Genomic DNA, 56,101 nt, shown 5'->3' with positions numbered 1-56,101 from the left:
CGATTAATGTTATAGGATAACGCCAATTTTCCGCCCTGCCCTGTGATCCCGCCCATGACCGATGCCGTTCCCCTGCGCCAACGCCTGCTCTCCATCGACGCCCTGCGCGGCCTGGTGATCCTGTTCATGCTGCTCGACCACGTACGCGAGACCTTCCTGCTGCATCGCCAGGTCAGCGACCCGATGAGCATCGACAGCACCGAGCCCGCGTTGTTTATCAGCCGCACCCTCGCCCACCTGTGCGCGCCGGTGTTTGTGTTGCTCACGGGCTTATCCGCGTTTTTATACGGCCAGAAATACCAGGGCCGCCGCGATGTGTCGGCGTTCCTGTTCAAGCGCGGGTTGTTCCTGGTGGTGCTGGAGTTCACCCTGGTCAACTTCGCCTGGACCTTCCAGTTGCCGCCCAGCGTGATCTATCTGCAGGTGATCTGGGCGATTGGCATCAGCATGCTCGCCCTCGCCGCGCTGGTGTGGTTGCCGCGCCCGCTGTTGATCGTGCTGGCGCTGGTGATCATCGGCGGGCACAACCTGCTGGATGGCCTGCACTTCGACCCAGGCTCGGCGCTGCATATTCCGTGGACGATCCTGCATGAACGCAGTTGGATTGACGTGTCCGACACCCTGCGCCTGCGCACGACCTACCCGGTACTGCCGTGGATCGGCGTGATTGCCCTGGGTTACGGCCTGGGACCGTGGTTTGCCAATGCCACGCGGCCTGCCGTGCGCCAGCGGTATTTGCTGCTCGGCGGCTTGGGTGCGTTGCTGGGGTTTGTGCTGTTGCGTGGGCTCAATGGCTACGGCGAGAAACCCTGGCAGGCGTATGACAACGGCGTGCAGACGCTGATGAGCTTTTTCAACGTCACCAAGTACCCGCCTTCGCTGCTGTTCCTGGCGTTGACCCTGGGCATTGGACTGTTACTGTTGCTGGCGTTTGAACGCGCGGGGCATCGACGCTGGATCGGCGTGTTGGCGGTGTTTGGATCCGTGCCGATGTTCTTTTACCTGTTGCACCTTTATGTGCTGAAAGTGCTGTATGTCGCCTGTGTCGCGCTGCTTGGCCTGAACCAGGGCAACTACTTTGGCTTCGACAGCATGGGCGCGGTGTGGCTGATGGCGCTAGTATTACCCTTGGCGCTCTACCCGCCGGTGCGCTGGTTCGCCGGGCTCAAGGCGCGGCGGCGCGACCTGGCCTGGCTCAAATACCTCTAATCTGACACAGATCCAAATGTGGGAGCTCGCCCATACTCATCGTGGCATAGGTATCTACACAACTTTCAGAGACTGGCGAGTTCCCCCTGTGGCGAGCGGGCTTGTCCCGCGTTGGGCCGCGTAGCGGCCCCAAAACAGCCGCTATGGAGTTTCTGATATACCGCATTCTGCTTTACTGGGGCTGCTGCGCGGCCCAGCGCGGGGCAAGCCCGCTCACCACAGCAAGCCCCCTCCCACATTTTTTACGATATCAAGCCAACTCAGCGCGTAGCTGGCGAGCTGCAGTGACCATATGAATCAACGCCGCCTCCGTCTCCGGCCACCCCCGCGTCTTCAACCCGCAATCCGGGTTCACCCACAGGCGCTCGGCAGGAATCCGTTTCGCCGCCTTGCGCAACAGGTTGGCCATTTCCGAGGCATCCGGCACCCGTGGCGAGTGGATGTCGTAGACGCCTGGGCCAATGTCATTGGGGTACGCGAAAGCTTCGAACGCATCCAGCAGCTCCATGTCCGAGCGTGACGTCTCGATGGTGATCACGTCGGCATCCATGGCCGCGATGGACTCGATCACATCGTTGAACTCGCTGTAGCACATGTGCGTGTGGATCTGGGTTTCATCGCGCACGCCCGAGGCGCACAGGCGGAACACTTCGGTGGCCCAGTCCAGGTAGCCTTGCCACTGCGCCTGGCGCAACGGCAGGCCTTCGCGGAACGCGGCTTCGTCAATCTGTACGATCTTGATGCCGGCGGCCTCCAGGTCGACCACTTCGTCGCGAATCGCCAGGGCCAATTGGCGCGCCTGCACTTCGCGGCTCACGTCTTCGCGGGGGAACGACCACATCAGCATGGTCACAGGTCCCGTCAGCATGCCCTTCATCACCTTGCGGGTGAGGCCTTGGGCGTAGCGGATCCACTCCACCGTCATCGCCTTCGGGCGGCTCAGGTCGCCGAAGATCACTGCCGGCTTCACGCAACGCGAACCGTAGCTCTGCACCCAGCCGAAGCGGGTGAACACATAGCCGTCCAACTGCTCGGCGAAGTACTCGACCATGTCGTTGCGCTCGGCTTCCCCGTGCACCAGCACATCCAGACCGAGGTTTTCCTGCACCTCGACGGCGTGACGAATCTCGCTGTGCATGGCTTCGACGTATTCGGCCTGGCTCAACTTGCCCTGTTTGCAGGACTGCCGCGCCAGGCGGATCGACGCGGTCTGCGGGAACGAACCGATGGTGGTGGTCGGGAACAGCGGCAGGTTCAGGCCCGCACGTTGTTTCTCGATACGCTGGGTAAACGGCGACTGGCGCTGGCTGTCCTGGCGGGTAATCGCCGCCACCCGCGCCTGTACCGCAGGCTTGTGGATACGCGGCGAGGCCGCGCGGGCCGCCTGCACCGCGCGGCTTTCGGCCAGGGCAGCAAGGACGTTGGGCGCTTCAGGCTGGTTAACCGCTTGCGCCAGCACCGCCACTTCAGCGCATTTTTGCACGGCGAATGCCAGCCAGCTTTTCAGCTCGGCATCCAACTGGTCTTCACGGCCCAGGTCCACCGGGCTGTGCAGCAGCGAGCAGGATGGCGCCACCCACAGGCGATCACCGAGTTTTTCATGGGCGTGCTGCAAGATGGCCAGGGCGTTTTCCAGGTCGCAACGCCAGACGTTACGGCCGTTGACCACGCCCAGGGACAGCACTTTATAAGCCGGCAGGCGGTCGAGGATGGTCGGATACTGCTCCGGCGCACGCACCAGGTCGATGTGCAGGCCATCCACCGGCAGGTTCGCGGCCAGGCCGAGGTTCTCTTCCAGGCCACCGAAGTAGGTCGCCACCAGCTTTTTCAGCGGGTCGCGCTGGATCAGGTTGTAGGCACGCTCGAACGCGTTCTTCCATTCCTGCGGCAGGTCGAGGACCAGGATCGGCTCGTCGATCTGCACCCATTCCACGCCGAGGTCGGCCAGGCGCTGGAAGATCTGGCCGTACAACGGCAGCAGGCGCTCAAGCAGGTCGAGCTTGTCGAAATCCCCCCCCTTGGCCTTGCCCAGCCACAGGTAGGTCAGCGGGCCGATCACCACCGGCTTGACGGTGTGGCCCAGGTCGAGGGCTTCCTGCACCTCTTCGAACAACTGCTCCCAACCCAGGTGAAATTGCTGGTCGACGCTGAATTCAGGCACCAGGTAGTGGTAGTTGGTATCGAACCACTTGGTCATTTCCTGGGCGTGGGCACCGCCGCAGCAGCTGTCGCTGACACCCCGGGCCATGCCGAACAACGTGTGCAGGGTGGCGTTGCCGTCGGCGGGACGGAAACGCTCGGGGATCACACCGAACATCAGCGAGTGGGTCAGCACCTGGTCGTACCAGGCGAAATCACCGGCGGGCAGCAACTCGATACCGGCCTGTTTCTGCAGATCCCAGTGGGCCTTGCGCAGTTCACGGCCGACGGCCCGCAGGCCGGCTTCGTCGAGTTCGCCCTTCCAGAACGCTTCCTGCGCTTTTTTCAGTTCACGATCGCGTCCAATGCGCGGAAATCCGAGGGAATGAGCGACTGCCATGACAAAAAACTCCAAGCGGTTGGGATGGGAGCTATTGTCGACAGCACAGCATAATGAGACAAACTCATTTTACTACTGATGAGCAAGAGTTTTATTCATATTCACCAGCAGCACCTCAACAGCCACCGCCCTGTGCCGCTGGAGCATCTCAAGAACGCTTGTAAAGGCCACGGTAGTCCCACCATGGGGAGGAGACGGGCTTTCTTATCTTGGGAGGATAGAGTGAACGTATAAAACTGATATCACCCTTTGAGAGTTCGCTATTTCCCTCGATGGCTTTGCCGTCGTTGAGCCAATTGGCAGCAAAACCGTAATGCATAATGGATTTTTGATCGTAGGGGGCACTGACGACACCTTCAGTTATTTTTTTCATATTGTAGTCAACCCCTTCTCGATCAGCTTGGCTGGCCAGCGCTGGGTAAATCTGCGAAATGTTCAAATCCAAGGTGTTTTCCGGATGTTGGTGTTCATGATGCAGCCCTAGGGCATGGCCAAACTCATGCAATATCGTGGCTGCACTCCCTGAATTCATCCCGTTCTTGAAGTTGATGAGCATGGTTGGTTTATCGGCGTCTTGACGTTTCGATTCAGTGCCCAACCCTGACCAATTGCCGTCCCCCCCTTCAATTCTGATATCCCCACCGGGCTTGTCAGTGAAGTCGAACTTCAAGTTAACGTGAGGCGCCCACTTATTGATGTTGTCTCTTGTGAATTTCTTTTGCTCATCGGTCATGCCCGCCATGGAAATTTTTAGAGTTGAATGTTGCGGCCACAGTCCATCTTGAGTAGCGACCCCTCGCTTTCCTCTGGAAAGTACAGATGCAGCTTTACTGTTGGCTTGGTCGACGCTGTCGCTGGGCTGATGGGGTGGTATAAAAGCACTTGAGTAGGCATTCGGATTAACGTTCAACGTAGTGTCCTCGGCTGTGACGTATTCCCGGTACGTCGTACTTCAGCGTTATTCGTTCCTCAGACTCTATGACGAAAGTTTACGAGCAACGGCACACATGCCGGCTTCGCCGAGTTCGCCCTTCCAGAGCACTTCCCGCGTCTGCTTCAGTTTCACTGATTGCGTCCAATGCGCGCAAATTCCAGGGAATGAGCGGCTGCAATGAATAGCACTCCACTGCAGATCACCCACCGCTGGTCGCGACCTATCTATTAGGCCTACCATGGCCCCAAACAAACATTCAAATGAGCACTCATGATCAAAGCCAGCCTGCGTAGTCACCTCACCCTATGGTTTGCCGGGTTGTCGCTGCTCATCTTGTTGAGTGTGGGTTTCTACGTGGGGCACATCGCCACCGAGCAGATGAAACAGGCCAGCGCCAATACGCTGTTGAGCACTGCGCGCTCGACGGCGGCGCTGCTGGCCGTGCAACTGCGCGAACGGCAGCTGGAAGTGGCGTTGCTCAGCAAGGCCCCGCTGTTTCGCCGTGGCGACCTGGATGCGCCGGACATCCTGGCCTTGATGGAACTGCGCACCCAATCGCGCGCCGAGTACGCGTGGATGGGGGTTGCCGACGCCGACGGGCGTGTGCGCCAGGCCGTCAACGGGCTGCTGGTCAATCAATCGGTGCAGCAGCGCCCCTGGTTCCAGGCCGGCCTGCGCGGTGAGTACACCGGCGATCCCCACGAGGCAGTGCTGCTGGCCAAACTGCTGCCGGGCGCGGCGAATGGCGAGCCGCTGCGCTTTATCGACTTTGCCGCGCCGATTCGCAATGCCCGTGGCGAGACGATTGGCGTACTGGGCGCCCATGCCCACTGGCGCTGGGTGACGCAGATCGTCGATTCCGCCGTAACGCAAAAAGACGCCCTCCCCGATATCGAGGCCTTGATTGTCGACTTCGATGGCAAGGTGCTTTACCCCGAAGCCCTCGCGGGTGAACAGATACCCTCAGACAAGCTGCTCACGTCGGCCGGCTGGTTCTCCGGCAACGGCTACGTCACGGCCTCCGTCGCCGTGCCAAGCCCGTCCAACGCCAGGATGAACTGGTACATCATGGTGCGCCAGCCGTTGGACGTAGCCCTGCAACCGGCGCGCAGCCTGCTGTACAAATTGCTCGTGCTCGGCCTGCTCGCGGCGATCACTTTTGTAGTGGCCGCGTATTACCTCGCCTCCTCCCTCAGCCGTCCCATCGAGCGCCTGGCAAAGTCCGCCAAACAGGTGCAGGACCATCAGCCCGGCGCGGTCTTCCCCCAGGAACACCCGGTGCTGGAGATTGCCCAACTGGGACAATCGCTCACCGGCATGACGCAATCGCTGCTCGCCAAGGAACGTGAACTGCAAGACGCCAACGCCTCCCTGGAAGCCACCGTGGCGCAACGCACCGCCGACCTCACCCAGGCCAACGCCGACCTGCTCAAGCTGGCCACCCACGACGCCCTCACCGGCGTGTTCAACCGGCGCCGCTTCGACGAAAAACTCGCCGAGAACAGCCTGCTGTTCCAACGTACCGGCCGCACCTTCGCCCTGCTGCTGATCGACGCCGACTATTTCAAGCGCGTCAACGATACCTACGGCCATGCCATCGGTGACGATGTGCTGTGCCAACTGGCAGCCCTGATAGAAAACACCACGCGCGCCACCGACTTCGTTGCCCGTTATGGCGGAGAAGAATTCGCCGTGCTGCTGCCGGAAGTCGAAGCGCCGGACAGCCCTGACGTGGTCGCCGAAAAGATCCGTGTGGCTGTCGAAGCGGCAGTGTTCCCAAGCGTGGGTCGCCTGACCGTGAGTATCGGCGTGGGCGTGGCCGAGCCTTCTGACCGCGACTCCCTGGCATTGCTCAAGCGCGCGGACATGCGCTTGTATGAGGCCAAGGGCGCGGGCAGGAATCGGGTGGCGTGAGCAAGCCCCCCTGTAGGAGCGAGCTTGCTCGCGAAGAACCCAAGGACACCGCTGGCATTCTGAACAGGCGCGTTATCGTTGACGTTTTTCGCGAGCAAGCTCGCTCCTACAAAGATGAGGGGCTCAGCGGTACTACATCAACGGAATCGAATAACTCACAAACACCCGATTCTGGTCCTGGTCCCGCGCCACTTCACTGCGTGACACGCCGTTACGCCAGCCGAAGCCGACGTTCTTGAACGTGCCGCTCTGCACCACGTAATCCAACGAGATGTCCCGCTCCCACTCGCTGGCGTCGTTGCCGCTGGTGGTGAGGATGTGCTCGCCCTTGAGGTACATCACCGAGGCCTTCAGGCCGGGTACACCCAGCGACGCGAAGTCGTAGGCGTACTGGGCAAAGCCGGTGCGTTCGCCGGCCTGGATGAAGGTCTGCACGGTACGGTCGGTGTAGAGGTACAGGCTGGCACCGCCCTCGCCTTTGTTCACCAGGCCGCCCTGGTTGAGTTGGGCGAAGTTGCTGTCGTCCGAGACTTGCTGGTAGCCGGCGGTGATCGCGTGCGGGCCGAGGGAGTAGATGAACGCGGCGCTCCAGGTGTTGTTGTCGATTTCACCGTTGCCGTTCTTGGTGAAGCCGCCCAATTTGTAGCCTTCGGCACGTCCGGCGGCGCTGCTGTTTTTGCCGTCGGAACTGGTCTTGAAGTAGCGCAGGTCGGTTTTCAATGAGCCGTATTCGCCCAGCGGCAATACGTGGATCAACCCGGCGAAATGTTGTTGGTAATAGTCTTCGAGGTTGGCGTAGTAGTACTGGACCATCAGGTCCTTGGTCAGTTGATAGTCCGCACCGGCGTAGGTGAATTTATTGCTTTCCCGGGTACCGCCCGCCGCTGCCAGGCCGCTGCGGTCGCTGGAGCCGCGACCGGTGGTGTGCTCAAGCTGGCCGCCGACCAGGGTCAGGTTGTCGATGTCCTTGCTGGTGACCTGCCCGCCTTCGAACGACTGCGGCAACAGGCGGCCGTCGTTGCTCACCAGGATCGGCAGGTTCGGGCGCAGGTAGCCGTAGCGCGCTTCGGTCTTGGCAAAGCGCGCCTTGGCCGTCGCGCCACCACGGGCCCAGTTATCCGTGGCCTTGCCGTCTTCGGTGGGGATCATCGAGCTGCCGACATGGCGCGCGGCGCTGCTGTCGAGGGTCACGCCGAGCATGCCGATGGCGTCCAGGCCAAAACCGACGGTGCCGTCGGTGAAGCCCGACTGGTAGTTGAGGATAAAGGCCTGGCCCCACTCTTCGGTCTTCGACGGTGCCGCCGTGCCGTCGCGGTTGTCGTTATTGAAGTAGAAGTTACGCATGCTCAAGTTGGCTTTGCTGTCGCTCAAAAAGTCAGCAGACGCCAAGGGGCTCAGGGCAATGCCCAGGCCGCCGGTCAATACACTTAATACATTCAACGTGGCTTTCATCAGGACGAACTCCGGCGCGGAACCCAGGTTCCGGGCGCAAAAAATGGGCAGCAGGATGCCGTCGGCCAAATGTGAAGTTGGCCGCGGCGTTAACGGTTATTCAGTTGCTTAGTTGTTAGCGAGTTGAGTGAAGTGAAACCTCCGTAAGCCTCAGTCAATCAATCCATGAGCGTCATAAAACGGGTACGGCCCCGGGTAATCCCCGAACACGCCGTTGTGGCTGATCAGGCCCTGTTGCGCATCCCAGCGATGCAACAGATACCCCGCCGGCTCCAGATTGAAATGCGCGGGCGCGGCGTCCTGCAGGTCCAGCACAATCTGATGGGAAGTACCGGGGCACACACAACTCAAGCTGCCGCCAAAGCGTCGTTGCATCGGTCGGTGCAGGTGCCCGCACAGCAGGCGTTCCACTTGCGGGTGGCGAGACACAACTGCTTCCAGCGCCGCAGCGTTGATAAAGGGTTCGCGGTCCATATGGCCGATGCCGCTGATAAACGGTGGATGGTGCAGGATCAGCAACGTCGGCACGTCCGGGCGGCGTGCCAGTTGCGCGTCCAACCAGTGCAATTGGCTGTCCAGTAGCTGGCCGCCGTGCCCACCCGGGATAGTCGAGTCCAGGCCGATCAAACGCAGCGGATGCTCGTCCACCACCCAGTCCAACGGGCCCTCTGCCGACAACGGCAAATAGGCGTGATCACGGAATGCCTCGAGCAACGGACCGCGTGTGTCGTGGTTGCCGGGCACCAGATAGCACGGCATGTGCAGGCGCGCGAGTTCGGGGTGCAGCACGGCGTATTCATCGGCGCGGCCGAAGTCCACCAGGTCACCGCTGACCACCACGATATCGGGCCGTGGGTGGCTGGCGTTCAAATGGTCGACGGCACGGCGCAGCGCGCCCAGGGTATCGACCACCCCATACGTCAGGCGCTGGCCGGCTTTAAGGTGCAGGTCGCTGATTTGCGCAACAAGAAACGGACGATTCACAAGCAAACTCTCACGCATTCAGGGTGAACAACATGTGCGGCGCAATCGCCAGGGCAATCGGCGCGCCGACGGCGTACAGGTGGTTATCGCTGCAGTCCACCAGCAGCGGTTGCGGGCCGCCCACGTCCACCAACAGGCGGCTTTGCGCGCCCTGGAAAAACTGCGCCAATAGATGGCCGTGCAAGTGCCCTTCGCTCTCCATCACCCGCAAGTGTTCGGGGCGGCAGTACACCGTGTTGGGCACGTCGACGGCCTGCCACGGCAACTCGCCGCCGCAGACTTTCAGGCCATGGGCTGTTCGCGAGGTGACGGCAAAGGCATTGAGGTTGCCGACAAAACCGGCGACGAAGGCATTCGCCGGCTTTTGGTAGATCTCCCGTGGGCTGGCCAGTTGCGCGACGCGGCCGTGCTCCATCACCAGGATACGATCGCCCAGGGCCATGGCTTCGCCCTGGTCGTGGGTGACAAATACCGAGGTGATACCGAGGCCGCGCAGCAGTTCATTCAGCTCGCTGCGCAGGCGCTCACGCAATTGCGCATCCAGGGCGGCCAGCGGTTCATCCAGCAACAGCACTTTAGGGCGCGGCGCCAGGGCACGGGCCAGGGCCACCCGTTGACGTTGGCCACCGGACAATTCGTGGATGCTGCGCTTGCCATGCTGTTGCAGGCCGACCAACTCCAGCAGTTCCTCACAGCGCTTGTTCCGCGCAAGCGGCGCCATGCCGCGAATCTTCAAGCCGTAGATGATATTGCCGGCCACATCGAGGTTGGGAAACAGCGCGTAGTTCTGGAACACCATGCCCACGTCGCGGCGCTCGATGGGCAGGCGGGTGACGTCGTCGGTGCCGAAAAAAACCTGGCCCACATCCGGGCGTTCCAGGCCGGCAATCAGGCGCAAGGTGGTGGTCTTGCCGCAGCCGGACGGGCCGAGGATCGCCAGGGTCTCACCGCCTTCGACGGTCAGGTTCAGGTCATGCACAGCCACGGTGCCGTCGGCGAATGCCTTGCGACAGCCTTGCAGGCGGATAGTGATAGCGGTCATCGACGCTCTCCACGGGACAAACGAGCGCTGATGGCCTGCAACGCAATCAGCAGCGGCACGATCATCAGCAAAAAGATAAGGGTATAGGCGCTGGCGATTTCCAGGCGCGCCGAGGCGTAGCTGTCGGCCAGGCCCACGGGCAATGTCTTGGTCATCGGCGTGTGGAGCATCCAGGTCAGGTTGAATTCCCCCAACGACAAGGTCACCACCATCAGCACGCCCGCCAGAATCCCCGCCCGGCAGTTGGGCACCACCACGCTGAAAAAGCGCTTGATCGGCCCGGCGCCCAGACTGGCCGCCGCCTCTTCCAGCACCGGCAGTTGCTGGCGTTGCATCACCGCCATCACCGGACGTACCAGGAACGGCAAGGTGAACAACACATGGCCCACCAGGATGAACAACCAGCTGCTGCGAAAAGTGCCGAACTGGCCATAGGTGAGCAGCAACGCCAGCGCACTGGCCAGCCCCGGCATCGCCACGGGCAGCACCATCAGCTCTTCGAAGGCACGGCTGAAGCGGTTGTTCATGCGCACCAGCGCATAGGCCGCCGGCACGCCGATCACGCAGACACACACCGCGCACGCCAGGGCCAATTGCAACGACAGCCATACGGTGGGCGAATAGGCCTGCCATACCTGGATCAGCCAGTCGAACGTCAGGCCGCTGGACAGGCCGACGAAGAAATTGCGCGTCAACCCGGCCAGCAACGACATCAGCACCGGCACCAGCATGAACGCGCACACCAGCAGGGTGAACAGCAGTTGCATCACAAACAGCGATGAGCGTTTCACAAGACCGTCCCCGCATTTTTCACCAGGCGTCGCGTGAGCAACAGCACCGCCCAGGTCACCGCGCCGAGCACCACCGACAACGCGGCGGCGACGGCAAAATTGGCGTAGTTGGTGAATACATTGTAGATCGCCACCGGGGTTACATTCAGGCGCGTGCCCAAGGTGAACGCGGTGCCGAACGCGCCCATGGACGTGGCGAAGCAGATCGCACCGCAGGACGCCAACGCCGGCGCCAGGCCCGGCACGATCACGTCGCAGACCACCCGCCAGTGCCCTGCTCCCAGCGAATGCGCGGCTTCTTCCAGGCTGCGGTCGAGGCTTTCGCACGCGGCCATCACCGTGAGGATCACCCGCGGAATCGAGAAGTACAGGTAGCCGACAAACAGCCCGGCCAGCGAGTAGGCAAAGATCCAGCGCTCACCGGCCAATTGCAGGCCCAGGGACGCCAGCAACCCCTGGCGCCCGGCCAGCAGGATCACCAGGAAGCCCACCACCACCCCCGGAAACGCCAGGGGAAACGTGAGCAACGCCACCAACGCCGAGCGCCCGAAAAACTGCTGGCGCGCGAGGAACACGCCGCTGATGCCACCGATCAACAACGCGGTGAACGTCACCACGATGGCCAGCACGCAGGTCTGCGCCAGGCTGCCCAGGTACTGCGCGCTGCTGAGCACCTGCCAATAGCCGCTGCCGTGGCTGTCGCGGCTATCGGCGCCGAGCACCATCAAGTGTGCCAGCGGCAGCAGCCAGAACGCGAACAGCACTGCAAAGGCCGGGGCCAGCGCCCAGGCTGCCTGTTTTGCCGATGCAGCCACTTACTTGACCTCGTTCAGGTAACGGGCGGCGAAGGCTTCCTGCACAGCGGCCATTTTCTGATAGTCCACCACACCGGCGCGGGCGTAATCGCTGTCGGGCAGGAACTGCGCGGCGACATCGGCCGGCATGTTCACTGGGCGTACCGGGCGCAAGTACGCCTTGGCCCAGAGGGCCTGGCCTTGGTCCGACAATACGAAGTCCAGCACCTTCTCGCCATTGGCGCGGTGCGGTGCGTTGGCCACCAGGCTCATCACATAGGGCACGCTGATGCTGCCTTCCTTGGGGATCACGAAGGCGACGTTGGCGTTGTCCTTGTAGCGGGCGCGGTAGGCGTTGAAGTCGTAGTCCACCAGGATCGGCAACTCGCCGGACAGTACCCGCGCATAGGCGGTCTGCTTGGGCACGATGGGGGCGTTTTTCGCCAGTTTCTGGAAGTAGTCGATGGCCGGGGCGAAGTTGTCCAGGTCGCCGCCCATTGCGCGGTTGATCGCCACGGCAGAGACGTAACCGACGAAAGCGCTGGACGGGTCCAGGTAGCCGACCATGCCTTTATATTCAGGCTTGAGCAGGTCGGCCCAGCTTTGCGGCACCGGCAGGCCACCCAATGCCTCGACGTTGACCATGATGCCCAGGGTGCCGGAGTGGATCGCAAACCACTGGCCGGCGGGGTCTTTCAACCCGGCGGGGATCTGTTCCCAGCCCTTGGGCTTATAACCCTCGACCACGCCGGCCTTTTGCGCCTGCAAGCCGAAGGTCACGCCGTAGTAGACCACGTCGGCGACGGGCGCGGCCTTTTCGGCCACCAGTTGCGCCAGGGACTGGCCGGAGTTCTTGTTGTCCAGCGGCACCTGCACACCGGTGCTGGCGGCGATGGCCTTGAGCTGGGTGCCCCAGTCGGCCCAGTCCGGCGGGCAGTTGTAGCAAATCGCGGTGTCGGCGGCCTGGGCCAGGCTGGCCACACCGCAGAGCAGCACGGTGGCCAGGGTTTTACTGAATGCGCGCATCAAGGGACTCCTCAAAGGGTTGGGTACTTTCGCCCGGCCGGATATGGCAAGGCAGGCAATGGGAAATGGGATCGTTGCCGGCGATCTGCGCCAGCAGTTGGTCAATCACCGTACTGGCCAGCAGCGCGATGGGCTGTACCACGCTGCACAGGGTCGGGTGCATCTGGGTGCCGAGGGCGATGCCGTCAAAGCCCATCACCGACAGTTGCCCAGGTACATTCCAGGCGTTGCGGCGCAGCTCGGCGATCAGGCTGATAGCCAGGAAATCGTTGGAACACACCAGCGCGCTGGGGGCGTCGGGGCCGTTGAGGTACGGCTGGATGGCAGCGAATTCAGCCTGGGTATGGGCGGGCATTTCGATCACCGCGCGGCTTTTGAGACCGTATGCCTTCATCGCGTCGCAGTAACCGGCATAGCGCAGGCGTGCGCGGTCGGACTGCAAGGCGGGGCCGGCGACCATGCTGATGCGTCGATGACCGGCCTCCAGCAGGTAACGCGTGGCCAAGGCCATGCCGGCGCGGTTGTCCACCGACACGGCGCTGTAGTTGGGGTTGCTCGGTTGGTGATAGGCCAGCACGAACGGCGTCCGTTCGGTATTCAGGCTGCTGAGCACGCTGTTGCTTTCGGCATCGGTGACCGTCAGCACCAGGCCATCGACGCGCTGGCGCAGCAGTTCTTCCACTACGATGCACTCGCGCTCGCTGCTGTAGTCGGTGGTCGCCAGCACCAGGCTGTAGCCACGCAAACGTGCGGCACGCTCCATGGCCTGGAACTGTTCGGCGAACACCGGGTTGAGCAGGTTGGGCACCACCACGCCGATCAACTGGGTCGTTTGCAGGCGCAGTTGGCGGCCGAGCAGGTTGGGCCGAAACCCCAACTCCCGGGCAGCGGCGAACACCTGCTCACGGGTCGCCGGGCGCACCTGGTCGGGAGAGGCAAAGGTGCGGGCGGCGGTCGCGCGGGATACGCCGGCCAGTCGCGCTACGTCTTTCAGGTCAGTCATGTTTACTCGCTTGAGATCGATCTCATTGGCGAGGACAGTAACGGCGGAATGTGGCAGGAAGGTGGTGGGGAGATGACGGTTTGATGGCAGTGCAACAAAGTCACATAGGCCAAAATGTGGGAGGGGGCTTGAACCCGATAGTGGTGTGTCAGGCACCCTATTGGCGGGCTGGTCCACCGCTATCGGGAGCAAGCCCCCTCCCACACCGGGCCGGTGCATATCCTTAGATAGTCATACTCCGGGGCTATGCTTGAAAAACCGGCGTGCAAAATCCGCCCACTAACCTTTCGATTCGATCCAAGTGCGGGCACAATGCGTGTCCTTTTTTGGCAGGCACCGCCGCAGGCTCTCAAAAATGATCAAAACGCCGTACTACCTCATCGATAAACAGAAGCTTCTGGTCAACATGCAGAAGATTGCTTACGTGCGCGAGCAGTCCGGCGCCAAGGCCCTGCTGGCGCTCAAGTGCTTTGCCACCTGGTCGGTGTTCGACCTGATGCAGGAATACATGGACGGCACTACCTCGTCGTCGCTGTATGAGTTGAAGCTCGGTCGCCAGAAGTTCGAAGGTGAGGCGCACGCCTACAGCGTGGCCTGGGCCGATGATGAAATCGAAGAGATGCTCGATAACTGCGACAAGATCATCTTCAACTCCATCAGCCAGCTGCAGCGCTTTGCCGAACGCAGCGAAGGCAAGACCCGCGGCCTGCGCGTCAACCCGCAGGTGAGCAGCTCCGACTACCTGCTGGCCGACCCGGCGCGTCCGTTCAGCCGCCTGGGCGAATGGGACCCGGTGAAGATCGAAGGCGTAATCGAGCAGATCTCCGGCTTCATGTTCCACAACAACTGCGAGAACGGCGACTTCAACCTGTTTGACCAGATGCTCAACACCATCGAAGAACGCTTCGGCGCGCTGCTGCACAAGGTCAACTGGGTCAGCCTCGGCGGCGGCATCCACTTCACCGGTGAAGGCTATGCCATCGACGCCTTCTGCCAGCGCCTCAAGGCGTTCTCGCAGAAGTACGACGTGCAGGTCTACCTGGAACCCGGCGAAGCGGCGATCACCAACAGCGCCTCCCTGGAAGTCACCGTGCTCGACACCCTCTACAACGGCAAAAACCTCGCCGTCGTGGACAGCTCCATCGAAGCCCACCTGCTGGACCTGTTGATCTATCGCCTCAACGCCAAGCTGGCGCCGAGCGAGGGTGAACACACCTACATGGTGTGCGGCAAATCCTGCCTGGCCGGGGACATCTTCGGCGAGTATCAATTTGATCGTCCGCTGGCCATCGGCGATCGGCTGTCGTTCATCGACACCGCGGGCTACACCATGGTCAAGAAAAATTGGTTCAACGGCCTGAAAATGCCGTCCATCGTAGTGAAACAACTCGACGGTACAGTCGAAGTGGTTCGTGAATTTGGTTACGACGACTACCTGTCCAGCCTTTCGTAAGCTGGCGGATATAGGAGAAATAAAGCAATTGAAAAAGAACGTTCTTATCATTGGTGCAGGAGGTGTCGCCAAGGTGGTGGCCCACAAGTGCGCGCAGCACAACGACGAACTCGGTCGTATTGCTATCGCGTCGCGCAACATCTCCAAATGCCAGGCCATCATCGACAGCGTCAAGGCCAAGGGTAGCCTCAAGGTTCCCGCCGACATCCAGGCCTTCGCGCTGAACGCCCTGGACGTGGAAGCGACCAAGGCCCTGATCCGCGAGACCGAATCGCAGATCGTCATCAACGTGGGTTCCGCGTTCCTCAACATGTCGGTACTGCGTGCCTGCATCGACACGGGCGTTGCGTACCTCGACACCGCCATCCACGAAGAGCCGGGCAAGGTCTGCGAGACCCCGCCGTGGTACGGCAACTACGAATGGAACCACCTGGAAGAGTGCAAACAGAAGAACATCACCGCCATCCTTGGCGTGGGCTTCGACCCGGGTGTCGTCAACGCGTATGCCGCGCTGGCGCAGCAACAGCATTTCGACCGCATTGATTCGATCGACATCCTCGACGTCAATGCCGGCTCCCATGGCAAATACTTCGCCACCAATTTCGATCCGGAAATCAACTTCCGCGAATTCACCGGGCAGGTGTGGAGCTGGCAGAACAGCCAGTGGACCAGCAACACCATGTTCGAAGTCAAACGCACCGACGACCTGCCGGTCGTGGGTTCGCAGAACCTCTACCTCACCGGCCACGATGAAGTGCACTCGCTGTCGAAAAACCTCGACGTGCCCAACGTGCGGTTCTGGATGAGCTTCGGCGAACACTACATCAACGTGTTCACCGTGCTGAAAAACCTCGGCCTGCTCTCCGAGAAGCCGGTCACCACCGCCGAAGGCCTGGAAGTGGTGCCGTTGAAAGTGGTCAAGGCCGTGCTGCCCGACCCGTCTTCGCTCGCCCCGGGCTACACCGGCAAGACCTGCATCGGCGACCTGGTCAAAGGCACCAAGGATGGCCAGCCACGCGAGATGTTCATCTACAACGTGGCGTGCCACGAAGAAGCCTTTGCCGAGACGGACAGCCAGGGCATCTCCTACACCGCAGGCGTTCCACCGGTAGCCGCAGCGCTGCTGGTCGCCCGGGGCGAGTGGGATGTGAAACACATGGCCAACGTCGAGGAACTGCCGGCTGAGCCGTTTCTCAAGGCGCTGGACGTGATGGGCCTGCCGACTCGCATCAAGGACGAGAACGGTGATCGGGCCTGGGATGCGATTGCCTGATAGGCGATAGCTGACCGAACAAAAAAATGCGCCCTCAGGGGCGCATTTTTTGTTTGGGGTAGGTAGCGATTACAAACCAATAAAGATCCAAATGTGGGAGGGGGCTTTTGTGGTGAGCGGGCTTGCCCCGCGCTGGGCTGCGAAGCGGCCCCAAAACCGGCCAATGGGTTATGACTGAAAAAACGCGGTGCCTGGATTGGGGCTGCTTCGCAGCCCAGCGCGGGGCAAGCCCGCTCACCACAGAGTTATGTATAAGCCTTTAAGAGTTGTGTAGATACTCATGCCCGATGAGGCCGTGTCAGTTGATGCATCTTGGCTGACACACTGCTATCAGGGGCAAGCCCCTCCCACAGGGATAGCACTTCGCCCCAGACTCTCAGCGTTTTCCCACGACTGTTTCAGGTTGTCGCTCGGAACGCGGCTGACTAACCTCTGCGCCGTCGCTGCCAATTCAGCGACCGGATTTGACCGTCCGGCCTTGTTAACGAACTGCTACGCCCTGCACCTATCCCAGGCGTTTTTTTTGTGCCTGAGGTATCGTGTCGCGGCAGTTGTGCGCGGGATACTTTCGGGTATGCCGGGTTCGTTGACAACCGGTCGGTCAACCCGCGTACAGCTGCCACCCTCTTCGTTTGACCGCGAACGCTGGCGGCTCCACTTGTCGACGGAGTTCCACCATGATTAAAGACACCCCAAATCCTCCAGATAAACTCTTCACCGTGCGCCCCGACCTGGGCGCGGAAACCCTGCTGGTCAACGCCTCCCAGGATCTATCCTCCATCACCGACATCGCCACTCACCTGGCCTTTGAAATCGACGGTGCGCAACGCAATGTGGCGTTGGGTATCTGCCGAATGCTGGAAGGTGTGCAACTGTTGGTAGACAAAGCATTGGATGAAGCCCATCCAGCGGCATGACACCCAGATCATCGTTCCCACGCGCGTGGGAACGAGCTCAAAACACCGACCACCCAATCCGCTCACTCAACAACTCCAACGCCTTGATACCCGCCAGCGAATTCCCCGCCGCGTTCAACTCAGGCGACCACACGCACACGGTAAATTGCCCCGGCACCACCGCGACAATGCCGCCGCCCACACCGCTCTTGCCCGGCAAGCCCACGCGGTAGGCAAAGTTGCCCGCCTCGTCGTACAGCCCGCTGGTAGCCATGATCGAGTTGACTTGCTTGGTCTGCCGCGCGGTGAGGATCTGTTCGCCGCTGTGGGCACTGGTGCCCTCGTTGGCGAGGAAGCTGAACGCCTTGGCCAGGTCCAGGCAGCTCATCTGCAGGGCGCAGTAGTTGAAGTAGCTGTGCAGCACCGCGTCCACATCGTTGTGGAAGTTGCCGAAGGACTTCATCAGGTAGGCCATGGCGGCGTTGCGTGCGCCGTGCTGGGCTTCGGAGTCGGCGACCACGCTGTTGACCAGGATCTGCGGGTTGCCCGACAGGCGCCGCACGAAGTCGCGCATCGACAGGATCGGCACGGCAAAGCGTGATTGGTTGATGTCGCAAATCACCAGTGCGCCGGCATTGATGAAGGGGTTACGCGGGCGGCCGCGTTCGAATTCCAGTTGCACCAACGAGTTGAACGGTTGCCCCGAAGGCTCGTGGCCCAGGCGTTCCCAGATGGTTTCGCCGCCGTGGTCGATGGCCTGCACCAGGCTGAACACCTTGGAAATGCTCTGCACCGAGAACAGCGTATCGGCGTCACCGGCGCGGTAGGCCGAGCCGTCATTGCCGTATACCGCGATGCCCAGTTGGTTGGCCGGTACATCGGCCAGCGCGGGAATGTAGTCGGCGACTTTGCCGAGGCCGATCAGGGGGCGCACTTCGTCGAGGATCGACTCCAGCAGCGCCTGCATGTCTTGTCCTGTCATCTGTCTTTGAATCAGTGGAAAGCGGGGTGCGGAGGATACCTGAAACACGCAGGCCAGGTGGCGTACTACATAACGTGAAGGCCCTCCTCGTCCCGGCAATACATAAGGGACTCGTACTGAAACGATATCAAGAAACAGGCCTCACACCTCGCAGTCAGTTGCTCAACCAGGTGCCTGACGTCAGCCAATGGATCAGCGTCCTCCGGCGCAGGCCCCTTGATGCGCAGATAACCACGAACGGCCACCGGAAATGCCAGATCGCTCGGGCCTTGCGCCCGAATATCAGGATCATCCACTTCATAGCAGCCGCTCAGAAAAAGACCTGAATGAAAGTGCGCCACCACCGAGTGTTCATTCTGTTCCAGTTCAGCAACGCCCACCGCGTTCACGGCGTCAGCCAGATGGACCAGGGACATTCGCTTATCAGCCTCAAGATGAATATCAAGCCCCATGGAGCGCAGCCTCCAACCGTGTGTACAAGCGTAATCCCTCAGTCTCGTCAGCGTTCGCGTCGAGAAACACCAGGTCCTCGCAAAGCCCCGACGGCAACGAAATACCCACCACAAAATCACGCCCTGTTGCGCCAGCCAGGGCTTTGGCAAACACGACCAATTGGTCAATTTGAGATTGGCTGACGCGAGATAAAGGAAGGTTGAGCCCGATAAACCAGTCATTCAGATCATCAGGCGCCAGGTCGGGTGTACGCTCGTGCTGGTGATTCACAAACACGGCGCAATATTGCGCCCAATCGCTGACCAATGCGCGAAAGGCGTCGGCCAATACCGGTTCGATTGCTTGGTTGTCAGATCCATCGACGTAACAATAAAGCGTGTGCATGGTGCGCATCCTGGTCCGCGGGCGGGCAATTCTAGCGCGAACGTGGTGAACACCTCGATTCAATGCGCCCTGAAGCCCCACACAATCTCTACCACCCGCTCGGCCACCACCAGATAAACCAGGATCAGCAACAGCTGCAATGCCAGGTGATAACGCAGCTTGGCCAGCCGGCGAATGCCATCGCTGACGTTCAACAGCATCAGCACTGTCGACAGAAGGATCAGCCCCCACCCTGCCACGCTGGAAGCAAACACCCCGATAAACAGGTCCTGCTGCCCCACGAGGGTATTGGTGCCCGCCGCAAACAGCAGCGCGCACACCAGCAGGTTTTTGACGTTGTCGAAAATTTGCGTGCTCAGGTCGTTTTCCAGCAGGGCCACATACCGCTTCCATAACGTGCGCATGAGTCATTACCGGGTGGGGATCGCTTGTCAATCAAAGTAGTCCATATGCCCGTACACTGCACCGTTGCGCTTACTCCACGAGGACTTTGCATGAAATTGATGATTGGCCTGGCCGCTGTACTGCTGGTATCGGCCTGTACCACGACCCCACCCGCCCAGGACGCTGCGGCGTCCACCTGCCTGGCAGGCGGCGGTACCATGAAGCAAGTCGGCAAGCTGCAGAGCTGGAAATGCATCACCCCGTACAAGGATGCGGGCAAGGCATGTACCGATTCGAGCCAGTGTGAAGGCGATTGCCAGACCAGCGTCACCACCCAGTCCGGCAACGGTCCGGTGACCGGCGCGTGCCAAGTGGATAACGGCCACTTCGGCTGCTCGGCGACGGTGGAGAAAGGCAAGCTGGGCCGAGCGAACTGCGTGGACTGAGCCATACCACCAACCCATGTGGGAGCGGGCCCGCGGCCAGACCCGCTCGCACATTTTTTGCTCCACTTTACCCTTCAAAAATGCGCCACCTCCGACACCCGCTCATCCAGCACATCCTGCGCCAGTGCCCAGGCCTGGTCCTTGGATTCCACCACCAGCAACGGGTAGCCCCAGGCCTTGCTGAACATCACCGCAAACGGCTTGAGTGCCAGGCGTTTAGCGGCACTGGGCTCAACTTGGATCATGCCTTTGACGAACATGCGCAGCGCCTGTTTGTTTTTCTTCATCCAGATCGACGCCTGCTTACGCTCTTCGTGGGAGTGCTCATGGTTGTTTTCATCCACGGATTTTTCGTGCAGCAACATAAAGGCCTGCTCCCTCGCCAATAGTCCTTCAAAAGCCAGGAAAGCATCCTGCGGCCCACCCTCGCTGGGCGCATCGAAGACGATTTTCACCACAGGGAACGTTGTACTGTCGAATCGCATGGCAAAGCTCCTTAATGAGAGTGGATCTCAATATAAAGCTCGAGCCCCTGGACGGCATTGCACAGAATAGCCAGACTGTTTCGCAATCCGGCCAACTTGCGACCCGCGCCATGAAGCACCACCGTCTTGATCTGCTCGACCCGTTGATGGCCAAGGACGCCGACCTGTTCCCCCGCGCCGTGGTGGCCGTGGGCGCCACCAGCACGTCGGACACCTGGGAACATGCCCAGCACGCCCACCGCAAGGGCCAGTTGATGTACACCCTGCGCGGGGTCATCCACTGTGAAATCGAAGCGGGGATCTGGATCGTGCCGCCCCAGTGCGCATTATGGATTCCCGGCGGTACGCCCCATGCTGCGCGCGGGTCTGGCGAGGCCGAGGTGTATTGCCTGCTGATCGACCCCGACGCCGCCCACGCCCTGCCGCCGCAATGCTGCACCCTGGCCGTGTCCGGGTTGCTGCATGAGCTGATCAGCAAGGCCGTCAGCTTCCCGCAATTCTATGACGAGGCCGGCGCCCAAGGCCGCTTGATCAACACCTTGCTGGATGAACTGGCCGCCGCACCGATCGAAGCCCTGCACCTGCCCATGCCCCAGGACGCCCGCTTGCGCCGCCTGGCCAACAGCCTGCTGGCCGACCCGACCGACAAAGCCACCCTCGGTCAATGGGCCGTGCGCATCGGCATGAGCGAGCGCAGCATGACGCGCCTGTTGCTGGAGGAATTGGGCCTGAGTTTCGGCCGCTGGCGCCGGCAGTTGCATGTAATCCTGTCCCTGCAACGGCTGGCCAAGGGTGAAAGTGTGCAGCGGGTGGCACTGGACCTGGGTTATGAAAACGCCAGCGGTTTCATCACCATGTTCCGCAAGGCGGTGGGCCAGCCGCCGGCGCGTTACCTGGCGGACCGTGCGGGGGTGCTCAGCCCAACCATCCAAACCATTGCGCTGAAAGACGCCCACTGACTACCAGTTTTCGCCCAACCCCAGCAGGCCCATTATCTGCCGCCGCAGGTCCACCAGGTAAGGATCGTCCCGGTGCCGTGGATAGGGCCTATCGACGCTCAACTGTGCCTGGATCTTCGCCGGGCGGTCGCTGAACACAATCACCCGGTTAGCCAGCAGCAAGGCTTCTTCCACATCGTGGGTCACCAGCAACGCCGTGTAGCCCTGGCGCTGCCACAGGTCGATCAGCTCTTTTTGCATGGTGATGCGGGTCAGGGAGTCGAGCTTGCCCAAGGGTTCGTCGAGGATCAGCAACCGCGGCTGATTGACCAGTGCACGGGCCAACGCCACCCGCTGGGCCATGCCGCCGGACAATTGCCGAGGATAGGCGCGGGCGAACTGGCCGAGGCCGACCTTGTCCAGAGCCTCATCGACTTTGGCAGAATGGGTCTTGAGCAGGCCTTGGGCTTCCAGGCCGAGGGCGACGTTGTCCCACACCCGGCGCCATGGGTACAGGGTCGGGTCCTGGAATACCACCACACGGCTCGGGTCCGGCCCGGTGATGGGTTCGCCATCGGCCAACAGTCGTCCGGCGTCCGCCGGTTCCAGCCCCGCCACCAGGCGCAGCAAGGTGGACTTGCCGCACCCCGAAGGCCCGAGTAAAGCCACAAACTCTCCCGGCGCCACGTCCAGGGACACCCGCTCCAACACGGGCAAATGCTGGCCGTCCAGAGCAAAACCATGGCTGAGGTTTTCTATGCGCAGCGCCAATCCTTCCGAAGCCGATACCGCGTGTGCCAGGGCTACCATTTCATCGCGCCTTTCTGCCAGGCCAGCAACCGATCACGCACCAGGAACAACCCGGTGATCAACCCCGAACAGGCCAGCGCCATGATCAGCAGTGCGGCGTACATGTTCGCGTAGGCGGCCCAGCCCTGGGCCCATTGCAGGTACCAGCCGATGCCGGATTTGACCCCCATCATTTCCGCCACCACCAAGGTGGAAAACGACGCGCCCAGGCCCATGAACAGGCCGACGAAGACGTGGGGCAGCGCGGCGGGAATCGCTACTTTGAAAATCAGAAAACCCGGCCGGGCGCCGAGGGTGCGCGCCACGTCGTAATAGGCCTTATCGACGCTGGCCACGCCGGACCAAGTGAGCACCGTGACCGGAAACCAGGTGGCCAGGGCGATCAAAAACACGCTCGCACTCCAACTGCTGGGAAACAGGAAAAAACACAGCGGCAACAACGCCGTCGATGGCACCGGGCCGAGGATGCGCAGCACCGGGTGCAGCCAGTAGCCGATACGCGTGGACCAGCCAATGGCGACGCCGGCGACAAACCCGGTAGCGGCGCCCAGCGCCACCCCTGAGCCCAGCAGCAGTGCCGAATGCAGCAGGCTGTCGGCCAGGCGTGCGTAGTCTTCGATATACACCGCGAGCAAGGCTTGGGGTGGTGCAAAGAACGGCACCGGCAACAGCGCAAGCTTGGCGGTGAGCAATTCCCAGATGCCCAGCAGCACCGGCAAGGCGATCAGCCAGGGTGCGGCCGTGCGCAAGCGCAGCGCGAGTTTCGACAACCTTCGGCCCAGCAGGCTCAGCACAATGAACAACGCTGCCGCGCCAACGCACAGGTTGGCCAAGCCTTGGGTCATCGGCCAATTGCGCACCGCGTTGGGCCAGTAGCTGATCAGCAGCGCAACGGCCACCCAGGCCGCCACCACCGCCGCGCCTTGCCACCCGACCTTGAGTGCCACAGGCGGGTTGAGGACGGTTGCGTCAGTTGAAGACATCGGCGGTGATCTCCTTGGCAAACGCGATCGGGTCGGTGCCTTTGCTGATCACTTCCACGGTTTTCAGGTCGGTGACGTAGGTGGTGATCTCCTGGGTCAGCGCCGCGCCGACCGCGTGGTGGCCGTGGGTGTGGTCGTGGAGGATCGCCTGGACTTCTTCGGTGGAGGTGTTCAGTGCGTAGGCCTGGAAGCCTTTGGCGACTTCCTCCGGGTGCTGCACGGAATAGTCATGGGCTTCGAGGATCGCCTGGGTCAGCGCCGCGACCACGCGCTTGTCTTCGCGGACCAATTTGCCGGTGACGCCGACCACGCAGCAACTGAGATTGGCGTATTCCTCCACCAGGTTGGTGGACAGCTCCCGCGCCACGCCGGACTTGATCAGGCGGTACATGAACGGGTCACTGCCGCTCACTGCCTGCACTTCGCCACGCTCCAGCGCCGTGCCGAGCAGGTCGGCCGGGTACAGGCGCCACTCCACATCGCGCACCGGGTCGACGCCGTGTTTTTTCAGCAGGATCGAAAAGAAATTGCGGTCCGGGCTGGCCATGTCGGTGACGCCTATGGCCTTGCCCTTGAGGTCTTCCAGCTTGCTCACGCCGCCGTTGGCGGCACTGAGCAACCGCAGGCAACCGCCATGGGTGCCGGCGGTGAGCTTCACGTCAAAGCCCTGCTCCAGGGCCTTGAGCCAGCGCAGCGCCATACCCACGCCTGCGTCGGCCTTGCCGGTAGCGATGGCTTCCAGCAAGACCTCGGTGGAGTTGCCGAAGTTGACCAACTCCACGTCCAGGTTGTGCTTGCTGAAGAAGCCTTGCCCATGGGCGATCACCACCGGCGCCAGGCACACCGCGTTGAGGTTGACCGCCAGTTTGAGTTTGCGCGGCGCGTCGAGGCGGATGAAATCGCCCGTGCCGGCGGGCTCCTGGGCGATGTTGTGGCCGGCATGTGCGTCAGCGGCAAAGCCCAGGCGCGGCAGCGACAGGCTGGCCAGGGTCAGGCCGGCCAGGCCCAGGAGGCGGCGACGGGTCAGGTGGTCAAAAGCAGCCATGCGAAGTATCCCTATTGAATGGATCAGCCCGCTTCAGAGAAAGGCCGACAACGTCAAAAATTCAATTTTAATTATATTAACGACTGATTTTTATGAAAGAACCATATAATTCTATGGTTATGCCTGATGGGCAGGAAGCGGATGAAAGCGCCCTAAGCTCAGATCGAAAGAGTATTTATCGAATGGTTTTCAGATCATTAAGCTTGGATCTATTTCGCTGAAGATCGAGCCCACCATGTCCCTTCGTCGTCCCCTCGCCGCTGTATTAGGATTGCTGGCCCTTTCCGTTACCGTCAGTGCGCACGCCCAGGAAACCGTGCGCATCGGTTACCAGAAATCCTCCACGCTGATCACCCTGCTCAAGACCCAGGGCACCCTGGAGAAAGCCCTCAAGGCCGACAACATCGAGGTGAGCTGGCATGAGTTCCCCAGCGGCCTGCCGCTGCTGGAGGCGCTGAACGTCGGCAACGTCGACATCAGCGCCGACGTGGCCGACACCGTGCCGATCTTCGCCCAGGCAGCCCAGGCCAAACTCACCTACTTCGCCCAGGAATCGCCCTCGCCTTCGGCCCAGGCCATCGTGGTACGCAAGGACTCGCCGATCCAACAGTTAGCGGATTTGAAGGGCAAGAAGATCGCGGTGACCAAGGCCGCCGGCACTCACTATCTGTTGATTGCCGCGCTGGCCAAGGCCGGCCTTGCATTCTCGGATATCGAGCCGGCTTACCTGTCGCCGGCCGATGGCCGCGCGGCGTTTGAGAACAACAAGGTGGACGCCTGGGTCACCTGGGAACCCTTCCTCACCAGCGTGCAGCGCCAACTGCCGACACGCACCCTGGCGGACGGTGCCGGGCTGGCCAGTTACAAGCGTTACTACCTGACCGGCACGCCCTACGCCAAGGCGCACCCGGAGGTATTGAAGGTGGTGTATGCGCAGCTGGAAAACGCCGGCCACTGGGTAAAAACCAACCCGCAGGACGCGGCAAAAGTGCTCGGCCCGCTGTGGGGCAACCTGGATGCAGCCACGGTGGAAGCGGCGAATGCGCACCGCAGTTATCAGGTGCAGCCGGTGACGATTGAGCAGTTGGGTGAGCAGCAGAAGATTGCCGATGCGTTCTTCAAGGCGGGGTTGTTGCCCAAGGCGGTGGATGCCAAGGATGTGCAGACCTGGCGGCCTTGAAGGCGGGTGTGATCTCAATGTGGGAGGGGCGGTGCGACGATTCGACTTACCCTCGATGGGCATGGGTATCTACACAACTTTTCAGACTCTGACAAATATCCCTGTGGTGAGCGGGCTTGTCCCGCTCACCACAACAGCCCTATCTGCCGGACGTTCAGTGTTGAGTCAACGTTATGTAGATCCCTATGCTCATCGGCGGCAAGCCCCTCCCACATTTGGTTTGCATATGCGGTTAGAGGAGTGTTCGGGCTAGAGCCTTTTTCCACTCTGAGTAACGCTCCGCCATCGCCGGATCCTCCTGCGGCTCAAAGCGCTCGCGCTGGCGCTGCAACTGCCCCAGCGCCGCATCACTCGCCCACACCCCCAACGCCCGTCCCGCCAGGTGCGCGGCGCCCAATGCCGAAACCTCCGGCGACAGGCTGCGCACCACCGGGCGTTGCAGCAGGTTGGCGAGGAACTGCATCAGCCAGCGGTTGCGCGTGGCGCCGCCATCCACCCACAGTTCCTTGAGCGGGCTGCCGATGTCTTGCTGCATGGCTTCGAACACATCGCGAATCTGATAGCCGATGGATTCCAGCGCCGCGCGCAGGATGTGCGCGCCGGACGTGGCTTCGGTCAGCCCGCAGATCAGCCCACGGGCGTCGGCCTTCCAGTGCGGTGCGCCGAGGCCGGACAGCGCCGGGACAAAATACACGCCGCCGTTATCCGGCAATTGCGCGGCCTGTTCGGTCAGCGCATCCAGGGATTCTCCCGCCACCAGCTTCGACGCCCACTGCACGGCAGCGCCGGTATGGACGATATTGCCTTCCATGCCGAAAGTAGGTTGGCTGCCATCGTGCCAGGCCAGGGTGGTCGACAGGCCATGGGTGGAGGCAATCGGCCCGCCCATGGGCGTCATCAAGGACGAACCAGTGCCGAGGGTGGCCTTGACCAGCCCCGGCGCGAAACCGCCCTGCCCGTACAGCGCCGCATGGGAGTCGCCGATCATCGACATCACCGGGATGCCGGCGGGCAAGCCGCCCAACGCGACGGTTTCGGCGAAGAAACCGGCGCTCGGCCGGATCGGCGCCAACGCCGCAGCCGGAATGCCGAACAGCGCCAACAGCTCAGGATCCCAGGCGCAGGTGTGCAGGTTGAACAGTTGGGTACGTGCGGCGTTGGAATAGTCGGTGGCGAACACCTGGCCGCCGCTGAGTTGCCACAACAGCCAGCTGTCGACGGTGCCCAGGCAGATATCGCCTGCAGCAGCGCGGGCGTGACCATCCTCAAGGTGATCGAGAATCCAGCGGAACTTGCCCGCCGAGAACATCGGGTCCAACGCCAGCCCGGTCTTTTCCAGGATCAGCGCTTCATGGCCCTGCTCATGCAGGTGCGTGCACAACGCCGTAGAGCGTCGGCACTGCCAACTGATGCACGGCGACAATGGCTCACCGGTATGCCTATCCCAAGCCACCACCGATTCACGCTGGTTGCTGATGGCCAACGCAGTGATCGGACGGTCCACCTGGGCCAGGCATTCTTCAATCGCAGCCAACGTGTTTTGCCAGATCAGCAGCGGGTCCTGCTCGGAAAACCCGACCTGGGGATGGCTGATGCTCAAGGGTCGCGAACCGCGCGCAATCACCTGGCCAAGTTCGTTGACCAGCACCGCCTTGGCGTTGCTGGTGCCTTCATCTATCGCCAGGATCAGCGGGGTATTGTTATTCATTGAATTCACCGCAACCGAGTGGCAGCCGCCACGATCCCAGCCGCGTCGATGTTATGCAAGGCGCGGGTCGGTTCGCGGGCACCGGCGGCGGCGTACTCGCCATCGCCGATACCCAGGCGGATCAGGGCAATGCCCAACCCGGCTTCGGCCAGCACTTCGGCGACCAGGCTGCCGACGCCGCCGTTGATATTGTGTTCCTCCACACTGATGACCGCGCGGGTGCCGCTCAAGGCGCTGAGCAATACATCACGCTGCAAGGGCCGGATCGACGACAGGTTGATCACCTGCGCCTGGATGCCCTGCTCCGCCAGCAATGCCGCTGCATCCACCGCTTCATGCACCACCGAGCCCAGGGCCACGATGCTCACATCGGCGCCCTGGCGCAGGATGTCGACCTGACCGGGCACAAACTGATAATCGGCGCCGTGCACGTCGGGCAAGGCTTTGCCGTCGAGGCGGATATACACCGGGCCGTGGTAGCGCAGCGCGTAATCGACGATCTGCCGGCACTCGACGGCATCGGCGGGGGCGAAGATCTGCACATTGCCAAACCCGCGCATCACCGAAATATCGTCGAGGCTGTGGTGGGTGCTGGCAAGCGGGCCATAACTGGTGCCGGCATTCAGGCCGAACATCTTCACGTTGGCCTGGTTGTAGCAAACGTCCACCTTGATCTGCTCATTGGCCCGCGAGATCAGGAACGGCGCCGCGTTGCAGGTGGCGGCGATCTTGCCGCCCAGGGCCAGGCCCGCCGCGACGCTGACCAGGGATTGCTCGGCAATGCCCACATTGATCAGCCGCTCGGGAAAACGCTGGGCAAACGGGCCGATCTTGGCCGTGGAGGTGGAGTCGCTGACCACCGGCACCACGTCCAGCCCGGCTTCGACGGCAGCGATAAACGCTTGCACCATGACGCTCGCCAAATGTTCACTCGCCATGGTTCAACTCCTCCAGTGCTGCGTTGATTTCATCACCCTTGGGCACGCGGTGGTGCCATTCGGGGCGGGCTTCGATAAACGACACGCCCTTGCCTTTGATGGTGTGGGCGATCAGCACCTGGGGCGCGCCGGTCTTGGTCTGCATGCTTTCCAGGGCTTCGATCAATTGGCCGACATCGTTACCGTCGCACTCGCTGACGCGGAAGCCAAAGGCCGCCCATTTCACGTCCAGTGGGTCCAGCGGCATGATCTCGGCGGTCAAACCGGCAAGCTGCAGCTTGTTCTTGTCGACGATCACAAACAGGTTATCCAGGCCGTACTTGGCCGCTGCCATCGCCGCTTCCCAGTTGGAGCCTTCGGCCAGTTCGCCGTCGCCGGTGAGCACGTAGACGCGTTTTTTGCTGCCGGACATCTTCGCCGCCAGGGCCAGCCCGACCGCCACCGGCAAACCGTGGCCGAGGGCGCCGGTGTTCAGTTCGATGCCGGGGGTTTTCTGGCGTACCGGGTGGCCGGGCAGGTGCGAGTTGAAGTGCTGGTAGGTGGGCAGCCACTCGGTGGGGATGTAGCCCGCCTGCGCCAGGCAGCAGTACAAACCGCCGACGCCGTGGCCCTTGCTCTGGATATAAATATCGCGCTCGGGGTCTTCGGTGCGTTCCGGGCCGGTGTTGAGGATGCGGAAATACAGGGTGGCGAGGATGTCGGTTTCGGAAAGATCCGCCCCGGTGTGCCCGCCGGCCGGTGAGTCGGCGTTCAGGCGGATCACATGGCGACGAATCAGGCGGGCCTGTTCCTTGATCTGGTGGGCGTCGTACTGGAAGGCATTCATGCAGCGGCTCCTTTGAGGCTGACCACGCGGGGTGAAAGTGTCCAAGGCTGTCTTTGAATATTTATTCAGCAGTGACAATATATTTCTATTTAGACGCCGATCCTCCGGCAGGTCAAGTGAGCGAACCGCCGAAAAATCAAATAAAACTCGGAAATCCCCCTCGGACAAACGGCCAAAATCCCACGCCGGCTCCTCTAGACCGTGGCTTTGCGCCGGGCAAAAACACCGTTTCAGCGGCAGGCAAGAAAAATTAAGCGCTTGACTTTGACACGGTGTCACTGGAATCTGAATTAACAGTCAGGCACGCATAAATATTCAAGAAGCCTGAAGCACTCCAAAAAAAATAACTCAGGAGAACACTGTGGACGCCAAAGCTATTGTCCAGCACCCGGCCGAACTCAAGCCGCCACCTCGCCCACGTATTGTCAAACTGCTGCCCAGTAATATCGGCGGCCCGTTGATCGGGCTGGTGCTGCTGGTGCTGGTCTTCTCCTTCAGTTCCGAATTCTTCTTCTCGTTGCGCAATGGCCTGAACATCCTCGATCAGGTCACGGTGCTGGGCATCCTGGCGATCGGCATGACGGCGGTGATCGTGATCGGCGGCATCGACCTGTCGGTCGGCTCGGTGCTGGCCTTCTCGATGATGATGCTCGGCTGGCTGTATCAGGATCAGGCGGTGCCCCTGGGCTTTGCGATTCCGATCTCGATTGCCAGCGGCATGCTCGCCGGGCTGGTCTCCGGCGCGTTGATCACCTACGCCAAGCTGCCACCCTTTATTGCCACGCTGACCATGATGTCGGTGGCCCGTGGCCTGGCGAATATCCTCACCGAAGGCCGGCAGATCGTCGGCTATCCGGACTGGTTCACCAGCCTGGCGACGGTGCGCCACTTCGGTTTCCTCTCGGCCACCGTGGGCCTGTTCCTGGTGATGCTGGTGGTGGCCTGGGTGTTCCTGCGCTTTCGTGCCGGCGGCCGCAACCTCTACGCCATGGGCGGCAGCCCGGAAGTGGCACGGCTGTCGGGCATCAAGGTGCGGGCGATTACCCTCTGGGTGTACGCCATCAGCGGTGCGCTGGCCGGCATCGCCGCCGTGACCCTGGCCGCGCGCCTGGACTCCTCGCAACCGAGCGCCGGGCTGAGCCTGGAGCTGGACGCCATCGCCGCCGTGGTGATTGGCGGCGCAAGCCTCAGTGGCGGCGTCGGCAGCATCGGCGGCACCCTGGTGGGCGTGCTGATCATTGGCGTATTGCGCAATGGCCTCAACCTGCTGGGGGTTTCGCCCTTTATTCAACAAGTGGTGATCGGCGTGGTCATCGCCCTCGCCGTCACCATCGACACCCTGCGACGCCGCTCCAGCACTGCCCGTTAAACCTGTTCGACAGTTGACACCCTCCAACAATAAAACCAGGAGTCACCGACATGTTCAGCCCCAAGAAATTGCTGTTGGCCACCGCTCTCGCCGCCGCCACCCTCACCGTTGCCGGCACCACCTGGGCCAAGGATTTGACCATCGGCCTGGCCGTGGCCAACCTGCAGGCCGACTTCTTCAACCAGATCAAGCAATCGGTGGAAGCCGAAGGCAAAGCCAAGGGGGTCAAGGTGATCACCGTGGACGCCCAGGGCAACTCCTCCACCCAGGTCAGCCAGATTGAAGACCTGATCACCCGCCAGATCGACGTGCTGATCTACATCCCGGCCGGTGCCACCGCCGCCGGTGTGCCGGTGAAAGCCGCCAAGGCTGCGGGCATCCCGGTGATCGCCGTGGACCGCAACGCCCCCGACGCACCGGGCGACACCTTTATCGCCAGCGACAGCGTGGCCGGCGCCAAGACCCTGGCCGAGTACGTGGGCAAGATCACCGACGGCAAGGGCCGCATCGCGATCCTGCAAGGCCAGATCGGTACCACCCCCGAGAATGATCGCGCCAAAGGCTTTGAAGAGGGCCTGAAAGCCTTCCCGGACCTCAAGGTCGTCGCCCAGCAACCAGCTGAATGGGCCCAGGACAAAGGCTTCGCCGTGGCCCAGGACCTGCTCCAGCGTGACCCGAACATCACCGTGTTCTTCGGCCGAGCCGATGCCATGGCCTTGGGCGCTGCCCAGGCGGTGAAAGTCGGCAACCTCGATCACAAGGTGGTCGTGGTCGGTTTCGACGGCGACGTGGCCGGGCTCAAGGCCGTGCAAAGCGGTGTGCTGAACGCGACCATGACCCAGCAGACGCAAAAAATGGGGCGCCTGGCCGTGGCCTCGGCCATCGACCTCAAAGCCGGCAAGACCCTGCCCAAGGAGCAGTTGTTGCCCACCGTGCTGACCACTAAAGAAAACGTCGCGCCGTTCCTGCAACAGCACCCGTAAGCCTTGGAGGTCGTCATGCAAGCAGCAGCCGTTGACACCGCTCGATCAGACGCGGTGCTGTGCCTGCGCAATATCAGCAAGGCCTACGGGCCGGTGCAGGTGTTGTCGCAGGTCAACGTGGACATTCGCCCCGGTGAAGTACTGGCCCTGCTCGGTGAAAACGGCGCGGGCAAGTCGACCTTGTCGTCGATCATCGCCGGGCTGGTGCAACCGGAAGCCGGGGGCAGCATGACCTGGCTCGGCGCGCCCTACGCCCCCGCTTCACCGGGGGCCGCGCTGGGCGCCGGGATCGGCCTGATCCACCAGGAAATCCGCCTGCTGCCGCAACTGTCGATTGCCGAGAACATCTTCGTCGGCCGCCTGCCCATGCGCCGTGGGCGGGTGGACCGCGAGTACATGGAGGCCCAGGCGCAGATCCAGTTAGAGCGCCTGGGGCTCAAGGTGCCGGCCTCGCGCAAGGTCGAAGGCCTGAGCGTGGCGGCCCAGCAACTGGTGGAAATCGCCAAGGCGCTGACGCTGAAGGCCAGCCTGTTGATCCTCGATGAACCCACCGCCGCATTGGGTGGCGAGGAAACCGAGCTGCTGTTCAAGCAGGTGGAACGGCTGAAGGCCGAGGGTGTGTCGTTTATCTATATCAGCCACCGCCTGGAAGAGATCGCACGCATCGCCGACCGCGTGCTGGTGCTGCGCGACGGTCGCCAGATCGCCCTGCATGCCACGGCCCAGGTGCCGGTGCGGGAGTTGGTGGAGCAGATGGTCGGGCGCAGCCTGGAGCGGATCTTTCCTGCGTTGCAGGCGCCCCAGGAGCAGGTGATGTTGCAGGTCAAGGCGTTGAGCTGCCGTGAGTTTGCCTTGCACGGCATCGACTTCAGCGTGCGTGCCGGCGAGGTATTCGGCATTGCCGGGGTGGTCGGCGCCGGGCGAACCGAGCTGGTGCGTACCATTGCCGGCGCGGCCCAGGATATTCGCGGCCATATGGTGCTGGATGGCGAGGTCCGCCAGTTGCGCTCGCCCTTCGAGGCGATCCAGGCCGGCGTGGTGCTGGTGCCCGAAGACCGCAAGCAGCAAGGCGTGGTGGTGGAGCATCGCATCGAAGACAACCTGATTTATGGCAACACCGACCTGCTGGATAAACGCGGCTGGGTGTTCCCTGCCCCACTGCGCGAATTCGCGCGCACGGCGGTGGCGCGACTGGGGGTCAAAGGTGCGCCGCAGTCGCGGATTTCCAGCTTGTCCGGCGGTAACCAGCAGAAGGTGATCATTGCAAAGTGGCTGGCGCGCAACCCCAAGGTGTTCATCCTCGATGAACCCACACGCGGCATCGACGTGGGCGCGCGGGCGGCGATTTATGAAGTGATCGCGGACCTGGCGGCCAAGGGCATGGCGGTGATTGTGGTCAGTTCCGATCTGGATGAAGTGCTGGGCTTGTCCCATCGGGTGATGGTGATGAGCCGAGGGCGGCAGATGGGGATTCTGGAGCGCGGTGAGGCCACTCCGGTTGCGGTCATGGAAATGGCCACCGCCTAGGAACCCGGTCCTCACAAACAATGGCGATCAAATGTGGGAGGGGGCTTGCCCCCGATTGCGGTGGGTATCTACACAACGTTGGCTCGGCGCTGAACGCTCGGCAGATAGGGCTGCTGTGGTGAGCGGGCTTGCCCCGCGCTGGGGCGCGAAGCGGCCCCAAAACCAGGCACCTCGGTGTGTCAGTTAAAAACACATCGCCTGTAATGGGGCTGCTTCGCAGCCCAGCGCGGGACAAGCCCGCTCACCACAGGAGAACTCGCCAGTCTCTGAAAATTATGTAAATACCTATGCCCCGATGAGGGAGTGTCAGTAGATGCATCTGTAACTGAACCACTGCTATCGGGAGCAAGTCGAGTCGTCGCACCGCCCTTCCCACAGGGGATCTACTGTGATTTCAAAAATTGGAGTTATTCATGCAGCTTTTTAGTCTTCAAGGCCAAGTGGCCTTTGTTACCGGCGCCGGCAGCGGCATTGGCCAGGCTATCGCCGTCGGGCTCGCCGAAGCGGGCGCGGATGTAGCCTGCTTTGATCTTCCGGGCAGCCCCGGCATCGCCAGCACGGTAGAACGCATCCAGGCCCTGGGCCGGCGCGCCTTGGCGTTGAGCGGTACCGTCACCGAGCGAGCTGCCCTGGATGCAGCGGTCGCGCACACCGAGCATGAGCTCGGCCCGCTCAGCGTGGCCGTCAACTGCGCCGGCATCGCCAATGCCCAGGCCGCCGAAGACCTGGAGCTGCAACGCTGGCAAACCACCCTGGACATCAACCTCACCGGCATCTTCCTCAGTTGCCAGGCCCAGGCCGCAGTGATGTTGCCGCGTGGCAAGGGCGCTATCGTCAATATCGCCTCCATGTCCGGCAGCATCGTCAACCGCGGCCTGTTGCAGGCGCACTACAACACCTCCAAGGCCGGGGTGATCCACCTGAGCAAAAGCCTGGCGATGGAATGGGCCGACAAAGGCCTGCGGGTCAACTGCATCAGCCCCGGCTACACCGCCACGCCGATGAACTCGCGCCCGGAAGTCGCCGACCAGGTGAAGATCTTTGAACAGACCACGCCCATGGGCCGCATGGCCAGCGTGGACGAAATGGTCGGCCCGGCGATTTTCCTGGTCAGCCAGGCCTCGTCTTTCTGCACCGGTGTCGACCTGCTGGTCGATGGTGGTTTTGTCTGCTGGTAAGGAGTTTTGTCATGTCGCAACGTTTCAGCGGTAAAACCATCGTGATCACCGGCGCCTGCCGTGGCATCGGTGCCGGCATTGCCGAGCGCTTCGCCCAGGAAGGTGCCAACCTGGTGCTGGCCTCCAACGACCTGGAGCGCGTGACATTCACCGCCGACCAACTGGCCCGGGAATACAAGGTCGACACCCTGGCCCTGGGCATCGACGTGACCCGCGAAGAAGACATCGAAACCCTCTACCGCGAGGGTCACGCGCGCTTCGGCAGCATCGACGTGTCAGTGCAGAACGCCGGCATCATCACCATCGACCACTACGACAAGATGCCCCGCGCCGACTTCGACAAGGTGCTGCAGGTCAACACCACCGGCGTGTGGCTGGGCTGCCGGGAGGCGGCCAAGTACATGGTCAAGCAAGGCAGCGGGCGCTTGATCAACACCTCGTCCGGCCAGGGCCGCCAGGGGTTTATCTACACCCCGCACTACGCCGCCAGCAAAATGGGCGTGATCGGCATTACCCAGAGCCTGGCACTGGAACTGGCGCGGCATAACATCACGGTCAACGCGTTCTGCCCCGGCATCATCGAAAGCGAGATGTGGGACTACAACGACCGCGTATGGGGCGAGATCCTCAGCACCGACGAAAAACGCTACGCCAAGGGCGAGTTGATGGCCGAATGGGTCAGGAACATCCCCCTGCGCCGGGCCGGCAAGCCCTCGGATGTCGCCGGCCTGGTGGCGTTCCTGGCCTCGGATGACGCGGCCTACCTGACCGGCCAGGCGATCAATATCGACGGCGGCCTGATCATGTCGTAAGGGTTTGGTATCCTCACCCGCATTGATGTCATCACTGAGGCCTTCATGAGCCAGATCGAAGAACAGCGCCTGATCACCAAGATCGCGAGCCTCTATTACGAAGACGGGCTCAAGCAGTCCGAGATTTCCGCCCAGCTGGACCTGTCCCAATCCTTTATCAGCCGTGCCCTGCGCCGGGCGCTGCAGGAAGGCGTGGTGAAGATCAGCGTGATGCGCCTGCAAGGCCTGCACCTGGAGCTGGAAAACCAATTGCAACGCCGCTACGACGTGCGCCAGGTGATCGTGGTGGAAGCCACCGAGCCCGGCAACGATGAAAGCATCAAGCAAGCCATCGGCTCGGCGGCTGCCCACTACCTGGAGACCAGCCTGTCGCCCCAGGACCATATCGGCATTTCGTCGTGGAGCAGCACCATTCGCGCCATGGTCGGCCACCTGCATGCCCAGCCGGGCAAACAAGGCGCCCAGGAAGTGGTACAACTGTTGGGCGGCGTCGGCCACAAAGGCGCGTTTGAAGCCACCCTGCTCACCCAACGCCTGGCCACCCTGCTCAACTGCCCGGCGTTCCTGCTGCCGTCGCAAAGCATCGAGCAATCGGTGGAGAGCAAGCAGCGCATCGTGCAGATGGAAGAGGTCAAGGAAGTGCTGCAACGCTTTGACAGCATCACCCTGGCGATCGTCGGCATCGGCGACCTCGAACCCTCGCAGTTGCTGCGCAACAGTGGCAACTACTACACCGAGGACATGCTGCGCCTGCTGGCCGAGCGCGGTGCCGTCGGCGATATCTGCCTGCGTTACTTCGATGCCCAGGGCAAGCCGGTGCTGGAGGAGGATGAAGAATTCGTGGTCTCGGTGGCGCTGCCCAAGCTGCGCAGTATCCACCGCGTGCTCGGCCTGGCCGGCGGGCTGAACAAGGTCCAGGCCATTCGTGGCGCGCTCAAGGGCGGCTACCTGGATATCCTGATCACCGACCTGGACACCGCACAGGCCCTCAACCAATAACCTTTTTTGGAGATTGCCGCTCATGACGTCCAAGCTCGAACAACTCAAGCAATTCACCACCGTGGTCTGCGACACCGGCGACCTCGAAGCCATCAGCCGCCTGCGCCCGGTGGACGCCACCACCAACCCGTCGCTGCTGCTCAAGGCCGCCGCGATCCCGGAATACGCCGAGCTGCTGCGCAATGCCGTCAACCTGGCCAAGGGCGACGTCGGCCTGGCCTGCGACCACTTCGCGGTGTCCGTCGGTGCCGGCATTTTGAAGGTTATCCCCGGGCGTATTTCCACCGAAGTCGACGCGCGCCTGTCCTTCGATGAAGACGCGCTGTGGGCCAAGGCCAACCAGTTGATCGCCCTGTACGACCAGGCCGGTATCAGCCGCGACCGCGTGCTGATCAAACTCGCCTCCACCTGGGAAGGCATCCGCACGGCCGAACGCCTGGAAAAAGCCGGCATCCAGACCAACCTCACCCTGCTGTTCTCCTTCGCCCAGGCCCAGGCCTGCGCCGATGCCGGGGTGTTCCTGATCTCACCGTTCGTGGGCCGCATCTACGACTGGTACCGCAAGAACACCGGCCTGGACTACACCGGCGCTGACGACCCGGGTGTGCAATCGGTGACGCGCATCTACAACTACTACAAGGCCAACCAGATCAACACCGTGGTGATGGGCGCAAGCTTCCGCACCCTCAGCCAGATCGAACAGCTGGCGGGGTGCGATCGCCTGACCATCAGCCCGGAGCTGCTGCAGAAGCTCGACGAAGACCAGGGCACGCTGGCGCGCAAATTGGTGCCGGTGACCGAAGGTGAAGCACGCCAGCCAATGAACGAAGCGCAGTTCCGCTGGGCGTCGAACGAAGATGCGATGGCCACTGAGAAACTCGCGGAAGGGATTCGACAGTTTGCACGGGACCAGGAAAAACTCGAGGCGGTGTTGTCGGCGCTATGAACCCCGTCCAGCCGCTCGGCCAGTCGCGCACCTTGGTGTTCCTGGCCTACCCGCAAATGGGCCTGCTCGACCTGACCGGTGCCCAGACCGTGTTCTGGGCTGCCACCAAGGCCATGGTCGAGCGTGGCCTGCCGGGCTATGTGGTGCACACCGCCAGCCTGGCGGGCGGCTTGATGCCGACGGCCGAAGGATTGAGCGTCGACACCCTGCCATTGGCGCAATTTGACCCCGCCGCCCTGGACACCTTGATCGTACCCGGCGCCCCCGCCATTCAACAGGCGCTGGCCGCCAACACCGACCTGGTGGACTGGCTGCGTCACGCCTCCACTCGGGCCCGGCGCACGGCCTCGGTGTGCAGCGGCACCTTCCTGCTGGCCCAGGCCGGCTTGCTCCAGGGCCGGCGTGCTGCCACGCACTGGGCGATGTGCGACATGCTCAAGCGCGGGTTCCCCAGCATCGATGTGGACATGGACGCGATCTTTGTCCAGCAAGGCAATGTGTGGACGTCGGCAGGCGTGAGTGCCGGCATCGACCTTGCGCTGGCGTTGGTAGAGGCCGATTGCGGGCGTCACGTCGCCCTGCAAGTGGCACGGGAACTGGTGGTGTTTCTCAAAAGGCCTGGCGGCCAGGCCCAGTTCAGCCAACTGCTGCAAGCCCAGACCGACGACACTGCCGGTTTCGATGCGTTGCACCTGTGGATCGCCGACAACCTCAGCGACCGCGAGCTTACGGTGGAGCGCCTGGCGGAACAAAGCCGCATGAGCCCGCGCAACTTCGCCCGGGTCTACAAGCAAAAAACCGGGCGCACCCCGGCCAAGGCCATCGAGTTGTTTCGCGTGGAGGCGGCGCGGCGCCTGCTGGAAGACTCCCAGCGCAACATCGACCAGGTGGCGCACCTGTGTGGCTTTGGCGATGAAGAGCGCATGCGCTACACCTTCCATCGCCACCTTGCGATTTCCCCTCGCGACTACCGCGCGCGCTTTTCCCGCTGACGGCAGGCCGCTTGGCAGTTATTCAGGGTTTTCTGTCCTACCCGCCAAACCGCGGCGCTCTTAGAGTAGGCCGGTAACGCATTGCGCCTTGAGCAATCGTATCGACCTGGTCCCTGGAGCATCCCCATGAAGCAGCACATCCTTATCATCGGCGCCGGGTTCGGCGGTGTCTGGAGCGCCTTGAGCGCCGCGCGCCTGCTGGATAAACATGATCGCCATGACGTGCAGATCAGCGTCCTGGCCCCACAGCCGGCGCTACGTATTCGCCCACGTTTCTACGAGGCCGAAGTGCATGCCATGCAGGCACCGCTGGGCCCATTGTTTGCGGCAGTCGGCGTGGACTTCATCGAGGGCGCCGCCGACCGCATCGATGAACACGGCAAGCAGGTGACCTACCGCAACGCAGCAGGCATCCCCACCACCCTCAAGTACGACCGCCTGGTGCTGGCCGCCGGCAGTCGTCTCAATCGCCCGCAGATGGAAGGCCTCCAGCACGTGTTCGATGTGGACCAGATCGAAGACGCCACGCGCCTCGAAGCCCATATCAAGGGTTTGAAAAACCTGCCCGACAGCCCGGCACGCAACACCGTGGTGGTGGCCGGCGGCGGGTTTACCGGGATCGAGACCGCCACCGAAATGCCGGCACGCCTGCGCGCAGCACTGGGTGACGACGCCACTATCCGTGTGATCGTGGTGGACCGTGGCCCGCAGATCGGGGCATCCATGGGCGATGGCATTCGCCCGTCCATCGTCGAAGCCAGCCAACACCTGGGCCTCGAATGGCGATTGAACACCTCCGTGGCCGCGGTGGATGCCGGCGGCGTGACCCTGGCCGATGGGCAGCGCATCGAGTCCAGCACCGTGATCTGGACCATCGGCTTTCGCGCCAACCCGCTGACCGAACAGGTCAGCGGCACCCTTGACCCCCAGGGCCGCCTGCATGTGGACGGCAACCTCAAGGTGAAGGGCCAGGCCGATGTCTTTGCCGCCGGTGATGTGGCCTACGCCGCCACCGACGACCTCGGTCACTTCGCCGGCATGTCCTGCCAGCACGCCATCGCCCTGGGCCGCTACGCCGGCAACAACGTCGCCGCCGACCTGATCGGCGTGGCCCCGATGACCTACAGCCAGCCCAAATACGTCACCTGCCTCGACCTCGGGGCCTGGGGCGCGGTGTACACCGAGGGCTGGGATCGTCAACTCAAGCTGGTGGGCCAGGAAGCCAAGGAGCTCAAGCAGCAGATCAACACGGTGTGGATCTACCCGCCAGCCGCAGAACGGGCCACCGCCCTGGCGGCGGCTGACCCGCTGATTCCGGTGGCCTGACGCCCCACACCCGGTGCCCGCCAGCCCACTGTTTGCTGGCGAGCATAAATGCCAGGAGCGATCAGGCTCGCTCCTGCCTCAGCTTTGCGCGACACCCGTCCCAAACTTGCGAATCGCCAGGCAATACCCGATCAATGCCAGCGCCGCCAGCAACCCGCCCGCCAGGCCGACCCAGGCGAAGCCGAAGTGGCTGCCGACCCAGCTGCCCATCAGGGCGCCGCCGCCGATGCCGATGTTGTAGATGCCGGAGAACATCGCCATGGCCACGTCGGTGGCGTCCGGGGCCAGCACCAGCACCTTGGACTGCATGGCCAGGCCGAAGCCCATGATCGCCATGCCCCAGAACACACTGAGGATCACCAGGTACGACTCGGCGCCGCTCAAGGGCAGCATCAGCGCCAGGCACGCGGCCAGGATAAACACCGCGCCTACCACGAACAGGTGGGGGTTGAAGCGGTGCACCAGGCTGAACAACAGCGAGCCGATGATGCCCGCGCCGCCGAACACCAGCAGGATCAGGGTCACCGCGCTGCCGCTCATGCCGGCCACGCCTTCGACGAAAGGTTCGATGTAGCTGTAGGCGGTGAATTGCGCGGTCACGGTCATGGCGGTGAGCACATACAACGCCACCAGCGCCGGACGCTTGAACAGCAGTGGCAGGCTGCGCAGGGAGCCGGAGTTCTGGCTCGGCAGCAAGGGCAAGGTGCGCGCCAGCCAGAACACCAGGGCGGCGGCGAACGCGCCGATCACCAGGAACGTGGTGCGCCAACCCATGGCTTCGCCGAGCAGACGACCCAGGGGAATACCCAGCACCATCGCCAGGGACGTACCGGTGGCGAGCAGGCCGAGGGCTTGCACCTGCTTGCCTTCCGGCGCCAGGCGTACCGCCAGGGACGCGGTGATCGACCAGAACAGTGCATGGGACAGGGCAATGCCGACGCGACTGACCATCAACAGGCCGAAACTGGTGGCCACGCTGGACAAGATGTGGCTGGCGATAAACAGGCAGAACAGCACGATCAGCAGCTTGCGTCGCTCGACGTTACGCGTCAGCAGCATCACCGGCAGCGAGGTCAGGGACACGATCCAGGCATAAATGGTGAGCATCAGGCCGACGCTGGACACGGGCATGTCGAAGCTGGCGCCAATGGCGCTGAGCAGCCCGACGGGGACGAATTCAGTGGTATTGAACACAAACGCGGCCAACGCGAGGGCGATGACCGGTTGCCAGTTGGCTTGGGGGGTTGCGGCTGAAATGCTCATTTACAGGTCGTCGTACTCGGTTTCCGCGCGGGTCAAGGCGGCCCAATGCCAGCCCTTAAGCAGCGCGGAAAAATAGTAACACGGACCTTCAAGGATCCACCTGTGCCATCAGTTCCGGGATTGACTCCGGCCGCTTGGCATAACGCTGCGCCAACGCCGCACAGACCATCAACTGGATCTGGTGAAACAGCATCAACGGCAAAATCAGCACGCCCATGCTCGCCCCGGCGAACAGCACCTGGGCCATCGGCACGCCAGTGGCCAGGCTTTTCTTCGAACCGCAGAACAGGATGGTGATGCGGTCTTCCTGGTTAAAACCAAAGGCCTTGCCCAGCACGGTGGACGCCACCAGCACCAAGGCCAGCAACACGCAGCAGGCCACCACCAGGCCGCCCAGTTCCCACAGCGGGATCTGGTGCCAGATGCCTTCGTTGACCGCTTCGCTGAACGCGCCGTACACCACCAGCAGGATCGAACCCTGGTCGACGAACTTCAGCCAGGCTTTATTGCGCCCCACCCACGCGCCAATCCAGCGGCGGGCGATCTGCCCGGCGATAAACGGCAGCAGCAGTTGCACGCTGATTTTCAGGATCGCATCGACGGTGGAGCTGCCCTCGCCGTGCACATTGAGCAACAGCGTCACCAGCAACGGCGTGAGGAAGATGCCGAACAGGCTGGAGGCCGCCGCGCTGCAGATCGCCGCCGGGATATTGCCCCGTGCCAGCGAAGTAAAGGCAATCGCCGATTGCACCGTGGCAGGCAAGGCGCAGAGATAAAGCATGCCCATGTACAGGTCTTTGCCGATCAGCGGCGACAACACCGGTTTGAGCGCCAGGCCCAACAGCGGGAACAGCACAAAGGTCAGGCTGAACACCAGCAGGTGCAGACGCCAGTGGCCCGCGCCGGCGACGATGGCCTGGCGCGACAGCTTGGCGCCGTGCAAAAAGAACAACAGCGCGATGGCCAGGTTGGTGACCCAGCCGAAGGCCACGGCGGTCTGGCCGCTGGCGGGCAGCAGGGAGGCGAGGATCACCGTGGCGATCAAGGTCAGGGTGAAGTTGTCGGGCAGAAAACGGGGGCGAGTCATAAGCGAATCTTCCGGGGGTTGCCAAGAGCGTCATGGCGACTCTAACGTAACGCCTTGTTACCGACTAACGCCAATGAGCCAGTAAATGCCGCCTAAAGGACATGCCAATACCGTACGTCGCAGTGTGCCTGGGCTTTCCAGCCTGCCACGGCCGGTGTATGGGCGCACCGAATCGCTGCCCAACCGTGCGCTGACCCGCCGGCACAGCCACCCGTGGGTGCAATTGTCCTACGCCATTTCCGGGGTGCTGGAGATCCAGACCAGCGCCGGCCGCTTCGTCGCACCGCCCCAGCGGGCGGTGTGGATCCCCGCGGGCATGCCGCATCGGGTGTACAGCTCGCCCCAAACCGAGATGCGCAGCCTGTACCTTGATTGCAGCGTCACCGCCTGGGCCGCAGAGCGCTGCCAGGTGCTGGAGGTAAGCAGCCTGCTGCGCGAGTTGATCCGCAGTTTCAGCGAGCTGCCGGTGGAATATGCCGAGGATGGCCCGGATGGGCGCTTGGCCCAGGTGGTGCTGGACCAGTTAGCGGCAGCGCCCCAGGTGGACCTGATGCTGCCCTTGCCGCTGGACCCGCGCCTGCGGCAAATCTATCGCAGCCTGAACCTGCACCCGGAACAGCAGACCACCCTGGGGCACTGGAGCCAGAAGCTAGGGGTGAGTGAGAAGACGCTGAGCCGGTTGTTCTTGCGTGACACCGGCCTGACGTTTCGGGCCTGGCGCCAGCGTTTAAGGTTACTGAGCGCCCTGCCCGCCCTGGAGCAAGGCGAGCGGGTGACGGATGTGGCGTTGAACTGTGGCTATGAGTCCACCTCGGCGTTTATCAACGCGTTTCGGCAGCAGTTCGATGCCACGCCGGGTGAGTTCTTCCGCTGACACTTCAAACGCTGAACGTGCCACAGTTACAGTGTTCCTCCTTAACTGACCGGTATTAGGGCAAGCCCCCTCCCACAAAGTTGAGCGTATTTCCAATGGGGATCGACGTTCAGCTGCCGTTACCGCCATGAGCCTCTTCGAAAAAGTAGTCCTTCCAGCTCGCCGCCTTGTTTTTCAGTACGCCCAATTCCTGCAATTTCTCGGCATAGATATAGGTACGCTGCGGCACGATAGTGAAATCGATTTCCGGGTCCTGGACGATTTTTTCCACCAGGTCCAACGGCAGCTTGGACTGTTCTACGCGGATGTACGCCTTGGCCGCTGCGGGTTTGTCGGCCTTGATGATCTGCTCGGCTTCGGCCAGCGCGGCGTAGAACGCCTGGTAGGTCTTGGGGTTTTCGTCGTGGAATTTCTGTGTGGTGTACAGCACGTTGAACGTCGCCGGACCGCCAAGGATGTCGTAGGAACTGAGCACCTTGTGCACATTGGGGTTCAACAGTTCCTGGTACTGGAACGGCGGGCTGGAGAAGTGCGCGTTGATCTCCGAACCACCGGCAATCAACGCGGCGGTGGCATCGGGGTGGGCCAGGCTGATGGAGATGTCATCGAACTTCTTGTAGTTGGCATCGCCGAACTGCCTGGCGGTTTCAATCTGTAAGGTCCGCGACTGGAAACCCACCCCAGCAGCGGGCACGGCGATGCGGTCTTTCTCGGTGAAGTCCTTGAGAGTCTTTACCTTGGGGTTGTTGGTCAACAGGTAGTTGGGCATCGAGCCCAAGGAGGCGATGGCCTTGACGTTCTGCTTGCCCTTGGTGCGGTCCCACAGGGTGAGCATCGGCGGCACACCGGCGGACACCACATCCAGAGCGCCGGCCAGCAGCGATTCGTTCATGGCGGTGGCGCCGGAAATGCTGTTCCATTCCACCTGGATGTCCAGGCCCTGGGCCTTGCCGTGTTTTTCGATCAGGTGCTGGTCGCGCACCACATCGAGGATCAGGTAGCCGATGCCGAATTGCTGGGCGATGCTGATCTTGCCTTCGGCCTGGGCACCAGGGCTGAGCAAGACGCTGGCGGCGGCGAGGGACGCGGCCAGGAGAGTCAGGGAGGAACGCTTGAACGTCATGGGGAATCTGCCGCGTTTTCGAGAAGGTGATGGAGCGTAGCCGCGGTTTTTTAGACAGCAAAAGAATATCTGGGTCTATTGTTATGCAAATACCCCTAAAACGGCGCGCGGCTGGTATCGTGCCGCGCTTTGAAAAAACTGCCGCACACTGTGAGGAACTGCACGTTGAACACTGACGAAAAAATGACCGGGGACCTGTTCGAGGTGGATAAGCGCCTGTCACTCAAACCCGTGGTGGACTTCAACAGCTACCTGCGCAGCGCTTTCGGCGACGGCCCGTGCACCTGCATACGCTGCACCGCCAGCGGCGGTGACGAAACCGGCTACGCGTTCCAGCACACCTTCAGCTTCGACGGCAAACCGACCCAGCGCCGCTTTGCCTCCACGGCGGGCAGTGATGTGTTGATGGCGCTGAAAAAGGCCTGGTTGTCCTTCACCAAGGCTGAGCTGCCTTCGAGTGGCCCGCTGGCGCTGGAGACGGTGAAGGAATTTGTCGAGCCGCAGTTGCACAAGCGCCTGGTGCCGCTGTTTCTGGCCAGTGGTTTGGCCAAGGATGTCGACGGCGAGTTGCACCTGCAGCCACAAGCCACGGCCTGACGCCTTCTCCCTGAATCAAATCGTCGCGTAGCAGCTGTCGAGCCCAAGCGAGGCTGCGTCGGCCGCGACTAGAACCTGAATCGGCAGCGCGCCTGACGCAGCCTCGCTTGCGCTCGGCAGCTGCTACGGGGGATAGGTGAGCGTCAGCGCAAACGGGTGACGGTGAGCGCCACCACGGCGATCCGCTCCACACGCTCATAGCCGGGCTTTTCCAGCTCTTCGCCGAACACATCGGGGTCAAGTTCGCGGTAGGTCCACCCAAAGGCATCGCTGTCCAGCAACGGCGTGACGGCGGCCAGGAACGGATCCTTCCCGGCGACAATCGCCACGCCGGTGTAGAGCACCAGGCTGCCGCCCAGGGCCAGGCGCCCAACGGCCTCGCCGGCGATGCGCACCGACAGTTGCTCGCCCAGTGCCCCGCCGCCATGCCGGTAGGCACGCTGGCGGTCGTCGTTCATATAGGGCGGGTTGGCGACGATCAGGTCGAACGTGCCTTCGACGCTGCCCAGTACATCGCTGTGGTACGCGGTGACGTTCGCCAGCCCGGCCAGCTCGGCATTCACTGCCGTCAGGCGCAAGGCGCGCGGGTTCATGTCCACCGCCAGCACCTCGGCGTCAGGCCGCGCACGGGCGACCACCAGCGCGCCCACACCGGCGCCGCAGCCGATGTCCACGGCGCGTTTGATCGGCTCGACGCGCTGTTGCAGATGGGCTTCGATCAGTTGGGCAAACCGATAGCTGTCAGGCCCGAAAAACACCGCGTCCGCTTGGGTGGTGGGGTATGCCGAGTGGGCAAACAGCAGGTCGTCCAGGCTCGACCAACGCACCGCACTGCGCCACAGCGCCTCGTGTTTTTCGACCACATCGGCCTGCTGCAGCTCCTCTCGAAACGCCTCCGGCAACAGCTCGCGGTCAAACGGCAGCGACCAGCCGAAGACGTCCCGCAGGTCCTTCGCCAGCGGCGCCCCCTGGCGCTGGAAAAACCGTTCATGGGTCAAGGGCGTTGGCGTGATGAAGCGGTAGCCATTTTCCTTCAACCCCCGGCCCAGGTTCAGCAGGGCGCGGTCGGCGAGTTGTTGTGCAGACATGGATGATTTCCTTAGCGCAGGCGCGCACGCAGTTGGATAAAGCGGCGAGTGGCATACAACCCGGCGGGCGTGCAGTGACGCCGCGCCGACAGCCACGGGATCAGCGCATTGAGCTGCTGCTCATCGGGCAGGTTCCACAGCGAATCCACCAGCGCCTGGGTGTCCGGGTCGGACGGGCGATGCTGCTCGCGGGAGAAGCGGCTGCCGCGTCCGGGCCGCACGGGCGCCACACGTTGAGCGCTGATCCAATCACCCGCGATCCAATCGCGCAGCAGCTGTTTCTCATAGCCGCTGAACACGCCAAACATCGCCGCGCCCGCACCTTCGATCAACTGCCAGAAGCGGCTCTCGGCCGGATCCTGGTTGCGCTTGATCCAGCCCTTGTCTTCCAGGGCCTGGAGAAAGGCGCCGATCTGCCCCGGCCGCGCCAGCCATTGGTTGACGGTCTTGCCTTCGAAGCGGCAGTAATCCGAATGCATGTGCTGGCCGAACGTGCGCTTGCGTTCAAGCATGGCGACCACTTCGTCATTCAGGTTGAAGTCGTGGATAACGGCGCTGGTCCCCGGGCCGAGGTCATTCAGGCGGTACCCCTCGGCCACGCGGCGATAGAAGTCCTCCCTGCCCTCCCCCAGCGGCAGCAGGTTCAACACCGACTGCGCGGCCTTGCAGGCGTGGCCGCTGCTGGCATTGTCGATGGTGACGTGGAGGGTGAAGTAATACGGGTCGATGCCCAGTTCGCTCAGCTCATACGCGGTGATCAGCAGGTGCAACGGCAACTGCTCATAACCGAGGTTGAAACCGATGATCTCCGGCAGGAAGTCGTCGGCGCACAGGCCCAGCGCCAGTTGCAGGGCGCCTTGCAGGTAATGGTCGTCCTCAAGGCCGGCGTCGCTGTCGGCATCATGCTCGCTGAGTAATTTGCGGTAGATCACCACATGGTTCTGCGCCGCTTCGCCGTCACCCAGCTCTTCGAGATAGGTGGTGAGCAGACCGTCGAAGCGCGGGTCGTGCCAATAGCGCAGCAGGCCATTGAGCCAGGCACCGTCGACCTGTTTGGTCGGTGCCACGCGCTGCAGGAAATACAGCGCATGGGCCTTGTTCTGGAAATAACGACGTGGCCGGCCTTGCTGGCGTTGCTCCAGGTAATCGGCATAGGCCTGGGCCACGTCGGCGCAGCGCTGTTCGATCCAGGCCGGCAGTTGTTCGGGCATCTGCGGCAACTCACTGGGCGCGTCGCGCACCTGCGCCAAGTGCGTGCGTAGAAACTCCCGCGCAACCTCTTCAGCGCCAGGGGTTTCGCCATACAGGTGTTGGTACAACCACTGATACTGACCCGGTTGGGTGATGGAGGCCGGCTGGCCCGACAGCGCTGTGAGAAGCGTCATGATGGCAGTTTCCGCAAAGTCCGATCCAACCAGGCCTCCCGACAAGGAGGCCCCGCAAGCGCGCTCAACAGCACACGCGTCTAAAATGCAGAGCCTGCGGGCATGGGGAAAATTCAATCGGGGTTGTGCGGCTGCGGATCAGTGGTCGTCAGTAGCCCACGCCGCGGATTCTGGCGCAGCGCAAAAGCCGGCGCGCGACGTCACTTATACAAGATCGCCTGATGGATATCCTCCAGCGCCATGATGCGCTGGGCGGCATTCAGCTTGATGGCCTCCTTGGGCATGCCGAACACCACGCAACTGGCCTCGTCCTGGGCCACCGTGGCGGCGCCGGCCTCGAGCATCTCCTTGAGCCCGCGCGCGCCGTCGTCGCCCATGCCGGTCATGATGATGCCGGTGGCGTTCCTGCCGGCGAACTTGGCCACCGAGCGAAACAGCACATCCACGGATGGCCGGTGCCGGTTGACCAAGGGCCCATCAATGACCTGGGCGTGATAATAGGCGCCGCTGCGAGTCACCATCAGGTGCTTGCCACCCGGCGCGATCAGGGCCAGGCCCGGCAGAATGCGGTCGTTGTTGCGCGCTTCGCGCACCTCGATCTCGCATACACTGTTGAGGCGTTCGGCAAACGAGGCGGTGAACTTTTCCGGCATGTGCTGCACGATCACCATGCCTGGGCACACCCTCGGCAGTGCCGTCAGAACCGCCTCCAACGCTTGGGTACCGCCGGTAGACGTGCCGATGGCGACGATACGCTCGGTGGTCTGTGCCATGGCATGGCCATTGGCGGCAGGCAGGATCGCATCCGCAGTGAGCTTGCTGGCCGGGGCCAGTACCGGCGCCGGGCTGGCGCTGCGCTTGCCCAGGTTCCTGACGTTGGAGTTTGCTGCGGCGCGGATCGCTGCCACCAGTTCGGCCGCCGACTCGATCAGGAAATTCTTCAACCCGGTAGTGGGCTTGGTGATGATTTCCACCGCGCCCGCCGACAGCGCCTGCAGGGAGGTTTCCGCGCCTTTCTGGGTCAGCGAGGAGCAGATCACCACCGGCGTCGGCCGTTCGCTCATGATTTTCTTGAGAAAGGTGATGCCGTCCATGCGCGGCATTTCCACGTCCAGCACGATCACATCCGGCCATTCCCGGGCGAGTTTGTCCATGGCGAAAATCGGGTCGGAGGCGGCGCCCATGACATGGATATCCGGCGTATCGCTGAGAATCGCCAGCAGTACCTGGCGCACCACGGCCGAATCATCGACGAGCAGCACACTGATTTTTTTGGTAGGCATCTTGTTGAATTGTTCCCATTGGTTGGTGCCGGACCCAGACGTTGCCGTTCCACAGGTCGAACATGATCGTGCGGTAACCGGTACTGCCCATGTCCTGGGCCGTCAGGTGCAGGTGATAGCGCTCGGCCAGGGCCAGTGCCGCGCGAATATTCAGGCTGGCCACGTCCTGCGTCGGCAGGCGGCACAGCTGGGGAAACATCTTGCCGCCGCCGAACAATTTGACCTGGTAATCCTGTGCATGCGTGCCATTGATCTCGGCGTGGCGCAGCAGCAGCTCCAGGGCTTCGTCGGCATATCGGCCGTCCAGGGGCTGACGGTCGCGCACGCGCCCCGGCAGCATGAAGTGACACATGCCGCCAATCAGCCGTTGCGGGTGCCAAAAGGTGATCGCCACGCAAGAGCCGAGCAAGGTGCGCAGGCGCGTCGGCCGCGTCGCAAAGCTGACCTGGCCAGGCGCCAACACCACTTCGGCCGTACCGACGGGCTTTTTCATGGCTTGCGGTAAATCGACGGAGCCACCAGTTTCAAGGTGTCATTGACACCGTGGAGGCTTTCCGAGTGACTGATGATCAGGTAACCGCCCGGCTTGAGCAGCGGCAACAGGCGCGCGACCACCTGGCTCTTGGTCTGCTGGTCGAAATAAATCATCACGTTGCGCAGGAAAATCACCTCGAACTCACCCAGGGCCGGCAGCGCTTCGTTAAGGTTGACCTGGACAAAATTGACGCGGCTACGCAAGGCCTTGTCGATCAGCAAGGTGCCCTCCTGGCGACCAATGCCCTTGAGGCAGTACTTGGCCAGCAGCGGTTGGGGCAATGTCTCGGTGCGTTCCAGGGAGTAATGGCCGGTGCGCGCCTTGGCCAGCACTTGGGAGCTGATGTCCGAGCCGACCACTTCCCAGGGCGTGCTGCCGAGGCTTTCGGCCAGGGTCATCGCCAGGCTGTAGGGTTCTTCACCGGAGGAGCTGGCCGCGCTCCACACGCGAAACACCTTGCCCGGCGCGGCCCGGGGCAGCACGTGCTGACGCAGGAAGTCGAAGTGCTTGGGCTCGCGAAAAAAATAGGTTTCGTTGGTGGTCAGCAAATCCAGCGCAACCTGCAGTTCGCCCTTGCGCTGGTCATTCATGATCAGCTTGAAATACTCACCATAGCTGTGCAGCTCATAGTGCTTGAGGCGCTTGAACAGGCGCCCGGCCACCAGGGCTTTCTTGGTCGGCGACAGGTTGATGCCCGCCGCGCGGTACAGCCAGGTCTGGAACTGACCGAATTCATGGTCATCGATGGACACGGTGTCTGCCATGGTCGGGTCTCAACGCGGGTCGAGGTCGAGGGCCGGCGCCTGGCCGGCCTCGGCGAGGCTGGACATCTCATCGATGGACAGCACCTTGCTCACCTCCAGCACGATCACGAACTTGCCGTCGACCTTGGCCATGCCGCTGATGAAATCGGCGCGAATTCGTGCGCCGAAGTTGGGTGGCGGCTCGATCTGCGTCGCCGGGATCTCCCGCACCGCAGACACCGTATCGACCAGCAGCCCGATGTCCTGGGCCTGGCCATCTTCGGTACTCGCCTCGATGATGATCACGCAGGAGCGCCGGGTGATCGCCGAGTTGGCCCGGCCAAAGCGCGCCGACAGGTCGACCACCGGCACCACCGCGCCGCGCAGGTTGATCACTCCGCGTACGAACGCGGGCATCATCGGCACCACGGTCAGGCTGCCGTATTCGATAATTTCCTTGATCCCCAGAATGCCGATGGCGAACATTTCACCGCCGAGCATGAAGGTCAGATACTGCGCATCCTCATCGACCGCTGCTGCGGTCTGCCGAGTCGTCATTGCTGCACCCATGTCACTCTCCCTAGTAGGCCCGTATTGATCGTGGGATCAGAAGCGGGTGAAATCCGCTTCGTCCGGGGCACTGGCCATGGTGTAGGCGAACGCCTTGCGCTGCGCCGGTGGTTTCGGCTGTGGCGCCTGACGGTTGGGCTTGCTGCCCGGGCTGTCCACGCTGTTGCTTTGAACTGCGGCCTTGGGCGCTGAATCCAGCACGAAAAAGCTCATGGCCTGTTGCAGTTGCTCGGCCTGGCTGCTCATTTCTTCCGCCGTGGCCGCCAGTTCCTCGCTGCTCGAGGCATTTTGCTGGGTTACCTGGTTGAGCTGGGTCATCGCAGTGTTGATCTGCGCGACACCGGCGGCCTGTTCCTCGGACGCGGCGCTGATTTCCTGCACAAGGTCGGACGTCTTGTTGATGGAGGGCACCATTTCGTCGAGCAACTTGCCGGCCTTCTCGGCCATGTCCACGCTGCTGGAGGACAGTTCACCGATTTCCTGGGCGGCAACCTGGCTGCGTTCGGCCAACTTGCGCACTTCGGCGGCCACCACGGCAAACCCCTTGCCGTGCTCGCCGGCCCGAGCGGCCTCGATGGCGGCGTTGAGCGCGAGCAGATTGGTCTGGTAGGCGATGTCATCGATGATGCTGATGCGCTGGGCGATTTTCTTCATCGCCACCACGGTCTGCTGCACCGATTCGCCGCCCTCGGTGGCTTCCTTGGCGGCCTTGCTGGCCATGCCATCGGTGACCTTGGCGTTTTCGGTGTTCTGGTTGATGCTGGCACTCATCTGCTCGACCGACGCACTGGTTTCCTCGACGCTGGCGGCCTGCTCACTGGTGGCCTGGCTCATCGATTGCGCGGTGGCGCTGACCTCCTCGGAGGCGCTGGCCAGGTTGTCGGCGGCGTTACGCACTTCGCCGATGATATGCGCCAGCTTGCCGACCATGTTGCGCATGGCGTTGAGCACCATGCCGGTTTCATCCTTCCCGCCCGGCTCGATGTGCGCGTTGAGGTTGCCTTCGGCCAATTGCTCGGCGGCGCTCGCGGCCTGGCGCAACGGGCGGGAAATGATCCGCGCGATGAACATCGCCAGGCCCAGGCCGATCAACAGGGCGGCGACCAGTACCGCGATGATCGACACCCGTGCGCTTTCATACAGCACGGAACCCTTGTCACCTGCGGCCGTTGCGCCGGCATCATTGAGCTCGACCATTTTCTGCAGACGGGCCGTCACCTCATCGAAATGCCCCTTGGATTCTCCCCTGAGCAAACCGCGCGCCTGGGCTTCCTGGTTCTGGCGAGAAAACTCAAGCACCTGCTTGCTGCTTGCAAGGTAGGCGTCCCAAGCGCTTTTCACGCTGGCCAGGAGTTGCCGATCTTCATCGTTCGACAGCAATTGCTCGTAGGTGCCCATGCGGGTTTCGAACTGTTGGCGCGCGTCGGCGGCTTCGCGTTCGGCCTGGGCCTTTTCCTCGGCAATCTCGGTGCCGATGTGGCGGTTCTCTTTCAAGCGATAGTTGGCGGCAAAAAAACGCATGCCTGCCGCGGCACGCATGGAGGGCATCCAGTTGCCCTTGATGTCCTGGGCGGCCTGGTTGACGGCACCGAGCTGGAGGATGGCGAAGCCGCCCATGGCCCCAGTGAGCGCCAGGACCACCAGGAATGAACAGATCAACTTGGTGGAAATCTTAAGATCGTAGAACCATTTCATCGGGGAACCTCCATGGAATTGCAAATGCGTCAGCGAGCGACGGCCGGTGGCGACTGAGGCGCCTGGGCCGTGCGGGCTTCCAGTTGTACGATTTGGTTGAGCAGTACCGGTACATCCAGGATCAGGGCCACCGCGCCGCTGCCCAATATGGTCGAGCCGCTGATGCCACGCAGTGCACCGAACAACTTGCCCAGGGGTTTGATCACGGTCTGGAACTCGCCGAGCAGGTCATCCACCACCAGCCCGGCCTTATGCTCGGCGTAACGCACCACCACCACATTCTGGCGTCGGGTCGCGGGGCCTTCGTGGCTGAAGTGGTCGCGCAGGTGCACCAACGGCAACACCTCGCCACGCAGGTCCAGATAACCCGTGTCGCGACTGGACTGGCGCTGCTGTTCATCCAGCTCGATACACTCCTGGACCATGTCCAGGGGAATCACGTAGGTGGATTGGTCGATGCCGACCAGGAACCCATTGATGATCGCCAGGGTCAGCGGCAAGCGAATGCGCACCACGGTGCCCTGGCCGGGACGGCTGTCGAGGTCGACGGTGCCGCGCAACAAGGTGATATTGCGCTTGACCACGTCCATGCCGACACCGCGCCCGGACAGGTTGGTCACCGCCTCGGCGGTGGAGAACCCCGCCTCGAAGATCAGGTTGTAGATCTCCTGGTCGTTGAGCACCGCACCGCTGGCCACCAGCCCGCGTTCCTGGGCCTTTTGCAGGATGCGTTCGCGGTTGAGGCCGGCGCCGTCGTCGGCGATCTCAATGACGATGCTCCCCGAGTCGTGGTAGGCATTGAGGCTCAGATGCCCCTTGGCCGACTTGCCGGCCGCACGCCGCGCATCGGCGCTTTCGATGCCGTGGTCCATGGCGTTGCGCAACAGGTGCATCAGCGGGTCGCCGATCTTCTCGACCACGGTCTTGTCCAGTTCGGTTTCCGCGCCGCTGATGCTCAGTTCGATGTCCTTGCCCAGTTCCTGGCTGATATCGCGCACCACGCGGCGGAAGCGGTTGAATGTGTCGCCGATGGGGATCATGCGCAAATGCAGGGCGCCATCGAGGATCTCTTCCACCAGCCCCGATACCGTCGAGGAGGCCTCTTGCAACGGGTCGTTGTTACAGGACCGGGCCAGCAGGCTCGCGCCGGCGCTGGCGATGACCAGTTCGCCAACCAGATTGATCAACTCGTCGAGCTTGTCAGCGTTGACGCGCACGTAATTGCCGTCGCGGGTTTTCGCCTCGCTGGCTGCCGGACGCTGGGGTGCGGCGGTCACAAGGCCCGGCTCGACCGGCGTGACCAACTCGCCAGCAATGGCCGCTGTGCTGTCGGGCGCTTCGTCGACGGCACTGATGTGCACTTCACAGTCGTCACGCACAAAGTCGAACACTTCGTTGAGGGTGGCGTGGCTGGCCGTCGAGCGCAGGTCGATCTCGAAACCCAGGTAGCAGCTTTCCGGGTCCCAGCTGTCCATGGGCGGGATGCTGTCGGTCAGGGTGGCGACCTGTATCAACTGCCCCAAGGTCTCGAGGTAGCGCAGAAATGACAGCGGGTCCATGCCATTACGGAACACATCCGTGCCGAAGCGCAGGGAAATATGCCAAAGCACTTCGACCGCCACGTCGTCGGTCACCTCGGCGGTTTCGACGCTGGCAACGGCGGTTCGCATCGGCTGGTAGGCACTCAGCGCCTCGCGCAATGCCTCGCCGCGCTCCAGAGCGGCAGGGGTCGGCACCTCACCGCGGTTGGCGACCACTTCGACCAGTTCGAGTATGTGGTCGCCGCACTTGAGCAGCAGCGCGATCAAGGCGGCGTCCACCGCCACACTGCCTTCGCGCAGGCGATCAAGCACGTCTTCGACGATATGCGTGAACCCCACGATCGACGCCAGGCCGAAAAGGCCCGCCGAACCCTTGATGGTATGCGCGGCGCGGAAAATCGCGCCGATGGCATCCTGGTCGCCGGGCTCGCTTTCCAATTGCAGCAGGGATTGCTCCATGGCCTGCAACAGCTCGCGAGCCTCTACGATGAATGTCTGCTGTGCCTGATCGAGATTGATGCTCACCGTGACTTTCCTTGTCGATCAAAAAACCTGGGAAGCGCTGGCTATGAGGCCGCGCTGCGACACAGTTGGAGCGCCTGCGTGACCGCCTGGCTCTGGCCGGTCACGCTCAAGGCTATGCCGGCATTACCGGCCTCACGCCGGATGACCGCGAGCAACTGCAAGCCGGCGCCATCCATTTCCGTGACCTCAGACAGGTCCAGCTCCAGGCGGGGTGCCGCGCCCATCTGCGGCAGCAGCGCCGCCGCCAGTTCCGCTACGGTGTAGATCGTAAGCTCGCCGTCAATGCGCACCTGGGCAGTGTCGTCGAGTGTTTCAGTGGTAATCGGCATGGGAGCCTCCCTGGCGCCGGGATCAAGGCAGGATCAGTTTAGACACAGCTGCCAACATCTGCGCAGGCTGGAACGGCTTGACCACCCAGGCCTTGGCGCCGGCGGCCTGGCCCTCGGCCTTTTTCGACTCCTGGGACTCGGTGGTGAGCATGATGATCGGGGTGAACTTGTAGTTGGCCAGCTTCTTGACCTCCTTGACGAAGGTGATGCCGTCCATGTTGGGCATGTTCACGTCGCTGATGATCAGGTGCACTTTCTGCCCGGTCAGCTTGCCCAGGGCATCCTTGCCGTCGCTGGCCTCGATGACGTCGTAACCGGCGCTTTTCAAGGCTATGCCGACCACTTGCCGCACGCTGCTGGAGTCGTCGACCACTAATACACTCTTCGCCATGATGTGCTCCTAAAAGAAGGTGATGTCTTGAGAATTCTGCTGGACGGCCGCCTCTCCATGGTGCAGGCGCCGTTGCTCGTCGGTGGCATAGGTGGCTTCCATGCGCGCCAGCCATTGGCGGGCGTCGACGGCCACCGGCTGGTCCGGGGCCTGGCTGGCCTGCAGGAGGTGCTCATGCAGGGCGTGCATGTTGTCGCGCACGTGGCTGAGGATCTGGCTGACCCGGTCCTGGAATTGCAGGTTGACCAGCACTTCGGTCATCTCATCCCGGATGCCGTAGCTTTCCTGCTTGAGCAGATCGGCGGATTCGGCCAGGCGCCCGGTGATGTTCTGGAAGCGTTCGAGCACCACTTGAATACTGTTTTCGGACTCGGCCACCGAATGGCTGTCCTGGTCGGCACTGCTGGACGCGGCCTGGACCAATTGCGTAATGGCGTTGTTGATGATGTCGACCTTGGCCGACATCTGCTGGCCGGTTTCACTGGATTTGCTCGACAGGCTGCGCACCGCGTCGGCCACCACCGCAAAACCGCGCCCGGCCTCGCCGGCACGCGCCGCCTCGATGGCGGCGTTGAGGGCCAGCAGGTTGGTTTGCGCGGCAATCGCCGCCACATCGGCGGCCATGGTCCGCAGTTCGCCGGTATAGGCGGTCAGGCTGCGGACCTGGGCCAGGGTCTGGTCACGGCTGGTTTGGGTGGCCTTGAGCGAATTGATCACCTGGCTCAGCTCGCTGTCACTGCGTGCCAGCACCTCAAGCGCGCCGTCGGCGGCCTGCCCGTCCAGTTCACCGGCCGCGTGCTGCGAGGCTTGTACCGTCTCCTGCAATCGTGCGGCGATCCCGGTGAAACGGTTGGCCAGGCTCACGATCGCTTCTTCGGTCTGATGGCGCGAGCTTTCCACCTGCTTGGCCCAGATGGGCATGGCGCCCAGCAATACCTCGTCGAGTTGGGCACGAGAGGCCATGCCGTCGTGCACCGCGTGCGCATCTGACTGTTCCGCCAGTGCAAGCGCTTGCAGCATCGCGTTGCGCTGCGAACTCGCGCTCCAGGCACAGGCACCGAGGCCGATCAGCACCAGTACCGTGCAGGCCAGCAGATTGGCCGGCGAGGTTGATTGCACGAGTATCCACAACACGGCGGGCACGACCGGGATCAAAGCGAACCAGCGAAAACGTGGATAAACGGGAAGAGGCAGGCGGCTGGATTGGCGCTGGGGCATGAGTTCGATCCTTGAACGTTGTTGCGGATGTAAGTGACATAGTTGTTATCTGCGCTGTAACTTGCAACTTGAGGTGACTTAGGTGCCTTCCGTCTGGTTTATGAACCGTGGGTGACAGATCGGTCAGTTCTGGGTCCTTGTTCCTGAAGGATCAGCGGTGGTTTACCGAACAGGGGGTTGTCGCAAGCGCTGGCTAGCGAGTCTGTCTTTCAGGCTGAAAAATCTCTTTGTGGTGAGGGCGGTTGGTTCCGTGGCGGCCTTCGGGCCGACCATGTCGTTGGGTTTGACCGAGTACATATCCGTTGCTGCGGTCACGGCCACTTAGGGTTCCGCTCTTACAGCGGGTCACTTTTGGAAAGAGCCCAAAAGTAACCAAAAGGCTCTCGCCCCACCACTCGGTACCTCGCCTAGGCTCGGTATGCCCGAACGCAGGCTTGAATCCGTGGGCCGCCGTCATGGGCCATCCCTGGCCCAGGACGGCTAACCCGGCGTCCTGCCGGGTTACCCACGGATTCAAGCCTGCGTTCGGCCAGCGTGGTTAACGGGGCGCCTAGGATCAAAAGCCAGAGCAAAAGCAGAGCAAAAGCAGAGCAAAAGCAGAGCAAAAGCAGAGCAAAAGCAGAGCAAAAGCAGAGCAAAAGCAGGCTGAGGTCTGCCTGCTGGATGGAGATCCAAATGTGGGAGGGGGCTTGCACCCCGATGAGCATGGGTATCTACACAACTTCCAGTGAATACGGAATCTATGGCAATTAGGCTTCTGTGGTGAGCGGGCTTGCCCCGCGCTGGGCTGCGAAGCGGCCCCAATAAGGTCACCGCAGAGTGCCAGAATCAATCGAGGTGAAGGTTTTGG

Annotated in this window: 53 protein-coding genes; 19 read left to right on the top strand and 34 right to left on the bottom strand. The window is 62.4% G+C overall.

The window, feature by feature from the left end:
• Positions 1–54: 54 nt before the first annotated feature.
• Positions 55–1,209 carry a DUF1624 domain-containing protein gene (locus tag BFQ01_RS06150; protein ID WP_065924602.1) on the top strand — a complete coding sequence of 385 codons (1,155 nt, stop codon included), beginning with the start codon at positions 55–57 and terminating at the stop codon, positions 1,207–1,209.
• A 250-nt stretch (positions 1,210–1,459) separates the two neighbouring features.
• On the opposite strand, the gene metE is transcribed toward BFQ01_RS06150, so the two are convergent.
• On the bottom strand, positions 1,460–3,748 hold the full coding sequence (gene metE / locus BFQ01_RS06145; protein WP_065924601.1) for a 5-methyltetrahydropteroyltriglutamate--homocysteine S-methyltransferase: 2,289 nt from the start codon (positions 3,746–3,748) through the stop codon (positions 1,460–1,462).
• 148 nt (positions 3,749–3,896) lie between these two features.
• Positions 3,897–4,658, bottom strand: coding sequence for a M12 family metallopeptidase (locus BFQ01_RS06140; RefSeq protein ID WP_141691248.1), 762 nt, complete (start codon positions 4,656–4,658; stop codon positions 3,897–3,899).
• Positions 4,659–4,952: 294 nt separating this feature from the next.
• Here BFQ01_RS06140 and BFQ01_RS06135 point away from each other — a divergent pair, with 294 nt between their 5' ends.
• The gene (locus BFQ01_RS06135) at positions 4,953–6,596 is read left to right on the top strand and encodes a sensor domain-containing diguanylate cyclase (protein ID WP_065924599.1); all 1,644 of its coding nucleotides are present in this window, start codon (positions 4,953–4,955) and stop codon (positions 6,594–6,596) included.
• Positions 6,597–6,728: 132 nt separating this feature from the next.
• Here BFQ01_RS06135 and BFQ01_RS06130 read toward each other — a convergent pair whose 3' ends face one another.
• From BFQ01_RS06130 to BFQ01_RS06100, 7 genes are all read right to left on the bottom strand, one after another.
• Complete coding sequence (locus BFQ01_RS06130) at positions 6,729–8,048, bottom strand: OprD family porin (protein ID WP_065924659.1); 1,320 nt, start codon at positions 8,046–8,048, stop codon at positions 6,729–6,731.
• 150 nt (positions 8,049–8,198) lie between these two features.
• Positions 8,199–9,032, bottom strand: a complete 834-nt coding sequence (locus BFQ01_RS06125) for a phosphodiesterase (RefSeq protein ID WP_065924658.1) — start codon at positions 9,030–9,032, stop codon at positions 8,199–8,201.
• Between the two features lie 10 nt (positions 9,033–9,042).
• The gene (locus tag BFQ01_RS06120) at positions 9,043–10,074 is read right to left on the bottom strand and encodes an ABC transporter ATP-binding protein (RefSeq protein WP_065924598.1); all 1,032 of its coding nucleotides are present in this window, start codon (positions 10,072–10,074) and stop codon (positions 9,043–9,045) included.
• Positions 10,071–10,865 (bottom strand): ABC transporter permease, encoded by a 795-nt coding sequence (locus tag BFQ01_RS06115; RefSeq protein WP_065924597.1) that lies wholly within the window; start codon positions 10,863–10,865, stop codon positions 10,071–10,073. The genes BFQ01_RS06120 and BFQ01_RS06115 overlap by 4 nt, the downstream gene beginning before the upstream one ends.
• Complete coding sequence (locus tag BFQ01_RS06110) at positions 10,862–11,680, bottom strand: ABC transporter permease (RefSeq protein WP_053134326.1); 819 nt, start codon at positions 11,678–11,680, stop codon at positions 10,862–10,864. Before BFQ01_RS06110 ends, BFQ01_RS06115 begins: the two co-directional genes overlap by 4 nt.
• Positions 11,681–12,685, bottom strand: coding sequence for an ABC transporter substrate-binding protein (locus BFQ01_RS06105; RefSeq protein ID WP_065924596.1), 1,005 nt, complete (start codon positions 12,683–12,685; stop codon positions 11,681–11,683).
• Positions 12,669–13,688: a LacI family DNA-binding transcriptional regulator gene (locus BFQ01_RS06100; RefSeq protein WP_027607242.1), complete on the bottom strand. Its 1,020-nt coding sequence runs from the start codon at positions 13,686–13,688 to the stop codon at positions 12,669–12,671. The genes BFQ01_RS06105 and BFQ01_RS06100 overlap by 17 nt, the downstream gene beginning before the upstream one ends.
• 355 nt (positions 13,689–14,043) lie before the next feature.
• Between BFQ01_RS06100 and BFQ01_RS06095 the strand changes: the two genes are divergently transcribed.
• From BFQ01_RS06095 to BFQ01_RS06085, 3 genes are all read left to right on the top strand, one after another.
• Positions 14,044–15,141 carry a carboxynorspermidine decarboxylase gene (locus BFQ01_RS06095; protein ID WP_027607243.1) on the top strand — a complete coding sequence of 366 codons (1,098 nt, stop codon included), beginning with the start codon at positions 14,044–14,046 and terminating at the stop codon, positions 15,139–15,141.
• Positions 15,142–15,169: 28 nt separating this feature from the next.
• Entirely contained in the window at positions 15,170–16,414 is a 1,245-nt protein-coding gene (locus tag BFQ01_RS06090; protein ID WP_065924595.1) for a saccharopine dehydrogenase family protein, read from the top strand.
• 677 nt (positions 16,415–17,091) lie between these two features.
• A complete protein-coding gene (locus tag BFQ01_RS06085) occupies positions 17,092–17,331 on the top strand; it encodes a DUF6124 family protein (protein ID WP_065924594.1) in 240 nt (79 codons plus the stop codon).
• 37 nt (positions 17,332–17,368) lie between these two features.
• Here BFQ01_RS06085 and glsB read toward each other — a convergent pair whose 3' ends face one another.
• From glsB to BFQ01_RS06065, 4 genes are all read right to left on the bottom strand, one after another.
• On the bottom strand, positions 17,369–18,277 hold the full coding sequence (gene glsB, locus BFQ01_RS06080) for a glutaminase B (protein ID WP_027607252.1): 909 nt from the start codon (positions 18,275–18,277) through the stop codon (positions 17,369–17,371).
• Positions 18,278–18,357: 80 nt separating this feature from the next.
• A complete protein-coding gene (locus tag BFQ01_RS06075; protein WP_065924593.1) occupies positions 18,358–18,744 on the bottom strand; it encodes a hypothetical protein in 387 nt (128 codons plus the stop codon).
• On the bottom strand, positions 18,734–19,129 hold the full coding sequence (locus tag BFQ01_RS06070; protein WP_083244848.1) for a hypothetical protein: 396 nt from the start codon (positions 19,127–19,129) through the stop codon (positions 18,734–18,736). The genes BFQ01_RS06075 and BFQ01_RS06070 overlap by 11 nt, the downstream gene beginning before the upstream one ends.
• Positions 19,130–19,188: 59 nt before the next feature.
• Positions 19,189–19,533 carry a hypothetical protein gene (locus tag BFQ01_RS06065; RefSeq protein ID WP_053134342.1) on the bottom strand — a complete coding sequence of 115 codons (345 nt, stop codon included), beginning with the start codon at positions 19,531–19,533 and terminating at the stop codon, positions 19,189–19,191.
• A gap of 90 nt (positions 19,534–19,623) precedes the next feature.
• On the opposite strand from BFQ01_RS06065, the gene BFQ01_RS06060 reads away from it, so the two are divergent.
• Positions 19,624–19,959, top strand: a complete 336-nt coding sequence (locus BFQ01_RS06060; RefSeq protein ID WP_065924591.1) for a hypothetical protein — start codon at positions 19,624–19,626, stop codon at positions 19,957–19,959.
• A 74-nt stretch (positions 19,960–20,033) separates the two neighbouring features.
• Here the strand turns inward: BFQ01_RS06060 and BFQ01_RS06055 are convergent, their stop codons facing one another.
• The gene (locus BFQ01_RS06055) at positions 20,034–20,444 is read right to left on the bottom strand and encodes a hypothetical protein (RefSeq protein ID WP_065924590.1); all 411 of its coding nucleotides are present in this window, start codon (positions 20,442–20,444) and stop codon (positions 20,034–20,036) included.
• Between the two features lie 110 nt (positions 20,445–20,554).
• Here BFQ01_RS06055 and BFQ01_RS06050 point away from each other — a divergent pair, with 110 nt between their 5' ends.
• Positions 20,555–21,403, top strand: coding sequence for an AraC family transcriptional regulator (locus tag BFQ01_RS06050; protein WP_065924589.1), 849 nt, complete (start codon positions 20,555–20,557; stop codon positions 21,401–21,403).
• Here BFQ01_RS06050 and BFQ01_RS06045 read toward each other — a convergent pair whose 3' ends face one another.
• The 3 genes from BFQ01_RS06045 to BFQ01_RS06035 are packed head-to-tail and all read right to left on the bottom strand — an operon-like array spanning position 21,404 to position 24,220.
• A complete protein-coding gene (locus BFQ01_RS06045) occupies positions 21,404–22,192 on the bottom strand; it encodes an ABC transporter ATP-binding protein (protein WP_065924588.1) in 789 nt (262 codons plus the stop codon).
• Positions 22,186–23,175, bottom strand: a complete 990-nt coding sequence (locus BFQ01_RS06040; protein ID WP_065924587.1) for an ABC transporter permease — start codon at positions 23,173–23,175, stop codon at positions 22,186–22,188. The genes BFQ01_RS06045 and BFQ01_RS06040 overlap by 7 nt, the downstream gene beginning before the upstream one ends.
• Positions 23,162–24,220, bottom strand: a complete 1,059-nt coding sequence (locus BFQ01_RS06035; RefSeq protein WP_065924586.1) for an ABC transporter substrate-binding protein — start codon at positions 24,218–24,220, stop codon at positions 23,162–23,164. The genes BFQ01_RS06040 and BFQ01_RS06035 overlap by 14 nt, the downstream gene beginning before the upstream one ends.
• A 235-nt stretch (positions 24,221–24,455) precedes the next feature.
• On the opposite strand from BFQ01_RS06035, the gene BFQ01_RS06030 reads away from it, so the two are divergent.
• Complete coding sequence (locus tag BFQ01_RS06030) at positions 24,456–25,400, top strand: aliphatic sulfonate ABC transporter substrate-binding protein (protein ID WP_065924585.1); 945 nt, start codon at positions 24,456–24,458, stop codon at positions 25,398–25,400.
• A gap of 232 nt (positions 25,401–25,632) precedes the next feature.
• On the opposite strand, the gene BFQ01_RS06025 is transcribed toward BFQ01_RS06030, so the two are convergent.
• Genes BFQ01_RS06025 through BFQ01_RS06015 form a run of 3 tightly spaced genes read right to left on the bottom strand, consistent with a single transcriptional unit; the run spans position 25,633 to position 28,872 of the window.
• On the bottom strand, positions 25,633–27,108 hold the full coding sequence (locus BFQ01_RS06025; protein WP_065924584.1) for an FGGY family carbohydrate kinase: 1,476 nt from the start codon (positions 27,106–27,108) through the stop codon (positions 25,633–25,635).
• A gap of 5 nt (positions 27,109–27,113) precedes the next feature.
• Positions 27,114–28,046, bottom strand: coding sequence for a transketolase family protein (locus BFQ01_RS06020; RefSeq protein WP_065924583.1), 933 nt, complete (start codon positions 28,044–28,046; stop codon positions 27,114–27,116).
• Positions 28,036–28,872, bottom strand: coding sequence for a transketolase (locus BFQ01_RS06015; RefSeq protein ID WP_065924582.1), 837 nt, complete (start codon positions 28,870–28,872; stop codon positions 28,036–28,038). The genes BFQ01_RS06020 and BFQ01_RS06015 overlap by 11 nt, the downstream gene beginning before the upstream one ends.
• Before the next feature lie 361 nt (positions 28,873–29,233).
• Here BFQ01_RS06015 and BFQ01_RS06010 point away from each other — a divergent pair, with 361 nt between their 5' ends.
• From BFQ01_RS06010 to BFQ01_RS05970, 9 genes are all read left to right on the top strand, one after another.
• Complete coding sequence (locus BFQ01_RS06010; RefSeq protein ID WP_027607262.1) at positions 29,234–30,241, top strand: ABC transporter permease; 1,008 nt, start codon at positions 29,234–29,236, stop codon at positions 30,239–30,241.
• A gap of 50 nt (positions 30,242–30,291) precedes the next feature.
• Complete coding sequence (locus BFQ01_RS06005) at positions 30,292–31,224, top strand: sugar ABC transporter substrate-binding protein (protein ID WP_065924581.1); 933 nt, start codon at positions 30,292–30,294, stop codon at positions 31,222–31,224.
• Positions 31,225–31,239: 15 nt separating this feature from the next.
• The gene (locus tag BFQ01_RS06000) at positions 31,240–32,751 is read left to right on the top strand and encodes a sugar ABC transporter ATP-binding protein (protein WP_065924580.1); all 1,512 of its coding nucleotides are present in this window, start codon (positions 31,240–31,242) and stop codon (positions 32,749–32,751) included.
• 413 nt (positions 32,752–33,164) lie between these two features.
• Positions 33,165–33,929 (top strand): SDR family oxidoreductase, encoded by a 765-nt coding sequence (locus BFQ01_RS05995; protein ID WP_065924579.1) that lies wholly within the window; start codon positions 33,165–33,167, stop codon positions 33,927–33,929.
• Between the two features lie 11 nt (positions 33,930–33,940).
• Positions 33,941–34,741 (top strand): SDR family oxidoreductase, encoded by an 801-nt coding sequence (locus BFQ01_RS05990; RefSeq protein ID WP_065924578.1) that lies wholly within the window; start codon positions 33,941–33,943, stop codon positions 34,739–34,741.
• A gap of 45 nt (positions 34,742–34,786) precedes the next feature.
• The gene (locus tag BFQ01_RS05985) at positions 34,787–35,740 is read left to right on the top strand and encodes a sugar-binding transcriptional regulator (RefSeq protein WP_065924577.1); all 954 of its coding nucleotides are present in this window, start codon (positions 34,787–34,789) and stop codon (positions 35,738–35,740) included.
• A gap of 22 nt (positions 35,741–35,762) precedes the next feature.
• Positions 35,763–36,686: a transaldolase gene (gene tal / locus BFQ01_RS05980; protein ID WP_065924576.1), complete on the top strand. Its 924-nt coding sequence runs from the start codon at positions 35,763–35,765 to the stop codon at positions 36,684–36,686.
• The gene (locus BFQ01_RS05975) at positions 36,683–37,678 is read left to right on the top strand and encodes a GlxA family transcriptional regulator (RefSeq protein WP_065924575.1); all 996 of its coding nucleotides are present in this window, start codon (positions 36,683–36,685) and stop codon (positions 37,676–37,678) included. Before tal ends, BFQ01_RS05975 begins: the two co-directional genes overlap by 4 nt.
• A gap of 126 nt (positions 37,679–37,804) precedes the next feature.
• Positions 37,805–39,004 (top strand): NAD(P)/FAD-dependent oxidoreductase, encoded by a 1,200-nt coding sequence (locus BFQ01_RS05970; RefSeq protein ID WP_065924574.1) that lies wholly within the window; start codon positions 37,805–37,807, stop codon positions 39,002–39,004.
• 78 nt (positions 39,005–39,082) lie between these two features.
• Here the strand turns inward: BFQ01_RS05970 and BFQ01_RS05965 are convergent, their stop codons facing one another.
• Together BFQ01_RS05965 and BFQ01_RS05960 are read right to left on the bottom strand one after the other, a co-directional pair.
• A complete protein-coding gene (locus BFQ01_RS05965) occupies positions 39,083–40,267 on the bottom strand; it encodes a sugar transporter (RefSeq protein WP_065924573.1) in 1,185 nt (394 codons plus the stop codon).
• Positions 40,268–40,355: 88 nt separating this feature from the next.
• Entirely contained in the window at positions 40,356–41,354 is a 999-nt protein-coding gene (locus BFQ01_RS05960; RefSeq protein WP_065924572.1) for a bile acid:sodium symporter family protein, read from the bottom strand.
• An 85-nt stretch (positions 41,355–41,439) separates the two neighbouring features.
• On the opposite strand from BFQ01_RS05960, the gene BFQ01_RS05955 reads away from it, so the two are divergent.
• On the top strand, positions 41,440–42,228 hold the full coding sequence (locus BFQ01_RS05955; RefSeq protein ID WP_065924571.1) for an AraC family transcriptional regulator: 789 nt from the start codon (positions 41,440–41,442) through the stop codon (positions 42,226–42,228).
• A 109-nt stretch (positions 42,229–42,337) separates the two neighbouring features.
• Here the strand turns inward: BFQ01_RS05955 and BFQ01_RS05950 are convergent, their stop codons facing one another.
• A complete protein-coding gene (locus BFQ01_RS05950; protein ID WP_065924570.1) occupies positions 42,338–43,351 on the bottom strand; it encodes an ABC transporter substrate-binding protein in 1,014 nt (337 codons plus the stop codon).
• Between the two features lie 165 nt (positions 43,352–43,516).
• Between BFQ01_RS05950 and BFQ01_RS05945 the strand changes: the two genes are divergently transcribed.
• Positions 43,517–43,948, top strand: coding sequence for a hypothetical protein (locus BFQ01_RS05945; RefSeq protein ID WP_065924569.1), 432 nt, complete (start codon positions 43,517–43,519; stop codon positions 43,946–43,948).
• 143 nt (positions 43,949–44,091) lie between these two features.
• On the opposite strand, the gene BFQ01_RS05940 is transcribed toward BFQ01_RS05945, so the two are convergent.
• The 11 genes from BFQ01_RS05940 to BFQ01_RS05890 all read right to left on the bottom strand — a co-directional run bounded on the left by BFQ01_RS05940 (position 44,092) and on the right by BFQ01_RS05890 (position 54,954).
• Positions 44,092–45,036, bottom strand: coding sequence for a class I SAM-dependent methyltransferase (locus tag BFQ01_RS05940; RefSeq protein WP_065924568.1), 945 nt, complete (start codon positions 45,034–45,036; stop codon positions 44,092–44,094).
• Positions 45,037–45,047: 11 nt separating this feature from the next.
• A complete protein-coding gene (locus BFQ01_RS05935) occupies positions 45,048–46,421 on the bottom strand; it encodes an iron-containing redox enzyme family protein (RefSeq protein ID WP_065924567.1) in 1,374 nt (457 codons plus the stop codon).
• Positions 46,422–46,621: 200 nt separating this feature from the next.
• On the bottom strand, positions 46,622–47,704 hold the full coding sequence (locus BFQ01_RS05930) for a protein-glutamate methylesterase/protein-glutamine glutaminase (RefSeq protein ID WP_065924566.1): 1,083 nt from the start codon (positions 47,702–47,704) through the stop codon (positions 46,622–46,624).
• Positions 47,667–48,197, bottom strand: a complete 531-nt coding sequence (cheD, locus tag BFQ01_RS05925; RefSeq protein WP_065924565.1) for a chemoreceptor glutamine deamidase CheD — start codon at positions 48,195–48,197, stop codon at positions 47,667–47,669. Before cheD ends, BFQ01_RS05930 begins: the two co-directional genes overlap by 38 nt.
• The gene (locus tag BFQ01_RS05920; RefSeq protein WP_065924564.1) at positions 48,194–49,003 is read right to left on the bottom strand and encodes a CheR family methyltransferase; all 810 of its coding nucleotides are present in this window, start codon (positions 49,001–49,003) and stop codon (positions 48,194–48,196) included. The genes cheD and BFQ01_RS05920 overlap by 4 nt, the downstream gene beginning before the upstream one ends.
• A 9-nt stretch (positions 49,004–49,012) precedes the next feature.
• Entirely contained in the window at positions 49,013–49,552 is a 540-nt protein-coding gene (locus tag BFQ01_RS05915; RefSeq protein WP_065924563.1) for a chemotaxis protein CheW, read from the bottom strand.
• A gap of 36 nt (positions 49,553–49,588) precedes the next feature.
• The gene (locus BFQ01_RS05910) at positions 49,589–51,247 is read right to left on the bottom strand and encodes a methyl-accepting chemotaxis protein (RefSeq protein WP_065924562.1); all 1,659 of its coding nucleotides are present in this window, start codon (positions 51,245–51,247) and stop codon (positions 49,589–49,591) included.
• 29 nt (positions 51,248–51,276) lie between these two features.
• On the bottom strand, positions 51,277–53,313 hold the full coding sequence (locus tag BFQ01_RS05905) for a chemotaxis protein CheA (RefSeq protein WP_065924561.1): 2,037 nt from the start codon (positions 53,311–53,313) through the stop codon (positions 51,277–51,279).
• 41 nt (positions 53,314–53,354) lie between these two features.
• The gene (locus tag BFQ01_RS05900) at positions 53,355–53,642 is read right to left on the bottom strand and encodes an STAS domain-containing protein (protein ID WP_065924560.1); all 288 of its coding nucleotides are present in this window, start codon (positions 53,640–53,642) and stop codon (positions 53,355–53,357) included.
• A 22-nt stretch (positions 53,643–53,664) separates the two neighbouring features.
• Positions 53,665–54,033, bottom strand: a complete 369-nt coding sequence (locus BFQ01_RS05895) for a response regulator (RefSeq protein ID WP_027607294.1) — start codon at positions 54,031–54,033, stop codon at positions 53,665–53,667.
• Positions 54,034–54,042: 9 nt separating this feature from the next.
• Positions 54,043–54,954 carry a methyl-accepting chemotaxis protein gene (locus BFQ01_RS05890; RefSeq protein WP_370671246.1) on the bottom strand — a complete coding sequence of 304 codons (912 nt, stop codon included), beginning with the start codon at positions 54,952–54,954 and terminating at the stop codon, positions 54,043–54,045.
• Positions 54,955–56,101 lie beyond the last annotated feature (1,147 nt).

Source organism: Pseudomonas sp. 8 R 14, assembly GCF_900005955.1.
GTDB classification, from domain to species: domain Bacteria; phylum Pseudomonadota; class Gammaproteobacteria; order Pseudomonadales; family Pseudomonadaceae; genus Aquipseudomonas; species Aquipseudomonas marginalis.
Note: the sequence above shows the minus strand (reverse complement) of the source record. Positions and strands in the feature narration are given on the sequence as shown.

What these genes read in the sequence shown, in the direction of transcription:
- BFQ01_RS06150 (WP_065924602.1), top strand. Translation starts at nt 55, where the DNA reads ATGACCGATGCCGTTCCCCTGCGCCAACGCCTGCTCTCCATCGACGCC.
- metE (WP_065924601.1), bottom strand. Translation starts at nt 3,748, where the DNA reads ATGGCAGTCGCTCATTCCCTCGGATTTCCGCGCATTGGACGCGATCGT.
- BFQ01_RS06135 (WP_065924599.1), top strand. Translation starts at nt 4,953, where the DNA reads ATGATCAAAGCCAGCCTGCGTAGTCACCTCACCCTATGGTTTGCCGGG.
- BFQ01_RS06130 (WP_065924659.1), bottom strand. Translation starts at nt 8,048, where the DNA reads ATGAAAGCCACGTTGAATGTATTAAGTGTATTGACCGGCGGCCTGGGC.
- BFQ01_RS06120 (WP_065924598.1), bottom strand. Translation starts at nt 10,074, where the DNA reads ATGACCGCTATCACTATCCGCCTGCAAGGCTGTCGCAAGGCATTCGCC.
- BFQ01_RS06105 (WP_065924596.1), bottom strand. Translation starts at nt 12,685, where the DNA reads ATGCGCGCATTCAGTAAAACCCTGGCCACCGTGCTGCTCTGCGGTGTG.
- BFQ01_RS06100 (WP_027607242.1), bottom strand. Translation starts at nt 13,688, where the DNA reads ATGACTGACCTGAAAGACGTAGCGCGACTGGCCGGCGTATCCCGCGCG.
- BFQ01_RS06095 (WP_027607243.1), top strand. Translation starts at nt 14,044, where the DNA reads ATGATCAAAACGCCGTACTACCTCATCGATAAACAGAAGCTTCTGGTC.
- BFQ01_RS06085 (WP_065924594.1), top strand. Translation starts at nt 17,092, where the DNA reads ATGATTAAAGACACCCCAAATCCTCCAGATAAACTCTTCACCGTGCGC.
- glsB (WP_027607252.1), bottom strand. Translation starts at nt 18,277, where the DNA reads ATGCAGGCGCTGCTGGAGTCGATCCTCGACGAAGTGCGCCCCCTGATC.
- BFQ01_RS06075 (WP_065924593.1), bottom strand. Translation starts at nt 18,744, where the DNA reads ATGGGGCTTGATATTCATCTTGAGGCTGATAAGCGAATGTCCCTGGTC.
- BFQ01_RS06070 (WP_083244848.1), bottom strand. Translation starts at nt 19,129, where the DNA reads ATGCACACGCTTTATTGTTACGTCGATGGATCTGACAACCAAGCAATC.
- BFQ01_RS06065 (WP_053134342.1), bottom strand. Translation starts at nt 19,533, where the DNA reads ATGCGCACGTTATGGAAGCGGTATGTGGCCCTGCTGGAAAACGACCTG.
- BFQ01_RS06060 (WP_065924591.1), top strand. Translation starts at nt 19,624, where the DNA reads ATGAAATTGATGATTGGCCTGGCCGCTGTACTGCTGGTATCGGCCTGT.
- BFQ01_RS06055 (WP_065924590.1), bottom strand. Translation starts at nt 20,444, where the DNA reads ATGCGATTCGACAGTACAACGTTCCCTGTGGTGAAAATCGTCTTCGAT.
- BFQ01_RS06050 (WP_065924589.1), top strand. Translation starts at nt 20,555, where the DNA reads ATGAAGCACCACCGTCTTGATCTGCTCGACCCGTTGATGGCCAAGGAC.
- BFQ01_RS06045 (WP_065924588.1), bottom strand. Translation starts at nt 22,192, where the DNA reads ATGGTAGCCCTGGCACACGCGGTATCGGCTTCGGAAGGATTGGCGCTG.
- BFQ01_RS06040 (WP_065924587.1), bottom strand. Translation starts at nt 23,175, where the DNA reads ATGTCTTCAACTGACGCAACCGTCCTCAACCCGCCTGTGGCACTCAAG.
- BFQ01_RS06035 (WP_065924586.1), bottom strand. Translation starts at nt 24,220, where the DNA reads ATGGCTGCTTTTGACCACCTGACCCGTCGCCGCCTCCTGGGCCTGGCC.
- BFQ01_RS06030 (WP_065924585.1), top strand. Translation starts at nt 24,456, where the DNA reads ATGTCCCTTCGTCGTCCCCTCGCCGCTGTATTAGGATTGCTGGCCCTT.
- BFQ01_RS06025 (WP_065924584.1), bottom strand. Translation starts at nt 27,108, where the DNA reads ATGAATAACAATACCCCGCTGATCCTGGCGATAGATGAAGGCACCAGC.
- BFQ01_RS06020 (WP_065924583.1), bottom strand. Translation starts at nt 28,046, where the DNA reads ATGGCGAGTGAACATTTGGCGAGCGTCATGGTGCAAGCGTTTATCGCT.
- BFQ01_RS06015 (WP_065924582.1), bottom strand. Translation starts at nt 28,872, where the DNA reads ATGAATGCCTTCCAGTACGACGCCCACCAGATCAAGGAACAGGCCCGC.
- BFQ01_RS06005 (WP_065924581.1), top strand. Translation starts at nt 30,292, where the DNA reads ATGTTCAGCCCCAAGAAATTGCTGTTGGCCACCGCTCTCGCCGCCGCC.
- BFQ01_RS06000 (WP_065924580.1), top strand. Translation starts at nt 31,240, where the DNA reads ATGCAAGCAGCAGCCGTTGACACCGCTCGATCAGACGCGGTGCTGTGC.
- BFQ01_RS05995 (WP_065924579.1), top strand. Translation starts at nt 33,165, where the DNA reads ATGCAGCTTTTTAGTCTTCAAGGCCAAGTGGCCTTTGTTACCGGCGCC.
- BFQ01_RS05990 (WP_065924578.1), top strand. Translation starts at nt 33,941, where the DNA reads ATGTCGCAACGTTTCAGCGGTAAAACCATCGTGATCACCGGCGCCTGC.
- BFQ01_RS05985 (WP_065924577.1), top strand. Translation starts at nt 34,787, where the DNA reads ATGAGCCAGATCGAAGAACAGCGCCTGATCACCAAGATCGCGAGCCTC.
- tal (WP_065924576.1), top strand. Translation starts at nt 35,763, where the DNA reads ATGACGTCCAAGCTCGAACAACTCAAGCAATTCACCACCGTGGTCTGC.
- BFQ01_RS05975 (WP_065924575.1), top strand. Translation starts at nt 36,683, where the DNA reads ATGAACCCCGTCCAGCCGCTCGGCCAGTCGCGCACCTTGGTGTTCCTG.
- BFQ01_RS05970 (WP_065924574.1), top strand. Translation starts at nt 37,805, where the DNA reads ATGAAGCAGCACATCCTTATCATCGGCGCCGGGTTCGGCGGTGTCTGG.
- BFQ01_RS05965 (WP_065924573.1), bottom strand. Translation starts at nt 40,267, where the DNA reads ATGAGCATTTCAGCCGCAACCCCCCAAGCCAACTGGCAACCGGTCATC.
- BFQ01_RS05960 (WP_065924572.1), bottom strand. Translation starts at nt 41,354, where the DNA reads ATGACTCGCCCCCGTTTTCTGCCCGACAACTTCACCCTGACCTTGATC.
- BFQ01_RS05955 (WP_065924571.1), top strand. Translation starts at nt 41,440, where the DNA reads ATGCCGCCTAAAGGACATGCCAATACCGTACGTCGCAGTGTGCCTGGG.
- BFQ01_RS05950 (WP_065924570.1), bottom strand. Translation starts at nt 43,351, where the DNA reads ATGACGTTCAAGCGTTCCTCCCTGACTCTCCTGGCCGCGTCCCTCGCC.
- BFQ01_RS05940 (WP_065924568.1), bottom strand. Translation starts at nt 45,036, where the DNA reads ATGTCTGCACAACAACTCGCCGACCGCGCCCTGCTGAACCTGGGCCGG.
- BFQ01_RS05935 (WP_065924567.1), bottom strand. Translation starts at nt 46,421, where the DNA reads ATGACGCTTCTCACAGCGCTGTCGGGCCAGCCGGCCTCCATCACCCAA.
- BFQ01_RS05930 (WP_065924566.1), bottom strand. Translation starts at nt 47,704, where the DNA reads ATGCCTACCAAAAAAATCAGTGTGCTGCTCGTCGATGATTCGGCCGTG.
- cheD (WP_065924565.1), bottom strand. Translation starts at nt 48,197, where the DNA reads ATGAAAAAGCCCGTCGGTACGGCCGAAGTGGTGTTGGCGCCTGGCCAG.
- BFQ01_RS05920 (WP_065924564.1), bottom strand. Translation starts at nt 49,003, where the DNA reads ATGGCAGACACCGTGTCCATCGATGACCATGAATTCGGTCAGTTCCAG.
- BFQ01_RS05915 (WP_065924563.1), bottom strand. Translation starts at nt 49,552, where the DNA reads ATGGGTGCAGCAATGACGACTCGGCAGACCGCAGCAGCGGTCGATGAG.
- BFQ01_RS05910 (WP_065924562.1), bottom strand. Translation starts at nt 51,247, where the DNA reads ATGAAATGGTTCTACGATCTTAAGATTTCCACCAAGTTGATCTGTTCA.
- BFQ01_RS05900 (WP_065924560.1), bottom strand. Translation starts at nt 53,642, where the DNA reads ATGCCGATTACCACTGAAACACTCGACGACACTGCCCAGGTGCGCATT.
- BFQ01_RS05895 (WP_027607294.1), bottom strand. Translation starts at nt 54,033, where the DNA reads ATGGCGAAGAGTGTATTAGTGGTCGACGACTCCAGCAGCGTGCGGCAA.
- BFQ01_RS05890 (WP_370671246.1), bottom strand. Translation starts at nt 54,954, where the DNA reads ATGCCCATCTGGGCCAAGCAGGTGGAAAGCTCGCGCCATCAGACCGAA.